Here is a 57,671-nt window from a genome sequence, read left to right as displayed (position 1 = left end):
TATAGCATCTTTTTCCACTTGTTCAGGAGTTTTTCCTTCATAAAGTATTTCAGCTACTTCTTCTAATTTATCTATGCCTTTAACTTCTTCTTTAAATAATGGTATTTCAGCTATTGTTTGATGTGAAAATTTTTGTCTGATTAATGCCATTCTTTTTTGCTGTAATTTATATCTAGATTGGCAAAAATCACAGTTTTCAATATCTGGCATCATTTGATTAACAATAACTCCATCTACAGTCATATGATTTTTAGCTAAAGCATCCATAGCTCTATCTGACTCATGAATAGACATTTCTTCAGGAATAACAACCATCTTGAAGGTAGTTCTCTCTGGGTTTGACATAATCTCTTTAGCTTCGCTTATTTTTCGTTTTGTTTCTTCAAGTTCAGCTGTAGATTGTGGGTCATCATCATCTCCCATAAATGGAATTAAATTTTTAAAGCTACTAGCTAAACTTCCAAGTCTAGTTCTAACTTTTATCATTTTTCCTACCCATGAATCCATTAAGTCTGGAAATGAAAGGAACCTAAGTGTATGGCCTGTTGGAGCAGTATCAAATACCACAACATCATATTCATTGGTAGTCATAACTTGAAGAAAAACTTCAAAAGCAGCTGCTTCATCAGCACCAGGAGCTGAAGATGCAAGATCTAATTGATCTCCAAGCATATCCAACCCAAGAGCTTGTTCCCCAGTAGCTAAACTTTTTTTGCTTTCAAGTTCTGCTTGTTGTTGTTCCATAGCTATTTCGGGATCAATCTCAACAGCATATAGATTAGACATAATCAAGGTTGGGCTATGACTAACTGGTGCTTCAAGGGAGTCTGAAAGTGAGTGTGCAGGATCTGTAGATACAACTAATGTTTTTTTACCTTGTTTTGCCATCCATATAGCTGTAGCCGCAGATATTGATGTTTTTCCAACACCTCCTTTTCCCCCTACAAATACAAAAGTTGTTTCTCCTTTTTTAAATGTGAATAAGTCTTTAAATCCCATGATTTCTCTCCTTTATTTTAAATTTACCTTTATTTTACTGTTAATATCTATTAAAAATGATTTTTCTAAATTTTTTTACATTTTTGTCTCTAAATTTTTTATAAATTATTTATTGATTCTAATGTTTTTTATATTTTAGTGTTATTTTATGTTTTATTAATTTAGATTATGAATAAAAATAAATAGAATATAAACAAAAATATGAATGAGTATCCTTTACAATATATTTTACAATATATGTTTTATTATTATTCATTATATTATTCATTATATTATTAATTATTATTAATTATTTAAAGTAGATATTTATCATAGTTAATTGAGTGATTAAATGAAATTACCTGAAATTGATCCAAAAAAGACTAAAATAGAACTAATTAATTTTATAAAAGAAATGACAAATGAAACCAATGTTGATGGGGTAGTAATTGGTTTAAGCGGTGGAATTGATTCTACTGTTGTTGCATATCTTTTGAAAGAAGCTATTGGAAGTGAAAATATTTATTCTTATCATTTAGCTAGTTCGACCACTCCAAAAGAGGACACTGAACATGCTCGTTTAGTTGCTAAATTATTAAATCTTGATTATAAAGAAATAAATATTGATAAAATATCTGATGAATTTTTGACTTTAGCTAAGAATTTAAATAATACTTTAGCTAATAATGATTTTAAATCAAATAATAAAAATAAAGCTGCTGAAGGTAATCTTAAAGCAAGGATTAGAATGTCTCTTTTGTATTACTTTGCAAACCTTAAGAATTGTCTTGTAGCAGGAACTGGAAATAAAAGTGAGTTATTAATTGGTTATTTTACTAAATTTGGTGATGGGGCTTGTGATTTTGAACTAATTGGTGATATATACAAAACACAGCTAAGAAAACTTGCAAAATCTTGGGAAATTCCCGATGAAATCATAAATAAGCCACCAAGAGCAGGGCTTTGGAAAAATCAAACCGATGAAGATGAAATTGGTTTTAGCTATGAGATTTTAGATCAATTACTCTATCTGATTCATGATAAAAAATTAGAAAATGACGAAATCTTGAAAAAAACTAATAACACAGTATTAGAAATTAATAATATCCGAACTAAAATAGCTAATAATAAACACAAGCTATATTCTCCACCTAGTCCTTTTGAAAACAAGAAACTCTTTTAGAATGGATTATTTAACAATATTCAATAATATTTATTATTATTTAACAATATTTAATTTTATTTAATTTATTTAGAATTATTTAATAATATTTATTATTATTATTATTATTATTATTTGAAATTTTATCATTTAAAATTTTTAAATTTTTAAATTTTTAAACTTTTAAACTTTTAAATTTTTAAACTTTTTTAAATTTTAAATGTAAGTTGTATTATTTGAGGGATAAAATGATTGCATTGATTTATGTTACTACAAGTAATGAAGAAGAAGCTATGAATATTGGAGAAACTATTGTTAAAGAAAGATTAGCTGCTTGTTCAAATATAATCTCAGAAATGAAATCTATTTATTGGTGGGAAGGAAATCTTGAAAAAGATAATGAATCTATTCTGATTCTTAAAACCATTGAAGAAAATATTAATAAAATCATTTCTAGAATAAAAGAAATTCATTCTTATGAAAATCCATGTATTATTGCATTACCTATTTTAAATGCTTCTGATAGCTATTTAAAATGGCTAGAAAGAGAAATAGATCTTTAAATTACAATTTATATAAAATTAACAACTTTAAAATCTATGAAAATTATAGGATAATCAAATGATAAAATTATAATCTATGAAATTATTAAAAATTATAAAATTAAAGAATATAAATATAATAAATAATGAAAATAATAATATAATTGTATAGTATATTTTTATAATTAATATTTTTAATAATATTTTTAAATATTTTTATAAATATATTTTTTAATATATTTTTTATAATATATTTTTTATGAATAATTATTTTATAAATATTTATAAATAATTTATTCAAGAATAAATTTTATTCAATCAATTAATAATTATTTAATCAATTAAAAAATCAATAATCAAAGATTTTTAACATTATTTTTATAAAACTGGTGATTTAGTGAGTAGAGAAATTGAAAAGAAATGGCAACAGAAGTGGGAAAATGCAAAGCTATTTCAAGCAGATCATGATGAGCGAAAAAAGGTATTCTTAACAGTAGCTTATCCTTATCCAAGTGGGGCTATGCACATTGGACATGGAAGAACCTATACAGTTCCTGATGTTTATGCTAGATTTAAAAGAATGCAAGGATATAATGTTCTCTTTCCGATGGGTTGGCATGTAACTGGGGCTCCTGTAATTGGTATAGCTAGTAGAATCAGAGATAAAGATCCTTGGACTTTAAAACTATATGAAAATGTTCATAAAGTTCCAAAAGATCAAATTTCAAAATTAGAAGACCCAGAATACATTGTAAAATATTTCAGTACTGAATATCATAATGTAATGTCTGATATGGGTTATTCAATTGATTGGAGAAGAGAATTTAGAACTACTGACCCTACTTACAAGAAATTTATCCAATGGCAGATAAGAAAATTAAAAGATATGGATTTAGTTAGAAAAGGAAATCACCCTGTTAAATACTGTCCACAATGTAATAATCCTGTAGGGGATCATGACCTTTTAGAAGGAGAAGGAGTAGCTGTAAATGAATTAACACTTCTTAAATTTAAAATTGATGGTTTTGATATAGGGAATGGGTCTGAAGAAGATAGATCTGAAGAAGATGGAATTAGTTCAGATGAATCTAATGAAGAATCTAATGAAAATAGCTTATATTTAGTTCCAGCAACTTTTAGACCTGAAACTATTTTTGGTGCAACAAATCTCTGGTTAAATCCTGATGTTGAATATATTGAAGTAAAAAGTGATGCTGAAGGAGATAATAGTACTAATGGAGAAAGATGGATAATTAGTAAAGAGTCATATCATAATATTTCTAATCAGATAAAAGATTTAAAAATTATTGGTGATATTAATCCTAAATTGCTTATTGGAGCTAAAATAATAAATCCTGTAACAAAAGATTTACATCCAATATTCCCTGCTAGTTTTGTAGATCCTGAATATGGAAGTGGTTCTGTATTTTCAGTTCCAGGCCATGCTCCAGCTGATTATATTGCACTTCAAGATTTAAAAAATAATAAAGAATTAATTGAAAAGTATAATTTGGAGGATTTAGTAAATAGTATTGAACCTTTGAATGTTGTCACTCTCAAAAAATACAGTGAAATTCCTGCTCGTGATGTTATTGAAAGATTGGAAGTAGAAAGTCAAGAAGATCCTAAACTTGAAGAAGCAACTAATGAATTATATAAGGTGGAACATTCTAAAGGAATCATTAGTGATCATATTCCAATATATGCGGGTGAAAGAGTAGCTATTGCAAGAGAAAATATTAAAAGCGACATGATTGATAAAAATCAAGCTACAATAATGTATGATTTCGCTGAACATCCAGTTATTTGTCGATGTGGAACAAAATGTGTAGTTAAGATAATGGATAATCAATGGTTCCTCAAATATTCTGATGAAGATTGGAAAGAAAAGACAAGATATTTACTTAGAAATGAAACTATAATTCCTAGTGAAGTTAGATCTAATCTTGAATATTATATTGGATGGTTAGAAGATTGGGCATGTTCACGTCGTATTGGACTTGGAACACATCTTCCATGGGATAAACAATGGTTAATAGAACCATTAACTGATTCTACAATTTATATGTCTTATTATACAATAGCTAAATACTTAAAAGACATGAATCCAGAAGATATAAATGATGCTTTTTTTGAAAAAATCTTTTTTGATAAAGATAATAAAGATGAAAAATTAAAAGTGGATCAAGCTACAATCAATGAGATTCAAAACGAATTTAGCTATTGGTATCCTCTTGATTGGAGACTTTCAGCTAAAGATTTAGTTGGAAATCATTTAAGTTTCCACATGTTCCATCATGCAGTTATTTTCCCTCCTGAAAACTGGCCACAAGGAATGGTTGTATTTGGAATGGGTTTACTTGAAGGTAATAAAATGTCTTCTTCAAAAGGTAATGTAATTCTTTTAAGTGATGCAATTGAAGAATATGGTGCTGATGTAGTAAGACTCTTTTTAATGTCTTCAGCTGAGCCATGGCAAGATTTTGATTGGAGAGAAAAAGAAGTTATTGGAACAAAAAGACGTTTAGATTGGTTCTTTGAATTTGCTGAAAAAATAGAAAAAATAAAAGGTTCTCCTCTTGATTTAAGTAACATCAAACGTATTGATTTAACAAGAAAAATTGATCTTTGGATGATGAATCAGCTCTATATTAGAATCAATGATGCAACAAAAGCATTAGAAGGTTTCCAAACAAGAAAAGCTCTTCAAGATTCTCTTTTCCTTCTTAAAAAAGACGTTGATCATTATATGTATCGTACAAAACATTTAATTGAAGGAAATGGGGATAAAAATAGGGATAAAGGTAAAAATAAAGATGGAAATGGAGATAATGAGGTTGATGAAGCTTTAATTTTCGTTTTATCTTCAATACTTGAATCTTGGATTAGAATTCTTGCTCCATTTACACCTCATAGTAGTGAAGAACTTTGGAGTAAGTATGGTGGAGAAGGATTTGTATCAGAAGCAGAATGGCCAATAAAATACCAATATTTCCCAATGAAATGTACTCCTACATTAAACCTACAAACAGATAGCTGTCTCCCAAGTGAAATTATTGAAAAATCAGAAGAAATGGTTCAAAATATTGTTAAAGATATAAATGAAATAAAAAAGATTGTTGAAGTTGAACCAGAGAAAATCCATGTTTATTTAGCTCCTAATTGGAAATGGGAACTTTATCGAATAGCTGCTGATGTTGGAAAACCAGATATTGGTCAAATTATGGGAAGATCTATCGGTGAAAATATTCATGAAAATAAAAAGGAAATAGCTGAATTTGCTAAAAAAATCAGTCGTGAAATGACAAAAACAAAGTATGTTGGAAAGATTGATGAATATGACGTACTTTCAGATGCTTTAGACTTTATATCCGAAGAAACTAATGCTAAGATCGTTATTCACCAAGATGATAGCTATGATCCTCAAAATAAGGCAAGAAATGCAATGCCTTATAAACCAGCTATATTCATGGAATAGTGACTATATAGTCACTCTTTTTTTATTTAAATAATTTAAAATTCTTTTAATTTTTTATTATTTTCATTTATTTTAGCATTTCATTATTTTTATTAATTTTATTGTTTTTTATTATTTTTAATATATTTTTTAATATATTTTTAATACTTATAATACTTATAATACTTCTAAATTTTAATATTTATCAAAATAAATAATCATTACACACATATAGCTAAATTCACTATTTATAACTTCTTTTAAACTTGTTGTAACAATTTTTTCTTCTGGATAACTTAGTCTTTCACAAATTGTTACTTTTCTATTTTCATCAACTCCATTATCCAGTAAAAACCTTGCCATATCTTTAACACTTTTTGAAGGTAAAGCTATTGTAGGTTGACCATTATTAATAACTGTTAAAATATCTTCTATATTTTCTCTACCATGAAATGTCATTATATTTGCTTCATCCCAGGATATTCTGTTTTTAGCTGCAGCTAATTGAAGAGAACTTACTGCTGGAATCACTTCGATATTCTCTTCATTAAATTCTTTTTCTTTAGCTATTTTTAAAATTGTTTTTAAAACCCCTGAAAAACCAGGATCGCCTGTTGAAAGTACACAAACTTCTTTTCCATCAATAGCTAAATCTACTGCAAGTTCTAATTTTTCTTGAAGGTCTTTAACATTTAAACCAATAGTTTTTCCAACATCATCAAAGATATCAATTGCTCTCCAACTTCCAATAGTAACATCTGCATTTTTAACAGTATTTATAGCTTTTTGAGTAAGATAATCTTTGGAACCTGGACCGATTCCTACAATAAACAGATTTGGCATAGTGTATTCCTATTTTAAATAATAATTATTTTTTTACTTCCTTCTTTTAACATATATGTTGAAGTAACACAATTATAAATTTTTACAATTATACATGTTGAAGTAACATAAATTTTTTATAATTTCTTATATTTTTTATATTTTTTTATAATTTTTTTATTATAACTTCTTTGAATTTTCTTTAATAATTTTATGAATAGCTTCAGCACCAATAATATCATTTTCTCCTATTTTCCAATTATTTGGATACATGATGAATGGTCTATTTTGTGTTCCTCCAAGTCCTCCATGACTTCCAATTAACTCTTCAAATGCAGCTACTTCATCTTTATCATTATCATAAAAGCTATTTACCAAAATATCTGGCGTATATTTGAAATTGTTTGTTCTAAGGAGATGTTTAGTCGCATTAGGTCCAAAATCAGACAAAGGATTCTTTCCTTCGAATGTATCTTTTTCTAAATAATATACTCCTTCTTTTCCAATTGCAAGAGCTCCATGTTCTTTGGAATCAACTAAAATAAATCCAATTCCTTCATGTTGAACAAGACCTGGAATTAACTCTGGAAACAATGTTCTTATTGATTCATAGTCAAGTCTATCTTTCCATTGTGTCAAGTAAATAAGTCCAAGATTTCCAGATGCAAGAACAATAACTTCAGCATTATTTAAGTTGGTATTTATCTTTTCTTTTGTAATATTTTTAGGTATTTTATGCTTTTTAACATATTCTAATATATCATCTCTTTTTGAAATAATTTTTGTTGAAATTTCATCATATTTATCCTTTGCAATGCTAGTTTTGTCTTTAACTTTATCTTTTACATCTTTTATAGGTAGTGTAATAGCTTGTGAAAAATGGTCTTCATTTGAAGATAGTTCACTGTAAATTTTCATATCTTCTGGAAGCAAGTTGTGTACTAAATCTTTTAGACTAAGGTCATATCTCTGTTTAAATGTAGCTCCATTACTTTGTCCATGATCAGATTGAACAACAATATGGTATGGTTTTGTAGAATATCTATTTGCACCAGCTATTCTCCTTATTTGTTTATCTATTCCTTTAAGGGCCTGAAATGAGTCATTATCTCTAATTCCAGAGTGATGTGCTATTTCATCATAACCTAAATATGTGGAATATACTATATCAGTTTCTCCTTTGATCATATCTCCTACTATGGTTTGTGTGGTTATTTCCCTCATATAAACATTTGCACAAGATCTTATAAAAAAATATATGAAATTTTTCCTAATACGTGGTTTTATATCTTTGATTTTATGATTTATTTGAGATGCCATCTCTCTCAAGATATCTGCTCCACAAAGTAAAACAATACGTCCAAAATTTGATGGATTTGAATAAACATAATACCATGTTTTATTATAAAACTTTTTTATATCGTACATTTTACTATAAGTAAACAATACATTGTCAGTATCACCAGAAAAAAGATTAGAACGACTAGATCCATTTTTATTGAGAAGTCCGTTTCCATCGGACACTCTTTTTTCTATTTTAGGAGCATCAAGAAGACCAGTTGAAACCATGATTTTGTTGTTGTTTTCTTTTTCTACCCATCTAAAAGCTACAATATTCTCATTATTTCCATGTAAAATTCCAGCTTGACTAGATCCTGTTTGACTTGAAAGATCTGTTTCCCATTCTTTTATTTTATGGGTTGTATCTTTCCAACTAGCTAATGTTGGCATATATCCTTTTTCAATTGCTTCTTCTAAAATATCTTTAGCTAAACCATCAATCTCTATTATTATTAATCCAAAGTGTTCATCTTCTGTTTTTATAGGATATTCTAAATTTTTATCAGTGTATTCTAAATCTTCTTTATTATTATTATTATTATTATTATTATTTTTGTCATTAATTTCATTATTTTCATTTTTATTCTGATCAATACGAGATCTGATATTATTTATGTAATCATCAGTTATTACAATACTTCCATCCATTGCTCTTTTGTTTTTTCTTCTTATAATGAAGTTATAATAGGATTCTTCATCATTTATTAAAATTGTTTTTAATATTGTATGTATAGCAGCTATACCTAATGGAACAAGTATTAAAGCATAACCCGAAATACTCAAACTAGGTATAAATAAGCTTATTGCCCATATTATTCCTGCATTTAAAAGTAGGGAACCTATTCCAATTGTATATACAAAAAATGGAAGTAAAAGCCTAGCTATAATTGGCCAAAAAACAGCATTAATAATTTCTAAAATAACTATAACAAGAGCTGCTGTAGCTAAATTGTCTATTGTCAACCCAATTGAAAGATTAGCTAAAAAATAAAATACTAAAATTTCACCTATCCAAACTATTCCAGTGGTCAGTAAAAATTTTACTGTAGTTAATATATTCTTGAGGTAGATGTTCATACATATAATATTATGAACTTTCGAATTTAAATAAGTTTTTTAAATTAATTAAATTATTTTTCTCAATCAGTTTTAAAATTTTTTATTTTTAATTTAAGCAAAAATTTTTTATATTAGTTTTAACTTATCTATATTATTATATTATATTTTTTATTAAATGATTTTAATCAACTTTCTATAATAATTGTAATTTATTGGAACTTAGATATTTAACATATTATTAATTTTTAAATTATATTTTAATTTGTGCTGTTCATTTTTTATCCATTAATTCACATAATATATTCGTTTCAATGAATTTATTGAATTATTATAGTAGAATTATTATAATGGCTTTATTATAATGGTTTTCTTAATAGTGGATTTATTATAATAGTGAATCCTTACTAGAACTTTTTAAAATTTTTTAAAACTTTCTAGAACATAGTTGGCAATATTATCAATTTGAAATTTATTTTTAAATTAAAAGGTGATAGAAATGAAAATAGCAAATGGAATAGAAATGTTAGAGATATCTATGAAATTAATAGGACAAGAGAGCACAATTTGTCCAACTCTCCTATGGGATGAGGATACAGCTATTTTAGTTGATGCAGGGATAATAGGAAGTTTATCTGAAATTAAAAAAGTAATGGGAGATGCAGGCGTACCATTTGAAAAATTAAATAAAATTATAGTCACTCATCAAGATGTTGATCATATTGGGGGTATTAAAGCTATTATTGAGGAATTACCTGAAGTTAAAGTCTTTGCACATAAAGAGGATAAACCTTATATAATGGGTGAAAAAAAATTGATAAAAATGAATTCTGCTTTTATGGAACGTATTAATGATTTACCTGAAGAACAAAAGAAAAAAGTATTATATGCATTTGAAAATTCTCATGTACGTGTTGATGAAACTTTAGCTGATGGTGAAGAATTGTCAGATTGTGGAGGAATTGTAGTAATTCACACACCTCATCATACACCAGGTCATATATGTTTATATCATAAACCAAGCAAAACTCTAATACTAGGGGATGAAATAAGAGTCAGGAATGGGGAATTTATTGGATCTGAAAATCAGCCTTTAAATGAAAAAAACATGAAAAAAGCCGTAAATTCTATTAAAAAATTCGAAAAATATGATATTGAGAATATTATAGCTTATCATGGTGGATTGTTCAATGAAAAATCCAACTAAAACATAAGGAATTGTAATTTAAATGTTTGATTTTAATTTAATTTTTATTCCCCTTTTCGGATTTTTAGTTGGATTTTTAGTGTCTACTTTAGGTGGAGGAGGAGGTGGATTTTATGTACCAATTTTAACACTTGTTTTTGGTGTTCCTCCACATATAGCTGTTGCTACATCTTTAGCATCAGTTTTGCCTACAACAGCTGCAGGTGCATTTAGCCATTATCGTGAAGGTAATGTAAATATTCGTTTAGGTTTAATCTTGGGAATTGGGGGTATATTTGGTACATTAATAGGAACATACATTGCAAATCTAATCCCTTCACTTCTTCTTGAAAAAATTTTAGGTATTTTTGTATTGATAATGTTAATTCCAATGCTTAAAAGTTTTATACAAAGATATAAAGAACAAAAAGAAAGAGAAAAAGAAAGAGAAAAAGAAAAATCAAATGAAAATATAGAGGATATGGAGAATACATATAATATAGAGAATACAGAAAAAATTGTAGAAATAAATGGATTCAAAAAAGTTATTGCTTCTTTTTTTGGATTTGCAGGTGGAATATTAGCTGGAATTTTTGGAATAAGTGGAACACCACCTGTTACTGCAGGACTTTATAGTTTAGGTTTACCTGCTATAATGGTTGTAGGTACAACTATATTTGTGCTTATATTCAATTCTTTAGCTGGTATTGGAGGTTATTTTGTACTAGGAAAATTAGATATACCTTTAATACTCCTTCTTTCTAGTGGATCAATTATAGGTGCATTTTTAGGACCTAAATCTCTTAAAAAAATTGATCCGAAGATTATTGAGAAAGTATATGGTCCTATACTTATATCTATAAGTCTTGTTATGGGATTAGGATTGTTACTTGCATAACTTAATTAAAAATTATAATAAATTGTTTACTATTATTTACCATTAAATCCACTATATTTTTTATTAAAATTTAGATAATTTTTAGATCAAATTAAATATAAATGATATGTTATGATTATAGATAATTTATTAAAGATAGATGTAGATATTTATATAATAATTATAATTTTTAAAAAATATTTTTAAAATATTATATAAAGTATATTAAAAACATTATTAAGAGCATTTTTAAAAAATATTATAATAAAATATACAATAATCAGAATAATGTTAAATAAATTTACTAAAAATATATAAAAATATATAAAAAAATCATATAAAAAAAATTATATAAAAAATTTTTATATAATTTAAATAATAATTTTAAGATTAAATTAAATTTTAACAAAGTTTATTAAATTTTATTAGATTTTATCAAATTTTATTATATTCAATTAAATCAGTGATAATATGCTTCAAATCGCAGTTACAGGAAAACCAAATGTAGGAAAATCTTCATTCTTTAATTCAGCTACAACTTCTACTGTAGAAATGGCCGATTACCCTTTCACAACAATAGATGCTAATAAAGCTATTGCAAATGTCGTAAAACCATGTCCTTGTGTTGACTTAGAACTCACATGCAATCCAAGAAATTCTGAATGTATAGATGGAAAAAGATATATTCATGTGGAATTAATTGATGTAGCTGGACTTGTTCCAGGAGCTCATGAAGGTCGAGGCCTTGGAAATAAGTTTTTGGATGATTTAAGACAAGCTAAAGTTTTTATTCATGTTATTGATGCTTCAGGTTCTACTGATGAGGAAGGTCGTCCAGTTGATCCTGGTACTCATGATCCTTTGGAAGATATTGAGTTTCTTGAATATGAGATTGTAATGTGGATGTATGGAATTTTAAGCAAAAATTGGAGTAGGCTCATTAGGAAAATAGAAGCTGAAAAATTAGATGTAGCTAAAGTTATATATGAACAAATGTCTGGGACTGGTGTAACTCTTGAAGATGTGATTGAAGCAAAAAGAGGAGCAAATCCAGATTATCAAAAATGGGAAAAAGAAGATTTAATTGAACTAGTTACAAATCTTAGAAGAATAGCTAAGCCAATGTTGATTGTAGCTAATAAAGCTGATCTTCCAACTTCTGAAGAGAATATAAAAAGAATTAAAGAAAAATATCCAGATGTTATTCCAGCTTCAGCTGACAGTGAACTTGCATTGGTTAATGCAGCTAAAGCAGGTCTTATTAATTATAACTCAGGAGATTCTGATTTTGAGATAGTTGATGAGGAAAAATTGAATAAAAATCAACTCAATGCTTTGAATTACATTAAAGAAAATGTACTTATGAAATATGGTAGTACTGGTGTTCAAAAAGCTTTAAATACAGCAGTATTTGAATTACTTAATATGATTGTTGTCTATCCTGTTGAAGACGAGCATAAATTCACAGATAATAATGGTAATGTTCTTCCAGATCCAATTCTCATTAGATTAGGATCTAATCCAAGAAATCTTGCTTATGTTGTACATACAGATATTGGTGACAAATTTATGCATGCTATTAATGCAAGAAAAAATATGCGTGTAGCTAGTGATTATGAACTATGTGATGGAGATATTATCAGTATTATTACTAGCTAAACACTTTTAATTTCTTTATTTATTAATTTATAATCATTTTTATATGTTTTACTTTTATATTTTTTATTTTTATTTTTATTAATTTTATTTTTTAGTTTTATCTAATTTTATATTATGAATATTTTATTTTTTTAATTTTATTTAAGTTGTTTCATTATTTTTTAGCCCATAAAACACCAAAACTATATGCTTTGTAAATACAGTCAACATGGGAAAATCCAGCATCTTCTAGCCATTTTAATTGTGTACTTGCTGGAACTTTCATATCAAGGTGCATTCTTTCAAAAGCTTTTTTTTCACTTTCGTTATCAAGTCCTGCTTTTTTAGTCATTTCTTTTTCATTTTCTTGATACATTTTATCAAGATATTTTGTTTCACCAGCTATCATTTCTGCATTTACAAATATTCCTTCTGGTTTTATCCATTCACCTATTTTATGGTATAATTTTTCTTTTTCTGGATTTGATAAGTGATGAATAGCTAATGATGAGATAATTGCATCGTATTGCTTATCCTCTTCTACTTCAAATTTAGTGATATCTTCTAAGTAAAAATTAAGGTTAGTGTTTGTTTGAAAACGTTCTTTAGCCACATCTAACATATTTTCAGAAATGTCTACAAGATCCATTTCTGCATTCGGATACTTTTTAAGAAACATTTCTGTAAATAATCCAGTACCAGTTCCTATTTCAAGAACATTTGGGATAGGGTCTTCAATTTTAACACTATTAATAGCTATTCCATAAAAATCATCAAAAACTGGGATTAATTTTTTTCTTTGAGAATCATATTTTTCAGCTATTTTATTAAACTGATTAGCTACATCTTTCATAAAATCACCTTTTTTGATAGTTATATATTATAATATGTTATTTAGTATTTATTATTGTATGTAATTATCTATTATCAGATATAAGTATTTGATATTTGTTATTATTATATTTATATCTATTTTATTATTTTTTAATTAGTTTTGATACTGAATATCATTAATAAACTAATTTAACCGAATGTTAATTGTGATAAAGTAAATGATATCAAGAATCCTATGGCCATTAAAAGACCAGTATATTCTCTTGTTTCAGAAAAAGCTTCTGGTAACATAGTATCGGCTATCATAGCTAGAATTGCACCAGCTGACATTGCTAATGCGCCGGATAATATGTGTTGATCAGTATGGGAGAATATGATATAACTTAACATTGCTGATGTAAATGCTAGTATTAAAACAGAAATCCAGAGACCCATTATATTTTTCCCATTCCATCCGCCTAATTTCATATAGGATGAAGCTGACATTCCTTCAAATGAGTTTGCAATAAAAATTGAAATTAACAGAGCTAAACTTATTGGTCCTCCTATAAAATATGTTAATCCAATAGCTATTGATTCTGGAATCCCATCTAATATTGCAGCTGCAAAAGCAGTTAATCCTTCAATTTGGTATTTATTAAGGTAGCCTTTGTATCTATTTTTGATAATTCTATATTTATGGATATTCTTATCATTACTATTAATTGTGTTATTATTGATATTAATGCCAATATTTTTACTATTATTTTCAGATATAATCTGTTTATTATCCTTAATATTACTTTTAGCCTGTTTTTTAGTGTTTAATCGATTTATAAATGTATCAATTATAGTAAATCCAACAACACCTGTAATAAATCCTATTGACAGGGTATAAATATTGCCATAATGATAAGATTCGAGAAGAAGTTCAAAACAAAGGGCGGATATTAATATTCCTGAACTAAAAGCAGTTACAATTGCTATATATTTTTTAGATATATTATATTTATATCCAACAAAACTACCAATTAGAAGTCCGATACTTCCAATACCTCCCCATAATCCTGCGAAAATATAATCAGGAATCATAATAAACACACATTTTTTAAATATCTATTATTTGATTTTTTTCAATTGAAAAAATAAAGACCTCATATGCTTCACTATTTTTAATTATAGTTTTGGATTCAGAATTATTTTTAAAACCAACTTTTTTAAGGACTTTTTGAGAAACTATATTTTCTAAAAATGGGGTTGCAAATATACAATCAATATCAAATGTTTCAAACCCATAATTAACCATTTTTTTGATAACAGATGTCATAATTCCTTTGTTCCAGTATTTTTCACCTAACCAATATCCTAATTCAGCTTGTTTATTGCATATATTTATTTTGGTATCTTGAATCTCAGTATTATGTTGTTTATTTTTTTCGTGTTTTTCTTTGCTCTCATTATTTTTATTTTCACTTTCTGGTGTTACAGCTATCGCACCAGCAGCTTCTCCATTAATTTCAATGGCGAATACAATGATAGGATCTTCTTTTGAAACTATATCTATAAAAATTCCAGCATCTTTTTTTGAATAAGGATGTGGAAATTCATTTGTAAGCCATTTAGCTATATTCTTATTATTAGCATATTTAGTTATGCTATCGACATCTTGTTTTTTGAATTTCCTTAGTTTATATTCAGGATTGCTCTTTGATTTCATTGAATTATTTGAATAATTAAGATTTCAATACCTTAAATATTTTTCATTAGATATCTACCAATAACTACCAATACTGATCATATAATTTTGGAACAAGATTTTTCAAACTTTCTTCATCATCTTCATCCCATTCAGCATCAATATTCTCATCAAAAGATATTTCAGCTACAATTCTGAGTATTTCATCTGAATCTAGTTCAAATTGTTTCATTCTTTCAAAATAAACATTTATATCTTCTTCTGTTCCTATTTTTTTATTGAAAGATATTTGAGCTACACTCAGCATTAGCTCATTTTCAAAATTGTCATCTTCATAAGGTATATCTAAATCAATAAGAGAATCTGGATTAATCAATGCATTAAGATAAGGTTCTTTTCCTCTTGATATTAACCATCCTCTAAAATAATCGAAACAATCATCTGAACAACCACCATTCATTACATATGCAGCGGCCCATAATTTTTTTTTATAAGACTCTTTTGCATATATATCGTAGATTTTTCCAAATCTTAATATATCTTCCTGTGAATATTCAGACAACTTATTTATTAAAAGTTCCATTTCTTTATCAGTTTCCCAATCTGCCTCTTTATAAGATGTTTGAATTAATTCCCAAAATTCATTTTTGTCCATCATAGTTTAACTCCTTTTCAAGTATCTTAACATTAATTATTCATTGTTTTTTTAGCATTCCCTTTTAATTATTCATTTTTTAATTATTTTTAGTTAATCAAACACTATATTATTATGTTTTTTAAAATATTTATATTTTTCATAAAATAATTAATATTAAACTTTTAAATTAAATTTTTAAAAATAAAAATTGAAAAATATATAAAAATAGTGTATATATGAGTCAAAAATATTATATTAAATGAAATTAACTAATTAAATTAATTTAATGTAAAATATTAAAATAAATGATTAATTACAGATGATTAAAATGAATTATAAATTATATTATAAACTGAATTATAAAATAAATTAAAATATATCAAAAACATATTGAAGGTAAATTAAAATTAAATTATAAAATTAAATTATAAAAATATATTATTAATATATTATTAAAATATTATTAAAATTTTATAAAAAAATTATTAAAATGAATTAATAAAAAATAAAAAAATAATTGTATTAAAAATTAAATAAATCATTTATAATATCTATAATTATGATATAAATATGTAATTATGAATTAAATTATTTTATATAGAGATTATTCGGCTTTTTCTTCTATTTTTGTTTTTAAAAGTAAAATATGAATACTAACTCCGATTCCAACAACAGCTAGCACAATAAACATAATTGGCTTATTTATAATGAAAGCTGAAATAATCAACATTATCCATAAGAATATTAAACTATTTCTTTTAACATCTATTGGTACGCCTTGTTTATTTTTGTAGTTTTCTATATAGCTACCAAAGTACCTATTATTAGATATCCATTTTTCAGCTCTTTTTGAACTTTTTCCAAAGCATGCTGCTGCAGCTATAATAAAAGGAGTAGTAGGAAGTACTGGGAGAGCCACTCCTACAGCACCTATGCCTACTAAAACTACACCTAAACTAAAGAAAAGTGTTCTTTTAGTATCCATATTAAATCTATTTAATTTTTTGTCTATTTTATACTATTTCTATTATTTCTATTATTTTTACTCTTTTTACTCTTTTCTATGAAATCAAGTAATAAATTAATATAAGTAGTTATATCATTGTTTTGTAGCTTCTACTCTTTCTTCTTGAGTCATTTCAGATAATTCTTTGACTTTACTGACATCAAGACCAATAGCTTCAGCTACACGAGAACCATATTCGGGGTCTGCTTTGTAAAAAAGAGAGCATTGCCTGTATTGGATTCTTTCTTGAGCATTACCTAAATGTACTTGTATATTGTATACAAGATGATCTTTATCTTCATCAGATAAAACTCTTCTCCAAAGTTCACCAGTTTGGAAGAAGTCAATGTCTTCGGTTGGTCTAGTATGTCTGTTGATTTCAGCATCTACTTCTATGGTTGGTGGGGTAACTGTTTCATCAGGTTCTGGACCATTAAATGAGTTTGGATAGTAGTTAGGACCACTTCCACCATTACCATCAACAGCCATATAGCTATCTCTTTGATAGGTATTAACTTCTGTATTTTTTGCTCTGTTTACTGGAATTTGGTGATGATTTGGACCTAATCTATGTCTTTGAGTATCTTCATAAGAGAATAATCTTCCTTGTAATAATCTATCTGGAGAAGGACCAATACCTGGAACAAAGTTAGAAGGTGCAAAAGCTGCTTGTTCAACTTCAGCAAAGAAATTTTCTGGATTTCTGTTTAATACAAACTTTCCAAGAGGGATTAGTGGGTAGTCATCATGGAACCATACTTTTGTTACATCAAATGGATCAAACTTATATTCTTTAGCTTCTTCAGGAGTCATAATCTGAACATAAACATTCCATTCAGGATAGTTTCCCTCTTCAATAGCTTCAAATAAATCTTCAACTGCATGATCTGGATTTTCACCACACATTTTAACAGCTTCATCATTGGTTAAATTTTCTATTCCTTGAGCTGTTTTAAAATGATATTTCACCCAAACATATTCATTTTTTTCATTATACCACATAAATGTATGACTTCCAAACAAATGCATATGTCTAAAGTTCATTGGTGTTCCTCTATCAGTAAACAAAAATGTTGCTTGATGAATAGACTCAGGAGTTAAAGACATAAAGTCCCAAAACATATCTGCATCAGGTAAATTATTTTTAGGATTCCTTTTTTGTGTATGGATAAAATCTGGGAATTTTATTGTATCTCTAATGAAAAATATAGGGGTATTGTTACCAACAAGATCATAATTACCTTCTTCTGTATAAAATTTCATAGCTGTTCCACGTGGATCTCTTTTTGCATCAGCAGAACCTCTTTCTCCCCCTACAGTTGAAAATCTTATGAATGCATCTGTTTTTTTACCAACTTCAGAAAGAAATTTTGCTCTAGTGTATTTAGAAAGATCATTTGTAACCTCAAAGTATCCATAGGCTCCAGTTCCTTTCGCATGTACTACTCTTTCAGGAATTCTTTCCCTACCAAAATGCGCAAGTTTCTCAGTTAAATGAGAATCTCCTAACATTACATAGCTAGATCCCTTACCTGTAGTAATGGATGCTTGGTCATTTGGAACTGGAATCCCTTTATTTGTTGTTAATTTTTTCTTATTTGACATATAATCACTTCATGATTTAATGTTCATTTATATTATAACGTCTGTTATTTTTATTATATATTATTTTCGTAATTATCTAATTTTTAGTATGATTTATTTAAAAGTTTTATAAAGAGTTATTTGTCCTTTAAACATACTTTTTTCTTTATATTTCAACTTATTTATTAAATAAATTAATTATTCAATTTATCTGTATAGTATTTATGTATAATTATTGGTTAATTTTTATGTTTCATTATAATATTAATTATTTCTTTTTTAATAAAAATATCAATTACAAAAAATTAATAATATAATAATTAAGATAATATAATTAAAATAATATAATAAAATATGATGAAATTAATATACATAAAAAAATTAATATAAATAAAAATAAATTTCGTAGGTAATTTTCATGGATTTAAATTTAGGAACCGGATATACTGATACATATTTAGAACAAATATTTGTTTTTAACGTCAGAATAAATAAAGAAGATACTTTAAAACCTGCGTTTGATGATTTACCTTTTTGGGTAAATTTTAAAGATAAAGAAGATTATCTTAAATTGCTTGATTTTGGAGTATTCCATATTGAATTATTAAATGGTAAAATATTAGTTGACTGTAAATTAGATCCTGATACAGAGTATGTTGATAAAAATACAGATGTAAAAGGTTATTATAGCTATTCTAGATTATAATTTTTGAGTAAAAATAATTTTTAATTAAAAATAATTAAAATAGAATTAAAAGTATGAAAAATAAGATAGAATAAAAATAATATATGAAATAAATATGGGTAAAACTTCTTAAAAATTTATTGTAACGAAGTTTTTAAGTATTTTTAATCCAGGAACTCCACTTTTTTCTGGATGGAACTGAGTAGCAAATACATTATTTTCACTTAAAACAGCTGGAACATCAAAACCATATTTTGTAATACCTGATATAACATCTTCATCTTCTGGAGATGCATAGTAGGAGTGAACAAAATAAAAATAGTCTTTATCGACTGTATCTATAATAGAACAAGCTTTTGATTTTTCACAAAGAGTCATATCAACCTGATTCCATCCCATATGAGGAACTTTAAGACCATTTTCTTTTGAAAACCTTTTAACTTCTCCTTTGAAAATATCTAACCCTTTAACATTTGGAGTTTCTTCACTACTTGTTAATAATATTTGAAGCCCTAAACATACTCCTAAAAATGGCTTATCATCATTTATATGTTCAATTATTAATTTTTTATAAGGTTCAATATTTTTCATAGCTTCTCCAAATGCTCCTACTCCAGGTAAAACTAGGTATTCAGCATCAGCTATTGTCTCAGGATCGTTTGTAATATTGGACTCTACATCAATCTTAGAAAAACCATTAGAAATACTTCTAAGATTTCCACTCCCATAATCTATAATTGTAATCATGATTTTTGCCTATTAATTAAAATTTTTATATATAATTATTTAATTACTTTTATTAATCAGAATTTTTTTTATTTTATTTTAATTATTTTTATAATTAATCTATTTATTTAATTAATCCATTATTTGATTTTAATTTTATACTAAATATTTTTTATTTTATTAATTATTTATTTTTAACTATTTTGATACATGATTTAATCATATATTTAAAAAATACTATATGTTCTATATTTTATAATCCTATATTTTATAAAATATTTTTATATTAATTTATATTAAAATATTAAAATCAAAAAAGATATTTATTAAATACTAAATTTTTTAATAAAAATTAGATTAATATAAAATTTATATAAAATCATTATAAAATCATTATAAGATAAATTTAAGATTAATATAAGATTAACATAAGACTAATATAAGATAAATTTGAGAATAATAAGATAAAAACTAAGATTAAGCCAAGAAGACTATTATAATTCTTTTTATCCATAATTTTTATTTAATATAATAAAAATAGGAAAAAATATTAACGATTGTTAACAAATATATAGATAAATATATAATATTTTAGAGATGATATAATGAAAGATTATAGGAAAGCTAATTTGGCAGGTTCTGATTTAAGAGATATGGATTTAACTAATATTGATTTTAGAAGAGCTAATTTAGCTAATGTAAATTTATCTGGAAGCAATATTAAAAATTGTGATTTCACATCAGCTAATCTTCGTGGAGCTAATTTAAATGGCACAGATTTGAGAGCAACTAATCTTCGTGGAGTTGATCTTAGCTATACTGATTTAAGAAATGCAAACTTAGAAGGAGCTGATCTTTCCGGAACAAAGTTACATAATGCTAATTTAGAAGGATCAAATTTAGCTAAAGTTTATATTCGCGGAACTGACATCCGTGGAGTTGATTTCAGTAATGTCAACTTGAAAGATGCTATTATTAAGCTTATTTATGATGGAAAATATAAAAGAGTTAGTAGTTTAGTTTAGTTTTTAAATTATTTTTTATATAGTTTAATTTCCTTTAAAGTAAAAAATAAGAATATATAAAATTATAATATTACAATAATAAGTTATATAAATTATATAGGCTATATGAGATATAAGGAATTAAAATTCCTTGAAATCTTTAAAGGTAGGGCATATGATTGTTCTCTACAATTTCAACGATTAATTTCATTTTTTTATCTGAGTTTAACAATTATAGCAATAATTTTTCCAGTTTTAATCCCAACCAACAACGGTCCTTATCATCATTCCAAAGTCAGAATCAACTATATGTTCTGTTCCTAGGGTTTTTGAATGAGCGTCTAGCTCAGCTACGACATGGTCATAACCAAGTTGTCTAAGTGGTTCTACTAATCGTGGGCCGTCTGTTACAGCTATTGTTTCTGTATTTTTGTCGAGTTCTTCGACTTTCAGTGCATGTGGAACTCCTGCTACTATTACAAGATCAAAATTCTTTTCTTTTAAAATTTCTTCAGCTTTTCTTGGGGTAATAGGATATTCATCTAAACCACCAGTTATATAATCAATAGCTATATTATTTTTAGCTAGGTCTTTTTTTATATTTTTGGCATGATCTCTTATTCTTGGAAGTCCTATATTTTCATCAAGATTAGCTATAATAGTTGGTTTGTTGTTTTTATTTGCTTTCTTGTTTATTTCATCAAAATCAATATTCATAACATCTGCAAAAAGATAGCTAGTTTCTTTCTTTGCATTCAACACGAATGCAACCTTTTTTCCATCTTTTATAGATTTTACTACTATTTTAGCTATTTCTTCTTTGTTATCTCCAAAATTTGGTTTAATATATTCTCCTTTTGCCATTCCTCTGGTTTTCTCTGTTTCTGTAGCTAATTTCAGCATCTTAATTTGTCTATCTGCTTCTTCTTGTGGAATAACATTGTATTTGGTAGCTGCTTCTAGTACAGCTATTGCACCTTCTGTGTTATCTCCTTCTCCAAATCCACCATGAGATTCTACTGGTAGAACAACAGCTTCTGTATCTACTTTATCTATAGCTTCCTTCAAGTCTTCCCCAATTATCATACTTGCACAGGTTCCAACTATTCCAACAAGTTTTGGTTTAAACATTTCATCAGCTTTTCTTAGTGTTTCTTCTAGTTTATCACTAGCTCCAAATATAAAATCATTTTCAGCCATAGCTGTTGTTAAAACTCGAACTCCATCACTTTCAAGCAGCCGTCCTGTTCTAAAACAACAACCATGCGGTCCATGCATTATAACAACATCAGCATTCAGATCTCTTAGTGTATAAAGTGAAGCAGCTATTGGGCTTGGTCTTGGATGCATAATTCCCTCTCTTTTAAAATTAATAAAACTAATAAAATTATCTTAATCTGTAATATAATAAATATCGTAACAATAATATAATAAAAAAATTATTTTTTTTCATAGTTTTTTTATTAATATTAGTATTGTTTATTGTGTATTAAATGTAATTAATAATTATTATATAAATTTTTAATATAAGATAAATTATATGGGTAAATTAATAGGATAAATTTTTATACAATTTTTATTTTCTTTTAGTATTTTATTTTAGTTTTCTATTTTTTATTTTCTATTTTTCATCTTTCATCTTTCATTTTTTATTTTTTACTTTTATCTTTTAGATTTTTTGATAATATAAAAATATCAAATTTTATTCAAAATATATTTCTATTTTAAATCAATTTTTTAACTCTAAAACAATTCTTGTATATGGGATTTTTATTTCAAATTCAGTAGCACAAACTTTAAGTACATTATAACTCAATTATTTTAATAGAATTAAATTATTATTCAAATTCCTAAGGTCTTGTTGTTAGGAATCAGGTGTAAAAATGGACATAGAAGGATTTATACGGGATAAATTAGCTAAACAGAACAAATCATTAAATAAAGAAGAAGAAAAATCTCTTGAAGGTATATTAGCTAATAGAATAATGGAATATAAAAATATTAATCATGATAATGCAATTTTAATGGCTAAAAGTGTTATTGATGAAGTTCAAACAACATTGGATATTCAAAATTCAGATGATGAATTTTTAAAAGAATTAATAGCTATTCCAAAAGCAGATATAGCTATGGGTGAAATGGGCGTTGGGTCTCGTGGTGCAGGAGACTTCTTTGTTCACAGAAAAATAGCTGAAATAGTAGCTAGTACAAATTCATCTTCTCTTGTAAATCCAGAAGCTCAAGATGATGGGGGAGTAGTTAAATCACCTGTTGGAAGTGAAGACGATAATGAAGTTTATATTACAACAGCTGTTGATGGGATACATTCAAGATTAAGTGAATATCCTTTCCTTGGAGGTTTCCACGTAGCTAGAGCATCACTAAGAGATGTTTGTGTTATGGGTGCAGAACCAGTAGCTATTATCAGTGACATTCATTTAGCTGATGATGGAGATGTTGGTAAATTATTTGATTTTACAGCAGGTGTAGCTACAGTATCTGAACTTATTGATGTTCCAATAGTAGCTGGAAGTACTCTTCGAGTTGGAGGGGACATGGTTCTTGGAGATAGACTTGTAAGTGCAGTTGGTTCTATAGGTGTATCAAATTATCCTCCAACAGCTAGAAAACGGGCTGAAGCTGGAGATGTGATTCTTCTTACTGAAGGTTCCGGAGGAGGAACTATTACTACAACAGCTATTTATAATGGATTTTCTGATGTAGTATGGGAAACTATGGATATTAGCTTTATTAAAGCTTCTAATGCACTTGTTCGAGATAATCTTGTCAAAGACGTTCATGCAATGACTGATGTTACTAATGGTGGTCTTAGAGGGGATGCTCATGAAATATCCACTACTACAGGTTTAGGGCTTGAATTTAATGAGGAAGACATTAGAAAGATGGTTACTCCAAAAGTTCTTAACATGCTTGAAACTTTAGATATAGATCCTCTTGGTGTTTCAATTGATTCTTTAATGATAGTTGCTCCTGAAGATATAGCTAAAGAAGTCACAAAATCAATAGAATCTGTTGGAGTAAAAATTTCAGAAATTGGTACAGTAGATAATACCGGTATTCCAAGAATGATAAAACAAGACGGAAAAGAAGAAATTCTTGAGCCATTATTTAGGGAAGCTGCTTATACTAAAATCAAAAAGTTAGTTGGTGATACAACTCCTGAAGATTTTGAGATCATGAAGGAAAAAGTTCAAAATGCAGCTAACAATTCAATAAAGAAAAAAGATAAAGTCGTGGATTATATTTTGAATAAAGATTAGATTTTTGTCTATCTAACTAACAGTTTTGAATAAAGATTAGATCTTCAATCTATCTAACTCACTTCTAACTAACTATTATATTTTTAATATATTTAACATATTATATTATGACATTTATAAAAGATAATAAAGGGTTTTTATCACTTTTAGATGGGATATTAGCTATTTTAATACTTTTTATGGGGTTATTAATTTTTAATTCAGTTTTAAATTTCTATTCTCCAACTCCTCAGGATGATCATGTTGATTCTAAAATAGCTAATGATGTTATGGAATTAATGATATTAAATATTGATGAAAATAGCTATTCTACATTGGAATATGTTGTAATTATTCTAAAAGCTAATGATAATAATTTGAACTATGAAACTAAAAATAATATAGCTAATATATTGGGAAATTTTTTAAATAAGATGATTCCAGATAAAAATTATTTGCTTGTTGAAAATAATGTTTTAGATGGTGAAGTTCTTGTTGAAAAAGGTGACATACAGACAGCTTCTAATATTAGTACAACTAATCGTAATTTAGGTGAATATAGTTTCACACTTTCGATTTTTTAGATATTTTTCATGATTTCCTTATTTTGATTATTTTCACTTATTATTTTTACTTATTATTATTCATTTAGATATTTTTATAGAAACTTTATGGATTTTTATAGAACTTTTATAGAAGTTTAATAGAACCTTTAGAGAAGTTTTATATATTTTATAGATTTTATATAATTTTTATAGAAACTTTTTTAAGTGAGATAATTCAAAAAAGAATTATTAACTTAACTTTCTAATTATTAACTTGATATAATAATTATAAAGATTAATTTTTCTTAATTTTTTGCCCTGATAGTGTAGTTGGATAACACGTAGGATTGCGGATCCTATTCCCCGGGTTCAAGTCCCGGTCAGGGCATTTTTTAGACTTTGACATTTTTATGTATTATTGAATTTTTTTTATCAGCTGATTAATGGTAGGATTATATGCTTAATGCTCAAACTTTTGTTACAAAAAATCCTGGAATTGGAGGGACAATACGAGATCGATATGAAGATTTCTATGTAGAAGAGATTCCAATTGAAAATGTACTTCCTAATGGTGAAGGACCAAATGTTTGGATTTGGATTGAAAAACTTGGTAGAACAACTCTTGATGTTCTTATGGATATTTCAAGAGACCTTCATATAAGTAGAAAAAGAATGGGTTTTGCAGGAATGAAAGATAAAAAGGCAATAACTCGTCAATGGATCTGTATAAGTAATATGGATAGTGAAGAACAATTTGAGGAAGTTAAAGCATTAGATGGGAAAATTTACAACACAGAATTTTTAAAAATTATTAGAGGGCAAAAAAAGCTTAGGATGGGTCAGTTAATTGGAAACAAATTTAAAATTTTAATCAAAAATATTAATAAGGAATTTTCCAATGAAGAAGCAGCAAAAACTGCTAATGATGTATTAAAACAACTTGAAGAAGTTGGAGTTCCTAATTATTTTGGATGGCAAAGATTTGGAAAACCAAGAACTAATACTCATCTTGTTGGGAAAGCATTAGTAGATAATGACTTGGCCGAAGCTGTGAGATTATATATTGGAAATCCCTATGATAATGAGCCAGAAAAAGTTAAAATAGCTAGGCAAGCTTATGATGATGGAAAAATTGAAAAATCTTTAGAACTTATGCCTATTGGTATGCGTTATGAACGTATGATGTTAAAAGAACTTTTTAAAGAGCAAAAAAAGAGAGGAAAATCTGGAGAAGTTCTTGATGATAGATCTTATAAAAAAGCTTTATTTTCTTTACCAAAACCTCTTCAAAGAATGTTTGTCCATGCATATCAATCTTATTTGTTTAATAAAGCTGTTAGTAACAGAGTAGCTATGGGTATTAATGAATATATTGAAGGAGATATTGTTATTGACAATGAAGAACACATTCTTCATGATGAATCTCCAGAAAAACTTTCATCTATGATAGCTAATTTTGAAGCTAATCCTACTTCACCATTATATGGTACAAAAGTTCCATTTGCTGAAGGTGATGTTGGAACTATGGAAAGAGAAGTACTTAAAGAAGAAGGTCTTAAAAAAGAAGATTTTGAATGTCCAAAAACACCAAAATTAGGAAGTCATGGATTAAGACGAAGTATGCGTTTTAAAGTATGGGATAGTAGTGCAGTAGCTACTGATGATGGTGTTTTAGTGGAATTTTCAATAAATAAAGGTTCTTATGCAACAGCTGTACTTCGTGAAATTATGAAAAATGAAGTTGTTTAGCTATAATAAAGTTATAATAGTGTAGATTTGTTTAATTTAAATAATAATGAAATAATAATGAAATTGATAAGATTTTATATTTTAGTATTTATATAGATATTTTATATAGATTATATAGATATATTATAGATAGTATAAAATAGATAGCATAAATTATAGATATATAAATAGCTTAATTTTAAGATAGCTTAATATTATTTTTAAAAAGGAATGATTAAAATGATTATTAAATGTAGAACTATTTCAAAAGGAGAAGCTAAAGGTGAATTAATTGTAAGTAGTGAACCACTTAGTTTTTTAGGAGGAGTTAATCCAAACACAGGGGAAGTTATCGATCCTAACCATGAATTAAAAGGTAAATTTATAAATGATAAGATACTTTTTATTCCTGGTGGAAAAGGTTCTACAGTTGGTTCTTATGTTATATTTCAGATGAAAAAGAATAATGTTGCTCCTGCTGCAATTATATGTTTAAATGCAGAACCAATAATAGCTACTGGGGCTATAATGTCTGATATTCCCATGGTAGATTCTCCAAAAACTACTGAAGAGCTTATTTCTGGAGTTAAAGTAGCTGTTAATGCTGAAAAAGGTGAAATAACTTTATTATAATTTTTATTTTTAATTTAACTACTTTATTCAAATTATTCATATTATTTACATTAATTGCTTTATTTTCGTTAATTACATTAATTATATTATTTATATTATTTTTTTATTTATTTTATTTTCAATTGTTTATTTAGATAATAAAGAGTTTATTAAATCAAATTAGATTAAATTTAAAAATAAAAAGTAAAATATATAAAAAATAGAACCTATAATTGAATTATAATAAAAATAATTAGAAAAAGTATGGATAGAGGTTAAATGAACAAAAATATCTCATTTTAATGAAGAAATTATCTTTCATAAAACCTCTGACTCGTACCATACAACAATTAATTATTTGTAGTCATTGGATATATATTTTTCTATTTTTATTAATATAATATAAAATATTATTATAGTAATATTTTTATAGTAGAAAAATATAATATTTACTGTAGTATCACTAACTTGAAAAATTCATTGAAATATATTTTTCATGGGGAAGACTCGTACCTTACAACTCAATGAGCCTTCTCACAAAATTTGAGGAGGTGGTACTATGGAATTAAAAGTAATATTGTTCATATGTACAATATTAAGTAGATATTATCTTGAAATTACATTAAGTATCATACTCATTCTTAGATTACTTATTTAAATGAATATCTAAGAAATAAAGTTGGTGTACTACACCATGATTATTCTCTTTAATTAATAATTAATAATAAAAAAATAAATCATAAGTTATTATAATTGGATTTTATTTTCCTAAAATCAACAGTATTATTTTTATTTCTAGAAAACCATATTTTACTATATTTTTATATAATTATTTTTATTTTATTATATTTTAATTTTTTTAACATAAATACAATTATAATAACTTATTAAACAATATATAAAGCTTTAATTCATTTTGTACTTATAAAATAATTAATATTCAAAATATAACGTCATATCCAAATAAAAAATTAATTAAAGTAACGTTAAATTAATTAAGATAAAGTTTCTAATATATATTAAGAATAATAAATATAACAAAATAAGATATAACAAAATAAAAATAAACACTAAGTTGATTTGATGAATTCTATTTTAATTAAAAATATAACAATTATTAACCCTGTGGATAAGGAACCTTTAGAAAATGTAGCTATTCTAATTAAAAATAAAAAGATAGCTAATATCGGTAAATCAACTTGTATTGATATCGATGATGGAACTAAAGTTATTGATGGTGATGGAAAATTTATTCTTCCAGGATTTATTGATATGCATGTTCATGTAATGGCAAATGGGTTTATTAAGGAAGATGATTTAACTAATCCAGTAGCTAATTATTTTTACCAAGCTGTAGTGAATATGAAGGACACTATCAATGCAGGAGTTACCTATGTTCGTGATTGTGGATTAGCTGATATTGGAGTTAAAACAGCTGTAAATAAGAAGATATTTCCCGCTCCAAAGATGAAAATAAGTGTAATGCCACTTTCTATAACTGGAGGTCATTTTGATTTCTATCTTAATTCTGGCATTGATATGATTATACAATATCCGGGATTACCTCATCCTGTTTGTGATGGTATTGAAGGAGTCCTTGCTAAAACAAGAGAAGTTTTTAGGGCACGAGCTGATTTTATAAAAGTAATGGCAACTGGGGGAGTTATTAGTCCAAATGATGCTCCTGAATATTCTCAGTTTAATGTGAAAGAATTAAAGACAATTGTAAAAGAAGCTAATATGAGGGGAGGAGCTAAAGTATCTGCTCATGCTCATGGTCTTGGTGGAATTAAAAACTCTGTTAAAGCTGGAATCCAGTTTATTGAACATGGAACTTATATTGATAATGAAACAGCTGAATTGATGGTTAAAAAAGGAACTTATCTAATACCAACATGTTCTGTAATGGGTGGAGCAGTTGATCAAGCTAATCAAGGATTACTCACAGAGGAAAGTGCTAAAAATGCACTAGAAGCTGATAGGGTACATAAAGGTAATATGATAACAGCATACAAAGCTGGAGTTAAAATGCTTATGGGAACTGACTCTGGTGTCAGTCCTCATGGTAATAATCTTAGAGAATTAGAGCTACTTTGTGATATTGGAATGAGTCCTATGGAAGCTATTTCTTCTGGAACAATTGAAGCAGCTAAAGCTTTAGAAATTGATAATGAAGTTGGTTCAATAGAAATCGGAAAATCTGCAGATATGATAATGGTTGAAAAAAATCCATTAAATGATATTTCTCATTTAGGTAATCCTGTTAATATTTTAATGGTTATCCAAGATGGAAATATTGTTAAGGATATAATTAATATTCAAAATGAATAATTTAAAGCTATTTGATTCTTTTTTCTTCTATAATACTTACATTATACTTATTTTTTATCATTTCTTATTATTTCTTATTATTTTTATTATTCTTTATTGTTTTTCATTTGTTTTTAAATTTTTAAATTTTTAAATATTTTATATAAATTAATTTAATTTTTCAGAAATATTTTATCAGAAATATTTATATAAAATAAATACAATATAATAATAGTGTATATACACGATTAGGATAAATATTATGAAAAGAGATACTAAAAAAAATCTTGATACATGTAATTGCAAGGATGATTGCAATTGTACTGCTAATGGTTCTATATGTTATTGCTTAGATATAAGAAAAGCATCTCAGAATATTACTAAAATGTATTCTGAAGCTTTAAAACCAACTTCATTAACTCCTACACAATTTGGACTTCTGAAACATGTTGAAAGTATGGGTCCTGTAAATGTGACAAATTTAGCTAAACAAATGGGATTGGATAGAACAACTTTAGTTAGATCTCTTAAAATTCTTGAAAATAAAGGCTTTATAGAAGATATTTCACAAAATACTCAGCGAAATAGAAGACTAATACTAACTAAATCTGGAGATGAAGTTCTTAAAAAAGCTATTATATTATGGAATAGTGTTCAAAAGAAACTTGAAAAGCACTTAGGAAAGAATGATTTGCAAAAAATGCTTGAATTAATTTCTAAATTGGAAAATATATGATTAATAAATTTTAAAATTGATTATATTTAATCAAAATTGTTCAAATTAATTATAATTATTTATACTTGTTTAAAAGTATTTAAAATTATTTAAAAATAATAAAATAAATTAATTTTATTTAAGATTATTAAGATTAATAAATCATCTTATAAAGGAATAATAATATGAAAGATTATTTAATAAATAAAATAACTGAATTTATAATGGATAATGGGGATAGCTATTTTGATTTTTTAGATGGAGCTGCTTATAAAAAACCTTTAATTAAATTTGCTTCAGCTAAAGATCCAATATTCGGTGATTTTAAGGAAATTATCGGTGAATTTCATTTGACACCTAAAGAAGTCTTTGAAATGTCTCATGGAGAAGGAACATTTGAAAATGGTTCAGTTATCTCTATTGCTTTACCTTATAGTGATGAAGTAATAGAAAGCAATAGAAATAGAGACTGGCCTTCTGAAAAATGGACATTGATGAGAACATTTGGAATCGATGATTTTGGAATATTAATTTCCAATTATATTAAAGAGATATTAACCAAAAAAGGATATCGGGCTGTTAATCCATGTACTGAAAAATATCATGGAAAAGTCATGAGTGAAACTGGTCCCTCTTCTAATTGGTCTCAAAGACACATAGCTTATGCTACAGGAATGGGAACCTTCAGTTTGAATGCAGGGTTTATAACAGAAAAAGGAATAGCAGTAACACTTTTTTCAATTGTTACAGATTTAGTAGTTAAAAGTGATGATAGAACAGCTAAAAACCACACTGATAACTGTCTTTTTTTCCATAAAGGGAAATGTAAAAAGTGTATTAAAAAATGTCCTGCTAATGCACTTTCTGAAAATGGAATTGATAAAGAAAAATGCTTCAATATGGGATATGGGGAAAAAGCTCAAAATTACGCCAAATCTGTTGGTGCAAATCCAAATTCAGGTTCTGGATGTGGATTATGTCAAGTTGGAGTGCCATGTGAAAGTCAAAATCCCACAAAACCTAAAATAAAATAAAATAAATAATAAATATAAAATTTAAAGGTAGTTAAAAATATTAATTAGTTTTGACAAATATATAGTAAATATATAATTAATTATTAATATTATTAATATTATTAATTTCATTAATTAATCTAATAATCTAATTAATTTAATTAATTTAGTTTTATTAATTTAATTTCATTATTAAATTGATAAATATATCCCTAATTAATTTAAAATCTTTATCTAAATCATTTCAAGTGATTTAAATGGCTAATGAAAAAGATATATCTAAAAAAACAACCAAAAAATTGGAAATTCCAATAGAAGGTATGCATTGTGCATCATGTGCATTAAATGTTGAAAATTCTATAAATAAGTTAGATGGGGCTGAAGCTCAAGTTGATATTAATACAAATAAAGCAAGAGTTGAATATGACCCGGAAAAGGTAGCTGTCTCAGACATTGATAAAAGTGTTGAAGATGCAGGATTCAGTGTTCGAAAATCTGAAGTTACCTTAAAAATAGCTGGAATGCATTGTGCTAACTGTGTTTTAAATATTGAAAAAGCATTAAATGCTCTTGATGGAGTTTATTCTGCAACTGTAAATTTAAGTTCTGAGAAAGCTTTAGTAATTTACAATAATAATCTTGTTAATATTGATGACATGGGCAAATCTATTGAAGATCTTGGTTTTGATTTTTTAGGAGTAGCTAATCAAATTGATGCAAATTTAGATGATGAAATTTATGAAAAAGACTTAAATGATAAAAGAAATAGGATTATCGTGGGTTTTGTCTTCTCAGGAATATTGATGGGAATAATGTTTTCACCACATATGTTTTTTGAAGATCTTGGAATTTCAATGTCATTACTTTCATTGATTGTAGCTATAATTCCATTTATTTATGTTTCATATCCAATTATTAAAGCAGGTTTTAATTCATTAGTTCATAAAAACTTGGATATGGATGTAATGTATACAATGGGTATTTTAGTTGCATTTGTATCAAGTTTACTTGGTACTTTCAATATAATTCTCAATTCAAGTTTTATGTTTTATGAAACAGCTATTATGTTAGCATCATTTTTAATGTTAGGAAGATATTTAGAAGCAAGAGCTAAAAGAAAAACCTCAACTTCTATTAAAGAATTAATTGGACTTCAACCAAAAACAGCTACTCTTTTAGTTAAGAATGATAATGAATATGAAGCTGAAAATAGTGATGGGGAAGAAAATATAAAAGATAATAATGATTTTGTGGAAAAACAAATTCTTATTGAAGACATAGCGATTGATGATTTATTACTAGTTCGCCCTGGGGATAAAATACCTGCTGATGCAGTTGTTTCTAGTGGAAATAGCTATGTTGATGAAGCTATGATTACTGGTGAACCAATACCAAAACTTAAAGAGAAAGGTGAGGATGTCTTCGCAGGAACTATTAATCAGGATGGAATTTTAAGAATTAAAGCTAAAAAAATCGGAAAAGAAACTGTCTTATCTCAAATCATTGACCTTGTTGAAAAAGCACAATCTTCTAAACCTCCTGTTCAAAAATTAGCTGATCAAGTAGTAAAATACTTTATTCCAACAATTCTTACTATAGCTATATTATCTTTTATTCTCTGGTACTTTATATTTGAATCTACATTATTGTTTGCTCTTACAACTCTTATTTCAATTCTTGTTGTAGCTTGTCCTTGTGCATTGGGATTAGCTACTCCAACAGCCGTTACTGTTGGTATAGGAAGATCTGCTGAATATGGAATATTGATTAAAAATGGTGAAACTTTAGAAAATGCTGGAAGCATTGATGTGGCTGTTTTTGATAAAACTGGAACTATTACTGAAGGTAAACCCGAAATTGAGGATATTTTCATCATCGATGGAACAGAATCTATTTTGAAGAAAAATGAAGTGATAGAAAATACTGGTGGAGATTGGATAGTTGTAGAAGATCCTTCAATTCCTGGAAAACAAGTAAATGTTGAAAAAGAAGAATTAGATGAAAATACTTTTAAAAATTCTCAATCAGACGACCAAGCTAAAGAAGAAATTCTTAAACTTATAGCTAGTTTGGAAAATAATTCTACTCATCCAATAGCTAAAGCTATTGTTAAAAAAGCAAATTCTCTTGATTTAAACCTTGAAACTATTGATAATTTTGAAAATATCACTGGAAAAGGGTTGAAAGGAGAAATTAATGGAAAAACAATTTTAGCTGGAAATCAGTCTCTTTTAGAAGATGAAAATATTTCAAATACTGAAAATATTGTTTCTTATTCTAAAGCTTTAGAAAAATATAATGAGTTTGTTGATCAAGGTAAAACTGCAATATTTTTAGTTTATAATGATCATATTAAGGGAATAATTACTCTTATGGATAAAATAAGAGATAACTCAAAGAAAACTATTAATGAACTCCATAAAATGAATATAAGTACTTTTATGGTTACTGGGGATAATGAAAAAACAGCAATGAATGTAGCTAATTCGGTTGGTATTGATAAAGTTATAGCTAATGTCTTACCAGGTGAAAAACTTGATAAAGTAGTTGAAATTCAAAATCAGGAAGAGTTAAAACAAGAACAAGCTGGAATATTAGAAAAAGAGAAAGAAAAAATAGAAGGAAAAGTAGAAGGAATAAATAAAAATTTCAAGGAAGTTCTTTTTGTTGGAGATGGAATCAATGATGCTCCTGCACTTTCACAAGCTGATGTTGGTGTTGCACTTGGGAGTGGAACAGATGTGGCTATGGAAAGTGGGGATGTTGTTCTTATGGAAGGAAATCTAGAGAATGTTGTTGCAGCTATCCAATTTTCTAATAAAGTCATGACAAGAATTAAAGAAAACATATTTTGGGCATTTGCATATAATATAATTCTTATTCCAGTAGCAGCAGGCTTATTGTATCCATTTTTTGGTATAGTTTTTAGACCTGAGTTTGCTGGTTTAGCTATGGCATTAAGTTCAGTTACTGTGATTTCATTATCTCTTATGTTAAGAGGATATGTTCCTCCGATTAAACGCGTAATTCGCGAATGAATCATTTGAATAATTAACTGTTTATTTAATAATAAATCAATGATAATAAAAAGAAAAGTAATGATTTTATTTTTATTATTTTGATTCTTCTAATTCTATTTTAACAGGTCCAAATTTTTTAGCAAATAGATTATATAATATTGAACTTATAGCTCCGTATATAAATCCTCCAATTAATCCTCCAATTGTAAGTCCTATAATTAAAATTAAATTAGCTGGAAGACTTCCAGATACTATACTAAATATAATACCATATATTAATCCAAATACTAAAGAAATAATTGCTGTGATAATTCCTGCACTTTTTGGATTTATGGAGTCTATTTTTGTTAAATTTCCTTCTTGAGATAGAGATAATTTTAATCCGCCTATTTTAGGATTTACTTTATTAAATACAAAAGCACCAATAATTGTGAATATAAGTCCAATAATAAATGCATATATAATGAAAAATGGAGTAAATGCTAAACTTGCAGGATAAACTAACCATGCATATCCTTGTAAACTAATAGCTTGTAATAATTGAACTAAAATTGAAACAAATGATAATATAAGAAAAATTAGTGGATATACTATTAGTGCAGCTATTAAAGATATAAATGCAGCTATTAAAGATGTTGATACAACTGAAACATTTGTAATTTTACTCATATCAGCAATATTTAATTTAACAGGCCTCATTCTGTTTGCAAAGTAGTTATATAAAAATGAAATACCGAAATATCCTGAGATACTAAATATAATTGTTCCGAAAATAATTGCTATTCCAATAATACCAAAACTAGCATCAAATCTTCCAAGTATTGAAGAGAATGCTATTATTATGGCTGCAGTAAATATTATACTCCATACTAATGTTATGGAAGTACCCATTATAGTTATTGATGATAAATCAATTGATTTTAAACTTTTTAAATCTGCCATATTTAAACCTCTATTTGAATAATCTTATGTATTTATTAATATTTTTATTAATATTTATTAATTCTATTAAAATTCAATTAAAATTCTATTAATTTTATTAGTTTTATTAGTTTTATTTATTTTATTTATTTTATTATTTTTAATTTTATTAATATTCATTTTAATAAATATTAAATTAAGATTTTTCAATTTTATTAAATTTTTTAAATTTATTAATTTATTACATTATTTATTCACTAATTTATATTTTATATTTATATTACATTATTTAGATTCTTTTTTTTATTAAATTTTTTTAAATAAAATATATTTATAAGTGATTTTAGTCAATATATAATTATTATAAAATAATATAAAATACTGTAAATACTGATGTAGTTTATTAATAATGTGTTATTATAGCTATTATTTAATAAATTTATTATAAGTTTAATAGTTTATAATTGATTATAGTTGATTAAATTAATAAAATTAATTAAGGAGAATTTTAAAATGGCTATTCATCCTATTGAATTTAGATATGGGACTCCAGAGATGAAAAATATCTGGGAGTCTGAAAATAAATTGCAAAAAATGTTAGATGTTGAATCTGCATTATCACAAGCAGAAGCTGAACTTGGAATAATACCAAAAGAAGTAGCTGATGAGATAAAAAGGAAAGCAAACACTAAATTTGTAAAGTTAGAGCGAGTAAATCAAATTGAAAGAGAAACTAATCATGATATAGCTGCTCTTGTTAAAGGGCTCGGAGAACAATGTGAGGGTGATGCAGGTGAATATGTTCATTTTGGTGCTACATCTAATGATATAGTTGACAGTTCCCAATCTCTTCTATTTAAAGAATCTATTGATGTTCTTGAAGAAAAAGTAGAGCGTTTAGCTAAAATAATATTAAAATTAGCTGATGAAAATAAAGATCTTGTTTGTATAGGCCGGACTCATGGACAACATGCTCTTCCAACTACTTATGGAATGAAATTTGCACTTTGGGCAGATGAACTTAAAAGGCAATTTGATCGTCTTGAAATATCAAAGAAAAATCTTTGTGTATCTATGATGGATGGAGCTGTTGGAACTACAGCTGCTCTCGGTGAGATTGGATGGGATGTTCATAAAAAGGTAGCTGAAATCCTTAATCTTCCACCTGCAACCATAACTAATCAAGTTGTTCAAAGGGATAATCATGCTGAGTTTATGATGGTCATGGCTAATATAGCTACTACTCTTGATAAAATAGCTCTTGAAATAAGAAATCTTCAACGTACTGAAATTATGGAAGTTGGAGAATATTTTGATCCAGAAAAACAAGTAGGTAGTAGTACAATGCCTCATAAAATGAATCCAATTACTGCTGAAAGAATATGTGGTGTAGCTCGCGTAGTTAGGTCTTATGTTGTAGCAGCAATGGAAAATAATCCGTTATGGCACGAACGTGATCTTACTAATTCTTCTTGTGAGAGAATTATATTCCCAGAAGCTTGTATTCTAACTGATTATATTCTTAATCTCACAATAAAGTTAATGAGTAACCTTGTTTTCTATGAAGATAATATTGAAAGAAATCTTAACTTAACCAATGGATTAATTATGGCTGAACGTCTTATGGCAGAGTTAACAAGAGCAGGTATGGGAAAACAAACTGCATATGGTATTGTAAGGGAATGTGCTATAAAAGCTAACAAAAGTAATGAACCACTTGCAGAAGTTATATTAAGTAAAGATGAAGTAAAAGAATTTTTAACAGAAGAAGATGTTGAAAAAATAATGAATCCTCATACTTATATAGGTTCTTCCCAAAAAATAATCGATGGTGTTTTAGAATCATCTAAAAATTGGTTTTAATATTATTAAACACATTAAAACCTTTATTTTTTATTTATAGGTTTTTATTTTATCTAAAAATTCCTATTTTATTTTTTTAAATTTAATTATAATTTTTCTTTTTTATTTTTATTTATTCTTATTTTCTTTAATTTTTAATTTATTTTCTTTTTATTTTTTATTTTTAAAATCATTGATATATCAATTATTGATATTTCAACTAATTTGGAATTAATTATTTGTTTTTTATTTATATTTATTTTTCACTTTTTAATTTTATTTTTTATTCTATCCTATTTTAATTTATATCTCTTAATTTATTTTATTTTTATAAATAATAATTTTAATACAATATTCATGAAAAATAATTAATTATTTTATGTTATTTATTGTTTATCTATTTTTTATGTATATTTTTAAATTTAAATTTAGAAAATTTTCATCAAAACATTTATATATGTTGTAAGCTATACCTTACAATTGTAAGACATACCTTACAAAATTCGTATATATTTTACAAATTTCACATATTCTTTACATTCTGGCCAGAGTTGTAATAAATTGAAAAATTGAAAAATAAAATATAAAAGATTAACAATTTTATTAAAAATAATGGGATGTAAATATGTCATTTTTAAAATTAATACTAAAAAATCCATTTAGAAATAGAAGTAGGGCTATACTTTCTATTTTGGGAATTGGAATTGGAATAATAACTATAGTTGCACTTGGAGCAATTACAAATGGTTTAGTAGAAAGTGCTGAAAGTACACTTCATGTTGGTGGAACAGATTTTATTGTAATGAGTCCAGATGGAACAGAATCGATTGATTCTGAATGGAATTCAAAAATAAAAAATATTTCGGGGGTTGCTTCTGCAACTTCAGTTTACAATGCTGCTTTGCCCATAGAAGGATCTGGATATCTGTCTTTGCAAGGTAGGGATCCTAGTACAGTAAATGAGCTAAAACTTAAAATTATCAATGGAACAAACTTTAAAAATAACTCTAATGAAATAATCATTGGTAAAATTGCAATGGAAAGATTCAATAAAACTGTAAATGATACTATCACTACTAATGGAGAAAAATGGAAGATTGTAGGAGTTTTTGAAAGTGGAGATCCTAATGTAGACACAGAATCATTTGGATCATTAACTAATGTTCAAAAATTCATGGATGATGAAGATAAAATCAGCGGTTTATATGTTAAAGTTGCAAAAGGTGCAGATGTTGAAAAAATAACTAAAAATATCGAGAATAAATATGATAAAAATATAAGTGCTGTTTCATCAATTTCAGATATGGAATCAAGTAAAGATATACTTGACATGTTGAATGGTGCAAAATGGGGTATTTCTCTTTTAGCTATTTTAGTTGGAGGAATTGGAATCATTAATACTATGATAATGTCTGTTTATGAAAGAACTAGGGAGATTGGTGTTTTGAAATCAGTTGGTTGGAGTGGTAGAAGAATTATTGGAATGATTGTAGGAGAATCTATTGTAATAACATTGATAGCTGGAATAATTGGTTCACTAGTTGGTGTTATAATAGTTGAACTGATTGCAGCTAGTGGAATGTTAGATGGAATGACTCCAATATTATCAATCAATATATTCTTAGAAGCGATTCTAATATCTCTAATAGTTGGAATAGTTGGAGGATTATATCCTGCGATTAGAGCTAGTAAACTTCCTCCTACAGAAGCTTTAAGATATGAATAATTTTTTAAGATGTTAATAAATGAGGTTATAATATGAATGATATTGTTACTATCGATAATTTAAAAAAAAGTTATGAAGAAGGCCGTATTAAATCTTTAAATGGAGTAGATTTAAATATAAAAGAAGGAGAATTTGTTTCAATAATTGGTCCATCTGGATCTGGAAAATCCACATTACTTAACATGATTGGATCGTTAGATATAGCTGATGAAGGAAAAATAAATGTAGCTGGATATAATCTAATGAATAGTAAAAATAAGAAATTAAACCATTTTAGATCTAATAAAATTGGTTTTATTTTTCAGTTGCATAATTTAATTCCTAATCTTTCTGTAGTGGAAAATATTGAAATTCCAATGTTTACAACTGGATTATCTAATCGAGAAAGAAGGGATAGGGCTTGCCATCTTCTTAATCTTGTTGATTTAGCTGATAAAGCTTATTTAAAACCAACAAAATTATCTGGTGGTGAAAGGCAAAGAGTAGCTATTGCAAGATCTTTAGCTAATAAACCTTCAATAATTCTTGCAGATGAACCAACTGGATCTCTTGATTCTAAAAATAGTAAAAAAATCATGAATTTACTGATAAATCTTCATAAAAAATCTAATGTAACTTTAATCATAGTTACTCATGATCTAGAGGTAGCTAAATTAGCTGATAGATCTTTTGAAGTTTTAGATGGGAAAATAATTAATATTAATTCTTTTAATACTACTTAATTGATTAAATTAATTACTAATAATTAATTACTAATAATTAATTATTAATATTAATTAATAATAATTACTATTAATTATTATTGATTTTTGTTAATTATTTTAATTATTTTAGTTATTTTAATTATAATTAATTATTATTATATTAATCATGTTAACTAAAGGTGTTTTTTATGGATATTTTACAAGCAATTATTGTTGGGATTGTGCAGGGTTTAACAGAGTTTTTACCTGTAAGTAGCTCTGCTCATCTTATTTTTGCTCAGGAATTGTTAGGTATTAATCAACCAGGTTTGGCTTTTGATGTTCTACTTCATTTGGGAACTTTGTTTGCTGTAGTTTGTTATTTTTTTAAAGATATAGTGGAAATGATAAAGGCATTCTTTTCAAGTATTACTGATATTTTCAGAGGAAGATTTAAGCAGGAGTTTAAGAGTAATCAGTATAAAAAATTATCTTGGATGGTTCTTATTGGTACTATACCTGCAGGAATTATAGGTTTAGCTTTTGATTCTCAGATTGAAGCTGCTTTTAGTTCTATAACTATTCCAGCGTTTTTCCTTCTAGTCACTGGTGTGCTTTTATATGTTTCTCAAAGATTGAATGTTGGTCATAAAAATATTAGGGGTTCTGGTCTTAAAGAAGCTATTATTATGGGAATTGGACAAGCATTTGCTATTATTCCTGGGCTTTCACGTTCAGGAACTACTATTTCAACTGGATTACTCATGGGCCTTGATAAGGAGTTCGCTGCTAAATTTAGCTTTCTTTTAGCTATTCCAGCTATTTTGGGTGCATGTGTAACTCAATTAGATAACATCGGAGTAGGCTTAGATATTAATTTCTTGCCTTATGTTTTAGGATTTTTAGCTGCACTTATTTCAGGTTACTTAGCTATAAGTATACTTTTAAAATTAATCAGAGAAAGAAGTTTAGACATATTTGCATTTTACTGTTGGATAGTAGGAATAATAGTATTGGTATATTCCTTTTTATTATAGTGAATATGGATAATAGGTATATATGATTGTAGAACTATATACAAATAGTAAAAATATAATTTATTGTTAAATAAGGTATTATTAACTATACGATGTGTTATTGACATTTGATATAAATTATATAATGGGGATATAGGAATTATGTTGGAATTATATTAGAATTATATCTGAATTATAGTTTGATTTCAAATTATCGGTGGAAAAATGGATTTTACACATCAAGTTATTGACATTGTTTTAAATTTAGATACTTATTTGGGTTATATAATAAATTTATTTGGATTGTGGACTTATGCAATATTATTCGCAGTTATATTTGCTGAAACTGGAATAATAGTTGTTGCATTTTTTCCAGGAGATTCATTATTATTTGTAATAGGTGCTTTGTCTGCAGGAGGTCATTTAAACTTATTATTTTCCGTAGTTTTATTATCAATAGCTGCAATTTTAGGAGATACTGTTAATTATTATATTGGAAAATATATTGGGCCAAAAATTTTCTCTAAAGAAGATTCAAAACTTTTTAATAAGAAACATTTGATAGAAGCTCATAAGTTTTATGAAAAATATGGTGGTAAAACAATTATATTGGCTAGATTTATACCAGTTATAAGAGTATTCGCTCCTTTTATTGCAGGAATTGGTACAATGCCATACAAAAAATTTTTATTGTATAATATGATTGGAGGAGTTCTTTGGGTATTATCTGCTACCTTAATGGGCTACTTCTTTGGAAATATTCCGATAGTAAAAGACAATTTTTCATTAGTGGTATTAGGCATAGTACTTATATCAGCTGTACCAATTATAATAAATGAATTAATACGAAATTATAAAAAAGGAAAAAATAAAAATAAATAAGTATATATTTATTAAAAATATCATTTGATAATTAAAACATTTAGTGATTTGCAGATAGCTAGTATTTTAATAATTAATATTATATTTCATGTTTCACATTTGCGTAGCGATTTAAGTGTTTTTAGGTTGTTTAAAGTCATGAAAACAAAGATAAAATATATTAGGCATGAATTAGGAATGAGTCAGGACGATTTGGCTAAAAAATCAAATGTTAGTCGTCAAACTATCAGTGCTCTTGAAAACGGCAAATATAATCCTTCTTTAGCTTTAGCTAACAAAATTACTAAAATATTAGGATGTAAACATATTGAGGATGTTTTTATTCTTGATTAATTTGAATAATTACTGATTTAAACAATTAATATATTTAAACAATTAATGTTGATTAAGAAAATATAAAGGTTTTATTATGTTATTAGAAATTTTTAAAGATTCAATAGAATATGCTTATAAAGACCCTAGGTCTATTCTCAAATTTGGTATTTTGTTATTGCTAAGTATATTTATTATCCCTATATTTTTTGTAACAGGCTATTATTATAGAATAACTGAAATAGGTCTTAAAGGAACTATAAATGGTGAAGATCCTTTGCCTAAATTTGAAAAATTGAGTAAGATGTTTGTTCAAGGATTTAAAGTATTATTAGTGAGATTTATATATTTAATTCCTGGAACTCTAGTATATTTAATTCCTCATAAAACTCCATATGGGATGGTTTCTATGCCAAGCATTCCATTTTTATCTATTGAATTTGGCATTCTCTCATTATCAGCTATTTTATGGATAGTATTTTATCTATTCTCATCAGTAGCTATAACAAATATGATAAATAACAATGGATCATTAAGATCTGCTTTCGAATTTAAAGAAATAATAGATATTATTAACTCTATTGGAATTTTAAGATATATAAAATTCTATTTTGGATGTATAATTTTAGCTATTGGGATATTGGGGGCTGTTTTTGGGATTATATTGTTAATAACAGGAGTTATATTATTTGTAATATGGGCTGGAACAAGTTTTAACTCTCTATTGTATGTTTTTGGAGGTTTCATTGGTGGATTATTCTCTTTTATTGCATTATTATTCTTAATTCCATTTTTCTTAGCTTTTGAAGGTAGAGCAATAGCTTTACTTTATAATATGAGGGAAATAGATTAAATTTCCCTAGAATTTTCTATTTTCTCTTTATTTTCTTATTTCTCTATTATTCTTTTATTATTCTTTTATTATTTATTTCTCAATTATTTTTTTTATTTTTTATTATTTTATTTCTTTTTTTATTATTTTGTTTTCGATGTGTATTATTCCTTTTATTCCTTTTATTCCTTTTTATTCCTTTTTATTAAAATATTGAATTAATATATAAAAATCCAAAATTTTAATATCTATTAGTTATATAAATACTAACAGATCATTGATATTATATCGGAGGGATATGGTGAAAATAAGGAATGTGCTTAAAACAGTAAAAGGACATCCAACTATTGATGGTGCAGGAGTTCATTTAATAAGGGTTCTTGGACCTGATAATGTTCGTGATATTGACCCTTTTTTAATGCTTGATGCATTTGATAGTAGAAACCCTGAAGATTACATTCGTGGATTTCCAATGCATCCTCACAGAGGAATTGAAACAATTACTTATCTAATTAAAGGTGAAATAATTCACAAGGATAGTCTTGGAAATGGTGGAACAATTCATGAAGGTCAGTCTCAATGGATGACAGCTGGAAGAGGTATTCTCCATGAAGAAATGCCTCAAGGGACAGAATGGCTATTTGGTCTTCAAATATGGTTAAATCTTCCTAAAGAAGATAAAATGGCAGAACCTCATTATTTTGATATTGATCAAGATATGATTAAATCTATAAACCTTCCAAATGAAGAAGGAGTTGTTAAAATTATATCTGGTAGCTTTGATTCTGTAAAAGGTGTTGATACAAGACATATTCAAGCTACTATTCTTGATATTAGTTTAAATTCTGGTGCTGAAATTGAAATTCCACTGGATTCTGAAAATAACCTATTTATTTATATATTTGATGGTGAAGGTTACTTTGGAGAAAAAAAAGATATTATTGTTGGAAATAAGACTGTAGCTATTTTTGATGAAGGGGATTCATTTAAAGCTAGAGCTAGTGCTAATGGTTTAAGATTCATGTTATTCGCAGCCAAACCTCTTAATGAACCTATTGCATGGGGAGGGCCTATTGTAATGAATGCTGATGAAGAATTAGATGAAGCATTTAGAGAACTTCAATTAGGTACTTTTATTAAATAAATAATTCTGGGTCTTTTCTTTTTGAAAAGTTATCTTCTAGCATTTTTGCTATTTTAAGTATATTTTCATCAGCATTAAATTTTGCATTTTCAGGACATATCTTTATACATTCACAGCAAAGAATACATTTAGCAGTATCTGTTTCTTTGGGATTAGTCTTGCTTATTGCATTTGTTGGACAAGTTTCTGTACAATCCATACATTCTGTACAATTATCATTAGTTGATGGTGCCACTTGTGGAAGTTCTCCTCTTTCTTTGTAAGGATAGTTCCCTTTAACTTCAATGCTTTCTATGGCATTATTGCCAATATCTTCAAGTTTAACAGCTATTGAATCTCCAAAAGCTCTTGCTTCTTCTAAATCTTTTTCATCTGGTCGTCCAGTAGCTACTTTCTCTGTAAATGAATGTTCTCCGATGAATGCTCCTGCTGCAATTACTTCAAATCCATTTTCATCTAAAATGTTTCTCATTTCTAGAAGTGCATCATCATAATCTCTGTTTCCATATATAGCTAAAATAATAGCTTTTGTCATATTTCCTTTTAAATTATGAATATATTCTTCTACTATTTCAGGAATTCGTCCTGCATAAACAGGTAATCCTAATATAAGGACGTCATTATTTGAAAATTTTGGAACTTCATTTCGATCATCATTTTTTGTTATATTAATAGATTCTAATGATGTTTTCAGTTTCATAGCTATTTTACGTGCTATAGTCATAGTTACTTTTTCACTAGTCCTTGTTGGACTAAAATACATAGCTTTTATTTTCATTTCACATTCCTCTTATTTTTTAATTTATTTTATTATTTTTAACCGATTTTTTAAATAAAGAAACAATTTAATATAAGATTAATATAAATATATAATCTATTTATAAAAATGCACTATTATATTATATTATATCATAATTTCTAATAAAATGTTTTCTTGAAGGTATGATTATGTCTAATAAAAATATTAAATTTAATTCGAGTAATAGATGGTTAATATTATGTGGAACAATTGGAGGCTTAATTTTTACATTTTCATGGATTGTTCAAGAAGCTTTTAGGCCTCAATATAATCCTATGATGGTCCCTATTAGTTCTTTAGCTATTGGTTCTCTTGGATGGATACAATCAATTACTTTTTTAATAACTGGGACTTTGTTAGTTTTATTTGCATATGGTTTATGGAAAACAAGTAAAAATGAATATAAGGGAGTTTCAAAATGGGGGCCAATTCTTATCTTAATTTGTGGCATTGGTTTAATTGGTGCCGGTTGTTTTACTACAGATCCTATGAATGGCTATCCAGAAGAAACACCTATTGTTAGTGATAGTCCAACTTTTAATAGTATTATGCATCAGTTATTTTCATCATTTTTGTTCTTTGGACTACCTATGGCATGTTTTGTATTTGGTAACTATTTTGCACATAAAAAAGAATTGAAATGGCTTCTTTATTCGTTTTTAACAGGTATTATCTTTTTAATAATGTTTTTAATAACTAGTATGGGATTTTCACAAGTTGGAGGGCTCCAATTTTACGCGGGATTATTACAGAGAATTACACTCACGATTGGATTCTTATGGATAATTTTACTTTCTATTTATTTCTTTAAAAAGTAGTAATTTTTTGAATTTGAAGATAAACCATTATTTTTATTATTTTTATTTGTTAAGAGTTTTTAGAAGTATATTATTTGGAGTAACTATGATAACTAAAGAAAAATTATTAAATATTTTTGAAATTATAATGGAAGAAGAAGTAGTTAATGGTTTAAAATCTGAATTGAATCAAGAAGATGACATTTTTTCATTTGTTTTTGAAGAATCTCATTTTATTTTTGTTAATAATGTAACTATTGCCTTTAATAAAATAAATATCGATGAAGATAATATTCATTTTTATTTTGATAATGAAGCAATTGCTGGAATAGCTATCCTTAACATTGAAAATATTTCTAATTAAACCTGTTTTTAATTTTTATTAATTATTATTTATTTATTATAGTTTTTATTATAATTTTTAATTTAGATAGTATTTTAAAGTATTTTTAGATTTACTAATTAATGATGAATAATGATAAAAAAATTTAAATAATAAAAAATATAGATGTTATAAATAGTAATATTGAATAAATACCAAATGGATATTATTAATGTTTTAATATGTTTTAATACATATTTTTAATATAATTTTATAGGAATAAATTGCTAATAACTGTTAATAATCAATTTTGGTTAATATATGCTTATTTTAATATTAAATTATAATACTGAATAATAGATTAAATATATGGTTTAAGGAATTAATTTAATAATTAATCTAATAATTAAATATTTTGCTCAAATAAATAATTATTAAATAATTTTTTAAATTTAAATACAAGATAATCAATAAAAAATCAGTAAATAATTAGTAAATAAACTATAAATAAAGTATAAAAATAATCAAATAAACTATATTAAATAAAACAAATTCAGATAACTAGGTATGAATTTTTATTAGGGACGAAAAATGATTGAAATACAAGTGATATTATTAGCTATAGGGGTTTTACTTTTAGCTGGTGTATTATTAAGTAAATTATCTTCTTTTATTGGTGTCCCCACCCTCATTGTTTTTTTATTGCTTGGACTTTTTTTCAATGGTAGTGCATTATTCACACCCTCTATTGATAGCTATACGGTTATTCAAGATATAAGTATATTTGCTTTGATTATTATAATGTTTTCAGGCGGATTAGACACAGATACTAGAAAAATGAGGCCAATAGCTTCAAAAGGGATATCTCTTGCTACAGTTGGAGTTCTTTTAACTGCCATAGTCACTGGATTACTAATTCATTATCTAATAGGGCTTGATTTCATTTTATCATTCCTTATTGGATCTATTATTTCATCTACTGATGCTGCGGCTGTATTTTCAATATTTAAATCAAGTAAAATAAAATTAAAAAATAATTTAGCTGAACTTCTTGAACTTGAAAGTGCATCTAATGATCCAATGGCATATATTCTCACAACTTCATTTATTTATTTAATGATTCATCCTACTACTTCTATATCAGGAATAATATTCACATTTATACAATCTTTGGTCTTAGGAGCAATATTTGGTTTTGTTTCAGGTAAATTATCTACTAAATTAATTGAAAATGTTAATTTAGATGTTAAAGGTCTTTATCCTGTTTTATTAGTAGCTTTAGCTGTTTTAACATTTGCAGTTCCTGAATTAGTTGGAGGAAATGGATTTTTAGCTGTTTATATATCTGGACTTCTTGTTGGTAATGCTAAACCTCCATATAAATCTGATGAAGTCTCTTTCTTCGATGGTTTAGCTTGGCTTATGCAAGTTATCATGTTTTTAGTTTTAGGTCTTTTTATAATGCCAAATGAGCTTCTTGAAACAGCAGGAATTAGCTTAACAATAGCTGTAGCTTTAATTTTTGTTTCAAGACCTTTTGCCGTATTTGTTTCACTGATCCCATTTAAAACATCTTTAAAAGAAAAATTATTTTTATCTTGGACAGGAATAAAAGGAGCTGTACCAATTGTTTTTGCTACTTATCCATTAGTAGCTGGTATTCCACAGGCGTCAATGATTTTTAGTGTAGTTTTTTTTATAACGATAATTTCAGTAGTTTTACAAGGCGGAACAATCCAATATATAGCTAAAAAATTGAATTTAATACTGCGTTGATACTTAAAATATAATAAAAATTACATTAGATATACATTAAAATATTAATTAAATATACAATAAATATGCATTTGATAAAGTTTGATAAATTGTGATATAATTAGATGTTTAGATACATTAGGTTGTTGTATAATTCATATAAAATTAGCTAATGATACTTAGATATTTAGATATTTAAAAATTAGAAAAATAAAAACAAATCAAATAATATATAATATTTACTTAATTTGAGTGTTAATTTGAATGATTATGTGTATAATAGTTATATAAAAGTTTTAAAAAAATTATTATTATATTTCATCTAGTTTAAACAGATGAAAAGTTTAGTATGAGACAGAATACTCCTAAAATTATTGTGAAAATCACTACTGTTTCTGGAGAAAGTTTTGGTCCAGTACTTTCTTCATTGAAGTATCGTACTAATCCAGCTCCTGTCGGAGGAAGCGCATTTCCTTTATCTTTTTTTGCCATTTTATCACCGAAATAATTTGTATAATATTTAAAAATTAATATTCATGCTTTTAATATTAATATCTTTTAATATTAATATAATTATAAAATATAAAATTTATATTATTATATAATAGTAATATGAACATTATGTTATTTCTTGTATTTATACTTGAGTATCTTTAAATTATTATACTTTTATAATTTAAATTTTTATAAATTTATAATTTTTATATTAATTTTATATAAATTTTTAATATATTATATTAAAATTTAATGTATCGTTTTTATAATTTTTATAATTTTTGGCTTGATTATTATTTATTATAAGTTTATTTAAATTAATATAATCTTTAAAATGATCATTGAATATAATTAAATATCATTAAACACAATTAAAAGGTCTTAATATCTCTAATATAAGAATTTTTAATATATTTAATATAATTCAGAATAATTATTATTCTTATATTCAATTTTAATACTATATACTATTTTTATACTACCCTTAATAATAAATACTAGTTATAACAAAGGATTATTAACCGAAATCAATTTTACAAAACTGTATCAATATTGCTTTTTCTTTGTAATATTGGGTTGATGATTATTTTTGACGATTATAGCTAAATTAATTATTTTATGAAGGATGTATTAGATAAGATGGATGATTCTGAAAATACTATAAAAATGGATTATTTTGAAGATTTAGAAAAGAAAACACACGAACTTTATGCTATAGCTAATGAAGCTCGTTCTAAAGGGCTTGATGTTGAAACAGAAACTGAAATTCCATTAGCAAAAGATTTAGCTGAGAGAGTTGAAGGGCTTGTTGGCCCAAAAGGCGTAGCTAAACGGATGAAAGAGCTTGAAGAAGAAAATCCAGATTGGTCTCGTGAACAAATAGCTTTTGAAATAGCTGCTGAAATTTCTTCTCAAGACATTGATAAAGATGAATCTAATAATAGAAACAAAAAAGGAAAAGAAAAAAAGGTATATGAATCATTTGGTGAAACTTTTGAATCAAAAAGAGAGCAAATTGCAGATCAAGCACTTCGGACTGCTTTAGCTATTCTAACAGAGGGTGTTGTAGCTGCACCAATAGAAGGCATTGCAAAAGTAAGAATTAAAAAGAATTTTGATGGAACAGAATACCTTGCAGTTTATTTTGCAGGCCCTATTAGAAGTGCAGGTGGAACTGCCGCGGCTCTTGCAGTTCTTTTGGGAGATAAGATTAAGTTAGCTACTAATCTTAGTGATTATAAACCAATAGAAGCTGAAATAGAACGTTATGTTGAAGAAGTAGAATTATATGAATCTGAAGTTACAAATTTACAATACTCTCCAAAACCCGAAGAAGTACGTCTTGCAGCTAATAATATTTCTGTAGAAGTGACTGGGGAGCAAACTGATCAAGTTGAAGTATCTCACAGGGATCTTGAACGTGTAGAAACAAATAATATTCGTGGCGGAGCATTATTGGCTATGGTTGAAGGAATTATTCAAAAATCTGCAAAAGTTATAAAATATTCCAAAACCCTTAATCTCCCTGGATGGGAATGGTTAGAAGGCTATTCTAAAGAATCAAAAAAATCAAAAGATATAAAACAGGAAAATGATAAAAAAACTGGAGAAACAGAAGATTCTGGTATAAAAAGTGAAGAAAAAAATCAAAATAAAGAAGAAAAATCAAAACATGAAGCTGCAAAAGAAAGTGCAAAATATATCCAAGATATTATTGGGGGTAGGCCTGTTTTAGGTTATCCTTCAGAAAAAGGAGGTTTCAGACTTCGTTATGGAAGAAGTAGGAACACTGGACTTGCTGCTATGGGAGTTAATCCAGGAACTATGCAACTTCTTGAATTTTTAGCTGTTGGAACTCAACTTAAAATTGAAAGACCTGGAAAAGGAAATTGCGTTGTTCCCGTAGATTCTATTGAAGGGCCTATTGTAAAATTAAAAAATGGTGATGTAGTTAAAATTAGGTCTGTAAAGGAAGCAAAAACTGTTAAAGGACAAATAGCTGAAATTTTATTTTTAGGTGATATGCTTGTTGCTTTTGGTGAATTTTTAAGAAATAACCAATCTTTACTTCCTTCTGCTTGGTGTGAAGAATGGTGGATTGAAAATATTAAAAATTCAAGTAATTTTGATGATAATGGTCCAATTTTAGATTCAAATCCTGATATTACTTTAGAAAAACTTGGAAAATTAGAATCAATTGAAGATAGCTATATTTCAGCTGAAAATGCTTTTGAAATTTCTAAAAAATATGGTGTTCCTTTACATCCTCTTTATACTTATTGTTATAATGATATCTCTTTAAAAGATTTAAATTCTCTTATTAAATGGATAAATAAATTTAAAAATACTTTTAGAGATAATTCTAAAAATAATAAAGAAGATTTTAAATTAGATTTATCCTATGAAAAACGTATACTAGAAGTTATTGGTGTACCTCACAAAGTAGAGGGCAGAATAGACAAAAATGATGATGTTAAAATTATCATCAATTATGATGATGCTTATGCATTGCTTCAAACATTATCTCAAGAATTTGATAATGAAATTTTAAACTCAAATTTAACTTCAATTGAGGCATTGAATAAGATTTCACCAGTTAAAATCATGAATAAAGCTCCAGTATATATTGGAACTCGTGTAGGTCGTCCTGAAAAATCTAAAGAAAGGCTTATGAGGCCAGCTCCTCATGTCTTATTCCCTATTGGTAATGCTGGAGGTAATAGGCGACTTGTAGCTGAAGCAGCTAAAAAAGGTAAAATAGCTGTTGAACTTTCAAGAAGAATTTGTACAAATCCTCAATGTCAACTTAGCTCATTCCAATCTTTGTGTCCCCACTGTGGTTCTCTTACTGAAATAGGATCTCCAGGTCGTAAAAATATAAATCTTTCTGGAATGCTTAGAAAAGCTTCAGATAATGTGGGTGTTAGAAAAGTAGATGAAATTAAAGGTGTAGTTGGAATGATTTCAGAATCTAAACTTCCTGAACCTCTTGAAAAAGGAGTTTTGAGAGCTAAAAATGAAGTTTTTACATTTAAAGATGCTACTATTCGGCATGATTCAACTGATCTTCCTTTAACTCATTTTATTCCGAAAGAAATTGGTATCACTGTAGAAAAGCTATTAGAAATGGGATATGAAAAAGATGCTTATGGAAATCCAATTGAAAATGAAGATCAGATTATAGAACTTAAAGTACAAGATATTGTTATATCTAATAATTGTGGTGAATATTTAGTTAATGTAGCTAATTTTGTGGATGATCTTCTTGATAAGTTTTATTCTATGGATAGATTTTACAATGTAACTAATAAAGAGGATCTTATTGGCCATTTAATTGTTGGTCTTGCTCCACATACATCTGCTGGGGTTTTAGGACGTATTGTTGGCTTCACAAGTGCATTAGCTTGTTATGCTCATCCTTATTTCCATTCAGCAAAAAGGAGAAATTGTGATAGTGATGAAGATTCTGTTATGCTTCTTCTCGATTCCTTGATTAATTTTTCAAAATCATATCTTCCTAGCACTCGTGGAGGAAGTATGGATGCTCCATTAGTTTTATCTTCAAGAATTGATCCTGAAGAAATTGATGATGAATCTCACAATATTGATGTTTTACCTAACTTTTCACAAAGCTTTTTTGAAAGGACTTATAAAGGTGAAAAACCTTCTGATGCTTTAGATCTAGTGGACAATGTTTCAATGCATCTTGGAACTCAAAAACAATATGAAGATTTAATGTTTTCCCATAATACTTCAAATATTCATTCTGGTCCTCATATCTGCCTTTATAAGACATTACCTTCAATGAAAGAAAAAGTTGAGTCTCAAATTGAACTAGCTGAAAAAATAAGGGCAGTTGATCAAAGAGGAGTTGTTGAAGGAGTACTTAGCTCTCATTTCCTTCCAGACATAATGGGTAATGTAAGAGCATTTTCAAAACAGAAAGTTAGATGTACTTCTTGTGGTTCTAAATATAGGCGCATGCCATTAACTGGTAAGTGTAGATGTGGCTCAAATTTAGTTTTAAGTGTTTCAAAAGGTTCGGTCACAAAATATCTAGAAATTTCTAGAGATTTAGTAGCTAGATATCCAATAAATCATTATTTAGTTCAAAGACTTGAAATTCAAGAATTTGGTATTGATTCATTATTTGAAAGTGATAAATCTAAACAGAGTTCACTGGATATTTTCCTTTAAGTTTGAATCTTAATTATAAATTAAAAATAATATTAAAACAATATTTTTTATTTAATTTTTATTTTTATCATTTTATTTTTATCATTTTAATTTAGTATAAATCATTTAGAATTAATATCATTTTTCACTTTATTTTTTTATAAATGTTAATTAATTTCATTTGAAAATTTTTGTTGATATTAATCATGAATAAGTTTTTATTAATGTTATTAATTGTTTATTTTATATAAAATTGTATTTCATTAGATTTGAAAAGATAACATATTATATTTTCTTTCTATTTTTTTCTAATAATGTGTGATATTTTTATATTTTGTTTAATTTATTTTATTAATCTCTAATTTTTGATTATTTGAATTAATAATGTTAAATATTAATAAAATTCAATTTTATATATTAAATTAGGAAATTATATAAATGATAATTTACATATAAATTCTTAGTGAATTATGAATTCTCTACTAGGAATTTCATAGGGTTAATATATAGATTCTCATCTAAGTATCAATTTTTATAATATTAATTACTTTTGTTAGATACGATACGAATGATTTATATATTAGTTAATAGATATATAATTGTTATATTCATATTATTCACATGTAAAGAGAATGTTTTATCTAAGAATATTAAATTTTGATTTAAATATTCTCAGATTTATTAATATTGGATATCAATATTATTGGATATCAGTAATCAGGTAACCAATATCAAATAACAGTCAAATATTAGCTATATTAAATAATAAATATATTTAAATAGTATATTTACAAGAAAAATTTAAAATACAATATAAAAAACTCACTTAAACATACTTTATTGATATTTACATTTACTTTATATAGCATTGCAATTTCATTAAATTTAATAAATAAATTGTTATGCTATGAACACTTTTGTGAGATTTTGGTATTGTTTTAGGGTGTTAACAATGCAAAATGAGACAAAAATAGCAGATAATTTGTCAAATCAAGTTAAAGTCTGCGTTAAAAAAAATAACGGAATTATGGAGAGATTTAGCTATGAAAAATTAGTTAAATCTTTAGTTATGGTTGAAGCTCCGTACTTCGAATCTGATAAGATTATTTCTGATGTTGTTTCTTCTGTTTATGATGGAATATCAACTAAACAAATAAAAAAAATTGTTTATGATTCATTATCAGAAATCGATGAAGAAACAGCAAACAAATACTTAGCTGCTACCACACTTAAAGTTAGAACTTCAAGAGATAAGATTGAGTCTTTTGATTTAGCTAAAATTGCTAATACACTTGTTCAAGAAACAGGTGCTTCTCAAGAAACTGCTTTTGAAATTGCTTCTCAGGTTTGGAAAGAGCTTAAAAAGCTTAATGTAGAGTATCTTACTGCTCCAATGATTAGGGAGATAGTAAATACGAAACTTGTTGAGCATGGATTAGAAGACTTAAGAAGCAAATATACTCGTCTCGGTATTCCTGTTTTCAATATTACGTCTCTCATTGAAAATGGATCTCGTGATAATGCTAACATGATTCACAATCCAGAAAGTGTTCATAAATATGTAGCTGATGAAGCTTTAAAACAATATGCATTATTGCACATGCTTCCATCAGACTTAGCTGATGCACATATGTCTGGAGATATACACATTCATGACCTTGAATTCTTTGCTGGAAGGCCATTAAACTGTATGCAACATGATATTCGTACTTTTATTAAATATGGTCTTAAAGTAGATGGTACTGGAGATCATACTTCAGTAGCTGGTGCTCCTAACCATATTGAAACTTTAATGAACCATACTGGTGAAATAATGCTTGCAGCACAGCAAAATATGTCTGGAGGACAAGGAATGTCTCTTTGGAATGTTTTTGTTGCTCCATTTGCAAGAGGTTTACCTTATGATAAAGTTAAACAAGCTGTACAAATGTTAGTATACAATCTTAACATGGCTTATGCAGCAAGAGGTTCTCAGGTTCCATTTACAAGCATGAACCTAGAATTCGGAGTACCAAAGTTTCTCCAGGATGTGGAAGCTTATGGGCCTAAAGGGCAAGCTGTAGGAACTTATGGTGACTTTGAAGATGAAACTAGAATGCTTCAAAGAGCATTTACTGAAACATTACTTGAAGGTGATGCAGATGGAAAACCTCATCTTTTCCCAAATACTATTTATACACTTAGAAAAGAATCATTAAGTAGTGAATATGAAGAAGATTTAATGAAAGTTCATGAACTTTCAGCAAAATATGGTTCAGCTTACTTTGCTAATATGTTACCTGATTATAGAGGTAATATGGCTAATTATATGGGATGTAGGACTTGCCTTCAGGATAATTGGACTGGAGATTGGGATACAGACTGTTTAAGAACTGGTAATCTTGCTTATATAACTTTAAATTTCCCAAGAATAGCTTATCAATCTCATGATGAATCTGAAGTATTTGAATATATTGATTCTTACATGGATTTAGGTATTAAAGCATTAAACATCAGAAGGGAACAAGGATTAAATTGTTTAAATAATTATAATTTATTGCCTTTCCTTAATCAAGATGTTGAAGATGATACTTATTATAGAATAGAAAATTCAACTATGTCTTTTGGTTTTGTAGGTCTTAATGAGATGCTTATGTCTTTATTTGGAGCTGGAATTGATGATCCTAACTCTAATAAATTTGGTATTAAAGTATTAGAATACATTAATAAAAGAGCCCAAGAACTTAAAAAGGAAACTGGTCTTAGATGGACAATATTACAAACTCCTGCGGAGTCAACTGCATATAGGTTTGCAACTCTTGACAAAGAAAAATTCCCAGACCGTGTCATTACTCAAGGAGAAGCTGGAGCTAACTATTACACTAACTCTTCACATGTACCAGTTAATTCTAATGCATCACTTATTGAAAAAATTAAAATTGAAGAACCATACCATCCTTTAACTGGTGGAGGTCATATTTTCCATGCATTTATGGGAGAATCATATTCAGATCCAGAAGCTTTAATGAGTTTAACTAATAAAATAGCTAGAAAATCAGATATTGGTTTCTGGGCATATAGTTCTGCTTTAAGTTTCTGTATTAAATGTAAAACTCTTATGAAAGGTTTAAATGATCAATGTCCAACATGTGGTGAACAAGACGATGTCGAATGGTATGACAGAATCACTGGTTATGTCCAACAAGTCGGCCGAGCTAAATCCTCATCTGGTGGATGGAATGCTGGTAAGAGACAAGAACTTAATGATAGAAAACGGTTTGAAAAATAGTTAAAATTATCATTTATTAACTATATTTAAATTGAATTTTATTTTTATTTTATTTCATTCTTATTTCATTCTTATTCTATTCTTATTCTATTCTTATTTTATTCTTATTTATTTCTATTTTTGCATTGAATAATTTAATTTGTATTTAATTAATTAAATTATAATTTATTCAACAGATAATTTGTCTAAATAATGCAAATGGCTTTAAGGATAAATTCAATTCACGAAAAATATTTTTTGAAAAAACTATAAATGATTTTTATATGAAAAGTTAACAAATATGATAAAATCGAAAAAATCCTTATTAAATATTTTTAATGGAATAATCAATGAATTATCATTTTCATGACAATTGATTAAAGCAATAAATACTAACAATTTCAAATATTAAGTAATAAACTTGTATCAATGGATTTATTTTTAAAATTTAGGCGGAATTATGTTGAAGTATTATAGTAATGATAATGGAGATTATTTGTATATTTATTTTAATATCTTTATTAGGATATATTTTAGTGTAAATAGGTTCTAATTGATTTATAAATAAGGAAAATTTGAAGTGTATAGTATAATTTGTATTTTTTAACAGATTAACATTATTTAAAATTTCAAAGTACTATAAAGCTGGTATATTTAAAAAAATATTTATTTATATCAGTTATATTATTATTATTCTTTTTAAATCTTTTAAATTAGTTAATATGGTTAGATAATCATTATTTTTTCTGTATTTTTATATTTATCATATATGGTTATACGTTTTTTATATAGAAATATTTATATATACCAATTAATAAATTTCGATTAACATAAAATTATTATGTTGATAGATAAAAATTATTACATTAAGGATATATGCCATTTATGTCTATTTGGGGGATTTTTTCTTGCTTGGTGGTATTTTTTATACAGGGGGAATAATTTCTTATTATCTTTTTAAGGTAATTGTATATTTTTGATTTTATAATTGTAATGATATTTTTTCTTTACTTCATTAATGCGGATTTTAATGTAGTAATTGTCAGGAAAAATATCTGATATTTTATGAAAGTGGGGGTAATTTTTTTTAAAAATTATATAGAAAATATTGAATAGTTAATAAAAAATAATAACTTTTTAAGGGGTATTATTTTTAAGTAATATTTATAAAATTGCAAAAAGAATGTTAAAAAGTGTATTTTATATACTATAATTCTTTTATTTTGTTAAATAATGTTTTATTGATGGGGGTGAATTATTAGATTGTCTGTAATTTATAGTTTTTATAATCATAATTTTGTTAATAATGTTTTTTCATTAATTAAATGAATGTTATCTAATTTTTTTAGAGTAATTTTCATCTGATTAATAGAAAAAATTAAAGAGTTTCTTTTCAATGATTTCTCGAATGAATGGTCGTTTTATATAAAATTATCTTTTTTGGCGAGTTGTTATTGTAGAATCTAATGATATTATTAATAAAGATGCTTTTAAATGATTTGAAATTTCTATAGATAATCTAATCAATTTTTTCACTATTTTATAATAATTTGTTAATCATAATGATATAGGTGGAAAGTTTCATTGATTTTATATAAATGAATTAAATAGATATTGTATTTTAAACCTCTGAATTCTTTTTAATGGGTTAAATGCATATTTTATCTTTATTTATATTGATTCTTTATAATCTTTCATTTTTCTGTCTATATGTTTTATAATAAGAATAATTTTTCATAAAAAATATTTCATATTTTTATAATATTTAGTGTTGAATATTAGGGGGATATAAATTTTGAAGTTTGGGGATGATTTAATTAGTTTGAGGTTTTTGAGGAATGTCTTTTTAGTTGTCGTTGTTTTAGTAGTGGTTTGTTCTATGCAGGGTGTTTTTGCAGTTGATACTACTATTAATCCAGGTAATGGAACGATAAATGATGGTTTAAGTTCTTTAGATAATGGTGGTACTCTTAATCTTGATTCGGGAAATTATAGTGGGACGGGAAATTCCAATATAACGATTGATAAGAATGTTACTATAAAAGGTAGTAATAGTTCTAATACGATAATTTTTGGTAATGGTAATGATCCAGTTTTTATTGTTGAAGATGGTAATACATTAACTTTAATTAATCTCACTATTTTTAGTAATTATTTGAACAGGGGTAATGATTCTGCTGTTTATGGTGGAATGGTTCATATTTCTAATGGTTCCATTGTAGGCCAAGGAAATCTTGTTTTCAGTAATTCTGTTTTTATTAATGATGAAAATGATATTAATTTAACTGTTAATGCATCTTCTCATTATT

At 26.5% G+C, this 57,671-nt stretch carries 43 protein-coding genes, 1 tRNA gene and 1 pseudogene (1 of these 45 running past the window's edge); 31 read left to right on the top strand and 14 right to left on the bottom strand.

Annotation, left to right across the window (positions count from 1 at the left end):
* Window positions 1-999, bottom strand: the 5' portion of a protein-coding gene (locus KQY27_RS06095) for a TRC40/GET3/ArsA family transport-energizing ATPase (RefSeq protein WP_224425681.1). Its footprint begins 9 nt before the window's first position; the window shows 999 of its 1,008 coding nt (coding positions 1-999); the start codon lies at window positions 997-999; the stop codon falls past the left edge of the window.
* A 331-nt stretch (window positions 1,000-1,330) separates the two neighbouring features.
* On the opposite strand from KQY27_RS06095, the gene KQY27_RS06090 reads away from it, so the two are divergent.
* From KQY27_RS06090 to leuS, 3 genes are all read left to right on the top strand, one after another.
* Complete coding sequence (locus KQY27_RS06090; protein ID WP_224425680.1) at window positions 1,331-2,161, top strand: NAD+ synthase; 831 nt, start codon at window positions 1,331-1,333, stop codon at window positions 2,159-2,161.
* A gap of 227 nt (window positions 2,162-2,388) precedes the next feature.
* Window positions 2,389-2,703, top strand: a complete 315-nt coding sequence (cutA, locus tag KQY27_RS06085; RefSeq protein ID WP_224425679.1) for a divalent-cation tolerance protein CutA — start codon at window positions 2,389-2,391, stop codon at window positions 2,701-2,703.
* Between the two features lie 376 nt (window positions 2,704-3,079).
* Entirely contained in the window at window positions 3,080-6,160 is a 3,081-nt protein-coding gene (gene leuS, locus KQY27_RS06080) for a leucine--tRNA ligase (protein ID WP_224425678.1), read from the top strand.
* 174 nt (window positions 6,161-6,334) lie between these two features.
* Here leuS and KQY27_RS06075 read toward each other — a convergent pair whose 3' ends face one another.
* Window positions 6,335-6,982, bottom strand: coding sequence for a cobalt-precorrin-7 (C(5))-methyltransferase (locus KQY27_RS06075; protein ID WP_224425677.1), 648 nt, complete (start codon window positions 6,980-6,982; stop codon window positions 6,335-6,337).
* 159 nt (window positions 6,983-7,141) lie between these two features.
* Window positions 7,142-9,379, bottom strand: a complete 2,238-nt coding sequence (locus KQY27_RS06070; RefSeq protein ID WP_224425676.1) for a phage holin family protein — start codon at window positions 9,377-9,379, stop codon at window positions 7,142-7,144.
* Between the two features lie 478 nt (window positions 9,380-9,857).
* On the opposite strand from KQY27_RS06070, the gene KQY27_RS06065 reads away from it, so the two are divergent.
* The 3 genes from KQY27_RS06065 (at window position 9,858) to KQY27_RS06055 (ending at window position 13,080) form a co-directional block, all read left to right on the top strand.
* Entirely contained in the window at window positions 9,858-10,565 is a 708-nt protein-coding gene (locus KQY27_RS06065; protein ID WP_224425675.1) for an MBL fold metallo-hydrolase, read from the top strand.
* Between the two features lie 22 nt (window positions 10,566-10,587).
* Complete coding sequence (locus KQY27_RS06060) at window positions 10,588-11,442, top strand: sulfite exporter TauE/SafE family protein (RefSeq protein ID WP_224425674.1); 855 nt, start codon at window positions 10,588-10,590, stop codon at window positions 11,440-11,442.
* 450 nt (window positions 11,443-11,892) lie between these two features.
* Window positions 11,893-13,080 carry a redox-regulated ATPase YchF gene (locus tag KQY27_RS06055; protein ID WP_224425673.1) on the top strand — a complete coding sequence of 396 codons (1,188 nt, stop codon included), beginning with the start codon at window positions 11,893-11,895 and terminating at the stop codon, window positions 13,078-13,080.
* 154 nt (window positions 13,081-13,234) lie between these two features.
* Here the strand turns inward: KQY27_RS06055 and KQY27_RS06050 are convergent, their stop codons facing one another.
* The 6 genes from KQY27_RS06050 to KQY27_RS06025 all read right to left on the bottom strand — a co-directional run bounded on the left by KQY27_RS06050 (window position 13,235) and on the right by KQY27_RS06025 (window position 18,816).
* The gene (locus KQY27_RS06050; protein ID WP_224425672.1) at window positions 13,235-13,912 is read right to left on the bottom strand and encodes a class I SAM-dependent methyltransferase; all 678 of its coding nucleotides are present in this window, start codon (window positions 13,910-13,912) and stop codon (window positions 13,235-13,237) included.
* 170 nt (window positions 13,913-14,082) lie between these two features.
* Window positions 14,083-14,964, bottom strand: coding sequence for a ZIP family metal transporter (locus KQY27_RS06045; RefSeq protein ID WP_224425671.1), 882 nt, complete (start codon window positions 14,962-14,964; stop codon window positions 14,083-14,085).
* 16 nt (window positions 14,965-14,980) lie between these two features.
* The gene (locus KQY27_RS06040; protein WP_224425670.1) at window positions 14,981-15,589 is read right to left on the bottom strand and encodes a GNAT family protein; all 609 of its coding nucleotides are present in this window, start codon (window positions 15,587-15,589) and stop codon (window positions 14,981-14,983) included.
* Window positions 15,590-15,653: 64 nt separating this feature from the next.
* Window positions 15,654-16,226, bottom strand: a complete 573-nt coding sequence (locus KQY27_RS06035; RefSeq protein WP_224425669.1) for a DUF4240 domain-containing protein — start codon at window positions 16,224-16,226, stop codon at window positions 15,654-15,656.
* A gap of 583 nt (window positions 16,227-16,809) precedes the next feature.
* A complete protein-coding gene (locus KQY27_RS06030; protein ID WP_224425668.1) occupies window positions 16,810-17,190 on the bottom strand; it encodes a YbaN family protein in 381 nt (126 codons plus the stop codon).
* Window positions 17,191-17,304: 114 nt separating this feature from the next.
* Complete coding sequence (locus KQY27_RS06025) at window positions 17,305-18,816, bottom strand: catalase (RefSeq protein ID WP_224425667.1); 1,512 nt, start codon at window positions 18,814-18,816, stop codon at window positions 17,305-17,307.
* A 397-nt stretch (window positions 18,817-19,213) separates the two neighbouring features.
* Here KQY27_RS06025 and KQY27_RS06020 point away from each other — a divergent pair, with 397 nt between their 5' ends.
* Window positions 19,214-19,501, top strand: coding sequence for a hypothetical protein (locus KQY27_RS06020; protein ID WP_224425666.1), 288 nt, complete (start codon window positions 19,214-19,216; stop codon window positions 19,499-19,501).
* A 108-nt stretch (window positions 19,502-19,609) separates the two neighbouring features.
* Here KQY27_RS06020 and hisH read toward each other — a convergent pair whose 3' ends face one another.
* A complete protein-coding gene (hisH, locus tag KQY27_RS06015; RefSeq protein ID WP_224425665.1) occupies window positions 19,610-20,227 on the bottom strand; it encodes an imidazole glycerol phosphate synthase subunit HisH in 618 nt (205 codons plus the stop codon).
* 584 nt (window positions 20,228-20,811) lie between these two features.
* On the opposite strand from hisH, the gene KQY27_RS06010 reads away from it, so the two are divergent.
* Entirely contained in the window at window positions 20,812-21,231 is a 420-nt protein-coding gene (locus KQY27_RS06010; protein WP_224425664.1) for a pentapeptide repeat-containing protein, read from the top strand.
* A gap of 234 nt (window positions 21,232-21,465) precedes the next feature.
* Here the strand turns inward: KQY27_RS06010 and cfbD are convergent, their stop codons facing one another.
* Window positions 21,466-22,560: a Ni-sirohydrochlorin a,c-diamide reductive cyclase catalytic subunit gene (gene cfbD / locus KQY27_RS06005; RefSeq protein ID WP_224425663.1), complete on the bottom strand. Its 1,095-nt coding sequence runs from the start codon at window positions 22,558-22,560 to the stop codon at window positions 21,466-21,468.
* 533 nt (window positions 22,561-23,093) lie between these two features.
* On the opposite strand from cfbD, the gene KQY27_RS06000 reads away from it, so the two are divergent.
* The 9 genes from KQY27_RS06000 to KQY27_RS05960 all read left to right on the top strand — a co-directional run bounded on the left by KQY27_RS06000 (window position 23,094) and on the right by KQY27_RS05960 (window position 34,431).
* The gene (locus KQY27_RS06000; protein ID WP_224425662.1) at window positions 23,094-24,491 is read left to right on the top strand and encodes an AIR synthase-related protein; all 1,398 of its coding nucleotides are present in this window, start codon (window positions 23,094-23,096) and stop codon (window positions 24,489-24,491) included.
* A gap of 107 nt (window positions 24,492-24,598) precedes the next feature.
* A complete protein-coding gene (locus tag KQY27_RS05995) occupies window positions 24,599-25,054 on the top strand; it encodes a hypothetical protein (protein ID WP_224425661.1) in 456 nt (151 codons plus the stop codon).
* Between the two features lie 276 nt (window positions 25,055-25,330).
* Window positions 25,331-25,403, top strand: a tRNA-Arg gene (locus KQY27_RS05990).
* Window positions 25,404-25,471: 68 nt separating this feature from the next.
* Window positions 25,472-26,764: a tRNA pseudouridine(13) synthase TruD gene (truD, locus tag KQY27_RS05985; protein ID WP_224425660.1), complete on the top strand. Its 1,293-nt coding sequence runs from the start codon at window positions 25,472-25,474 to the stop codon at window positions 26,762-26,764.
* Window positions 26,765-26,986: 222 nt separating this feature from the next.
* On the top strand, window positions 26,987-27,376 hold the full coding sequence (locus KQY27_RS05980) for a DUF126 domain-containing protein (protein WP_224425704.1): 390 nt from the start codon (window positions 26,987-26,989) through the stop codon (window positions 27,374-27,376).
* Window positions 27,377-28,438: 1,062 nt separating this feature from the next.
* On the top strand, window positions 28,439-29,686 hold the full coding sequence (locus tag KQY27_RS05975) for an amidohydrolase family protein (RefSeq protein WP_224425659.1): 1,248 nt from the start codon (window positions 28,439-28,441) through the stop codon (window positions 29,684-29,686).
* A 241-nt stretch (window positions 29,687-29,927) separates the two neighbouring features.
* Window positions 29,928-30,401: a MarR family winged helix-turn-helix transcriptional regulator gene (locus tag KQY27_RS05970; RefSeq protein ID WP_224425658.1), complete on the top strand. Its 474-nt coding sequence runs from the start codon at window positions 29,928-29,930 to the stop codon at window positions 30,399-30,401.
* 164 nt (window positions 30,402-30,565) lie between these two features.
* Window positions 30,566-31,414 (top strand): hypothetical protein, encoded by an 849-nt coding sequence (locus tag KQY27_RS05965; RefSeq protein ID WP_224425657.1) that lies wholly within the window; start codon window positions 30,566-30,568, stop codon window positions 31,412-31,414.
* Window positions 31,415-31,650: 236 nt separating this feature from the next.
* Window positions 31,651-34,431, top strand: coding sequence for a heavy metal translocating P-type ATPase (locus KQY27_RS05960; RefSeq protein ID WP_224425656.1), 2,781 nt, complete (start codon window positions 31,651-31,653; stop codon window positions 34,429-34,431).
* Window positions 34,432-34,506: 75 nt separating this feature from the next.
* Here the strand turns inward: KQY27_RS05960 and KQY27_RS05955 are convergent, their stop codons facing one another.
* Entirely contained in the window at window positions 34,507-35,355 is an 849-nt protein-coding gene (locus KQY27_RS05955) for a hypothetical protein (RefSeq protein ID WP_224425655.1), read from the bottom strand.
* A gap of 492 nt (window positions 35,356-35,847) precedes the next feature.
* Between KQY27_RS05955 and purB the strand changes: the two genes are divergently transcribed.
* From purB to KQY27_RS05915, 8 genes are all read left to right on the top strand, one after another.
* Window positions 35,848-37,197: an adenylosuccinate lyase gene (gene purB / locus KQY27_RS05950; RefSeq protein ID WP_224425654.1), complete on the top strand. Its 1,350-nt coding sequence runs from the start codon at window positions 35,848-35,850 to the stop codon at window positions 37,195-37,197.
* A gap of 604 nt (window positions 37,198-37,801) precedes the next feature.
* Entirely contained in the window at window positions 37,802-38,902 is a 1,101-nt protein-coding gene (locus KQY27_RS05945) for an ABC transporter permease (RefSeq protein ID WP_224425653.1), read from the top strand.
* Between the two features lie 32 nt (window positions 38,903-38,934).
* Window positions 38,935-39,624, top strand: a complete 690-nt coding sequence (locus KQY27_RS05940) for an ABC transporter ATP-binding protein (protein WP_224425652.1) — start codon at window positions 38,935-38,937, stop codon at window positions 39,622-39,624.
* A gap of 170 nt (window positions 39,625-39,794) precedes the next feature.
* Window positions 39,795-40,622, top strand: a complete 828-nt coding sequence (uppP, locus tag KQY27_RS05935) for an undecaprenyl-diphosphatase UppP (RefSeq protein WP_224425651.1) — start codon at window positions 39,795-39,797, stop codon at window positions 40,620-40,622.
* Window positions 40,623-40,826: 204 nt separating this feature from the next.
* Entirely contained in the window at window positions 40,827-41,483 is a 657-nt protein-coding gene (locus KQY27_RS05930) for a DedA family protein (RefSeq protein WP_224425650.1), read from the top strand.
* A gap of 138 nt (window positions 41,484-41,621) precedes the next feature.
* Window positions 41,622-41,816, top strand: coding sequence for a helix-turn-helix transcriptional regulator (locus tag KQY27_RS05925; RefSeq protein ID WP_224425649.1), 195 nt, complete (start codon window positions 41,622-41,624; stop codon window positions 41,814-41,816).
* Window positions 41,817-41,892: 76 nt separating this feature from the next.
* Window positions 41,893-42,648: a DUF4013 domain-containing protein gene (locus KQY27_RS05920; RefSeq protein ID WP_224425648.1), complete on the top strand. Its 756-nt coding sequence runs from the start codon at window positions 41,893-41,895 to the stop codon at window positions 42,646-42,648.
* Window positions 42,649-42,928: 280 nt separating this feature from the next.
* Window positions 42,929-43,771, top strand: coding sequence for a pirin family protein (locus KQY27_RS05915; RefSeq protein ID WP_224425647.1), 843 nt, complete (start codon window positions 42,929-42,931; stop codon window positions 43,769-43,771).
* On the opposite strand, the gene KQY27_RS05910 is transcribed toward KQY27_RS05915, so the two are convergent.
* On the bottom strand, window positions 43,764-44,549 hold the full coding sequence (locus KQY27_RS05910; protein ID WP_224425646.1) for an EFR1 family ferrodoxin: 786 nt from the start codon (window positions 44,547-44,549) through the stop codon (window positions 43,764-43,766). The two genes, KQY27_RS05915 and KQY27_RS05910, sit on opposite strands and share 8 nt — an antisense overlap.
* A gap of 170 nt (window positions 44,550-44,719) precedes the next feature.
* On the opposite strand from KQY27_RS05910, the gene KQY27_RS05905 reads away from it, so the two are divergent.
* The 3 genes from KQY27_RS05905 to KQY27_RS05895 all read left to right on the top strand — a co-directional run bounded on the left by KQY27_RS05905 (window position 44,720) and on the right by KQY27_RS05895 (window position 47,465).
* Window positions 44,720-45,388: a DUF998 domain-containing protein gene (locus KQY27_RS05905; protein WP_224425645.1), complete on the top strand. Its 669-nt coding sequence runs from the start codon at window positions 44,720-44,722 to the stop codon at window positions 45,386-45,388.
* An 85-nt stretch (window positions 45,389-45,473) separates the two neighbouring features.
* Window positions 45,474-45,731 carry a hypothetical protein gene (locus KQY27_RS05900; protein WP_224425644.1) on the top strand — a complete coding sequence of 86 codons (258 nt, stop codon included), beginning with the start codon at window positions 45,474-45,476 and terminating at the stop codon, window positions 45,729-45,731.
* A gap of 549 nt (window positions 45,732-46,280) precedes the next feature.
* The gene (locus KQY27_RS05895; protein ID WP_224425643.1) at window positions 46,281-47,465 is read left to right on the top strand and encodes a potassium/proton antiporter; all 1,185 of its coding nucleotides are present in this window, start codon (window positions 46,281-46,283) and stop codon (window positions 47,463-47,465) included.
* Between the two features lie 306 nt (window positions 47,466-47,771).
* Here KQY27_RS05895 and KQY27_RS05890 read toward each other — a convergent pair whose 3' ends face one another.
* Complete coding sequence (locus KQY27_RS05890) at window positions 47,772-47,936, bottom strand: preprotein translocase subunit Sec61beta (RefSeq protein WP_224425642.1); 165 nt, start codon at window positions 47,934-47,936, stop codon at window positions 47,772-47,774.
* Between the two features lie 669 nt (window positions 47,937-48,605).
* Between KQY27_RS05890 and polC the strand changes: the two genes are divergently transcribed.
* The 3 genes and pseudogenes from polC to KQY27_RS05875 form a co-directional block, all read left to right on the top strand.
* Window positions 48,606-52,136 (top strand): DNA polymerase II large subunit, encoded by a 3,531-nt coding sequence (polC, locus tag KQY27_RS05885; protein ID WP_224425703.1) that lies wholly within the window; start codon window positions 48,606-48,608, stop codon window positions 52,134-52,136.
* A gap of 931 nt (window positions 52,137-53,067) precedes the next feature.
* Window positions 53,068-55,383 (top strand): anaerobic ribonucleoside-triphosphate reductase, encoded by a 2,316-nt coding sequence (nrdD, locus tag KQY27_RS05880; protein WP_224425641.1) that lies wholly within the window; start codon window positions 53,068-53,070, stop codon window positions 55,381-55,383.
* Between the two features lie 1,774 nt (window positions 55,384-57,157).
* Window positions 57,158-57,671: pseudogene (locus KQY27_RS05875) on the top strand (hypothetical protein); the annotation flags it as partial.

It is taken from the genome of Methanobrevibacter sp. TMH8 (assembly GCF_020148105.1).
In the GTDB taxonomy this organism is placed as follows: Archaea; Methanobacteriota; Methanobacteria; order Methanobacteriales; family Methanobacteriaceae; genus Methanobinarius.
Note: the sequence above shows the minus strand (reverse complement) of the source record. Positions and strands in the feature narration are given on the sequence as shown.

Bases quoted from the DNA above. Each gene is read 5' to 3' on its own strand.
- KQY27_RS06070 (WP_224425676.1), bottom strand. From the start codon at position 9,379: ATGAACATCTACCTCAAGAATATATTAACTACAGTAAAATTTTTACTG.
- KQY27_RS05920 (WP_224425648.1), top strand. From the start codon at position 41,893: ATGTTATTAGAAATTTTTAAAGATTCAATAGAATATGCTTATAAAGAC.
- cfbD (WP_224425663.1), bottom strand. From the start codon at position 22,560: ATGCATCCAAGACCAAGCCCAATAGCTGCTTCACTTTATACACTAAGA.
- KQY27_RS06050 (WP_224425672.1), bottom strand. From the start codon at position 13,912: ATGAAAGATGTAGCTAATCAGTTTAATAAAATAGCTGAAAAATATGAT.
- KQY27_RS06060 (WP_224425674.1), top strand. From the start codon at position 10,588: ATGTTTGATTTTAATTTAATTTTTATTCCCCTTTTCGGATTTTTAGTT.
- nrdD (WP_224425641.1), top strand. From the start codon at position 53,068: ATGCAAAATGAGACAAAAATAGCAGATAATTTGTCAAATCAAGTTAAA.
- KQY27_RS06010 (WP_224425664.1), top strand. From the start codon at position 20,812: ATGAAAGATTATAGGAAAGCTAATTTGGCAGGTTCTGATTTAAGAGAT.
- KQY27_RS05995 (WP_224425661.1), top strand. From the start codon at position 24,599: ATGACATTTATAAAAGATAATAAAGGGTTTTTATCACTTTTAGATGGG.
- KQY27_RS06030 (WP_224425668.1), bottom strand. From the start codon at position 17,190: ATGGATACTAAAAGAACACTTTTCTTTAGTTTAGGTGTAGTTTTAGTA.
- KQY27_RS05930 (WP_224425650.1), top strand. From the start codon at position 40,827: ATGGATTTTACACATCAAGTTATTGACATTGTTTTAAATTTAGATACT.
- KQY27_RS06035 (WP_224425669.1), bottom strand. From the start codon at position 16,226: ATGATGGACAAAAATGAATTTTGGGAATTAATTCAAACATCTTATAAA.
- KQY27_RS05965 (WP_224425657.1), top strand. From the start codon at position 30,566: ATGAAAGATTATTTAATAAATAAAATAACTGAATTTATAATGGATAAT.
- KQY27_RS05955 (WP_224425655.1), bottom strand. From the start codon at position 35,355: ATGGCAGATTTAAAAAGTTTAAAATCAATTGATTTATCATCAATAACT.
- KQY27_RS06090 (WP_224425680.1), top strand. From the start codon at position 1,331: ATGAAATTACCTGAAATTGATCCAAAAAAGACTAAAATAGAACTAATT.
- KQY27_RS06055 (WP_224425673.1), top strand. From the start codon at position 11,893: ATGCTTCAAATCGCAGTTACAGGAAAACCAAATGTAGGAAAATCTTCA.
- truD (WP_224425660.1), top strand. From the start codon at position 25,472: ATGCTTAATGCTCAAACTTTTGTTACAAAAAATCCTGGAATTGGAGGG.
- KQY27_RS05895 (WP_224425643.1), top strand. From the start codon at position 46,281: ATGATTGAAATACAAGTGATATTATTAGCTATAGGGGTTTTACTTTTA.
- purB (WP_224425654.1), top strand. From the start codon at position 35,848: ATGGCTATTCATCCTATTGAATTTAGATATGGGACTCCAGAGATGAAA.
- hisH (WP_224425665.1), bottom strand. From the start codon at position 20,227: ATGATTACAATTATAGATTATGGGAGTGGAAATCTTAGAAGTATTTCT.
- KQY27_RS06065 (WP_224425675.1), top strand. From the start codon at position 9,858: ATGAAAATAGCAAATGGAATAGAAATGTTAGAGATATCTATGAAATTA.
- cutA (WP_224425679.1), top strand. From the start codon at position 2,389: ATGATTGCATTGATTTATGTTACTACAAGTAATGAAGAAGAAGCTATG.
- KQY27_RS06000 (WP_224425662.1), top strand. From the start codon at position 23,094: ATGGACATAGAAGGATTTATACGGGATAAATTAGCTAAACAGAACAAA.
- KQY27_RS06020 (WP_224425666.1), top strand. From the start codon at position 19,214: ATGGATTTAAATTTAGGAACCGGATATACTGATACATATTTAGAACAA.
- KQY27_RS06025 (WP_224425667.1), bottom strand. From the start codon at position 18,816: ATGTCAAATAAGAAAAAATTAACAACAAATAAAGGGATTCCAGTTCCA.
- KQY27_RS06045 (WP_224425671.1), bottom strand. From the start codon at position 14,964: ATGATTCCTGATTATATTTTCGCAGGATTATGGGGAGGTATTGGAAGT.
- polC (WP_224425703.1), top strand. From the start codon at position 48,606: ATGGATTATTTTGAAGATTTAGAAAAGAAAACACACGAACTTTATGCT.
- KQY27_RS05910 (WP_224425646.1), bottom strand. From the start codon at position 44,549: ATGAAAATAAAAGCTATGTATTTTAGTCCAACAAGGACTAGTGAAAAA.
- KQY27_RS05960 (WP_224425656.1), top strand. From the start codon at position 31,651: ATGGCTAATGAAAAAGATATATCTAAAAAAACAACCAAAAAATTGGAA.
- KQY27_RS05970 (WP_224425658.1), top strand. From the start codon at position 29,928: ATGAAAAGAGATACTAAAAAAAATCTTGATACATGTAATTGCAAGGAT.
- KQY27_RS05925 (WP_224425649.1), top strand. From the start codon at position 41,622: ATGAAAACAAAGATAAAATATATTAGGCATGAATTAGGAATGAGTCAG.
- KQY27_RS05975 (WP_224425659.1), top strand. From the start codon at position 28,439: ATGAATTCTATTTTAATTAAAAATATAACAATTATTAACCCTGTGGAT.
- KQY27_RS05940 (WP_224425652.1), top strand. From the start codon at position 38,935: ATGAATGATATTGTTACTATCGATAATTTAAAAAAAAGTTATGAAGAA.
- KQY27_RS05945 (WP_224425653.1), top strand. From the start codon at position 37,802: ATGTCATTTTTAAAATTAATACTAAAAAATCCATTTAGAAATAGAAGT.
- KQY27_RS06075 (WP_224425677.1), bottom strand. From the start codon at position 6,982: ATGCCAAATCTGTTTATTGTAGGAATCGGTCCAGGTTCCAAAGATTAT.
- KQY27_RS06040 (WP_224425670.1), bottom strand. From the start codon at position 15,589: ATGAAATCAAAGAGCAATCCTGAATATAAACTAAGGAAATTCAAAAAA.
- KQY27_RS05890 (WP_224425642.1), bottom strand. From the start codon at position 47,936: ATGGCAAAAAAAGATAAAGGAAATGCGCTTCCTCCGACAGGAGCTGGA.
- KQY27_RS05900 (WP_224425644.1), top strand. From the start codon at position 45,474: ATGATAACTAAAGAAAAATTATTAAATATTTTTGAAATTATAATGGAA.
- KQY27_RS05905 (WP_224425645.1), top strand. From the start codon at position 44,720: ATGTCTAATAAAAATATTAAATTTAATTCGAGTAATAGATGGTTAATA.
- uppP (WP_224425651.1), top strand. From the start codon at position 39,795: ATGGATATTTTACAAGCAATTATTGTTGGGATTGTGCAGGGTTTAACA.